This window comes from Mucilaginibacter sp. OK098 (assembly GCF_900142915.1).
Taxonomy (GTDB): Bacteria; Bacteroidota; Bacteroidia; order Sphingobacteriales; family Sphingobacteriaceae; genus Mucilaginibacter.
This window is the reverse complement of sequence record NZ_FRCM01000010.1, coordinates 57,672-115,342: the sequence shown is the minus strand read 5'-3', so window position 1 is coordinate 115,342 and position 57,671 is coordinate 57,672. Positions and strand designations below refer to the sequence as shown.

The 57,671-nt window shown below is 41.8% G+C and carries 53 protein-coding genes, 1 tRNA gene and 1 riboswitch (2 of these 55 cut by a window edge); of the genes, 31 read left to right on the top strand and 23 right to left on the bottom strand.

Translation table 11 applies throughout. The features are described from left to right. The 3 genes in view from BUE31_RS27925 to BUE31_RS27915 are tightly spaced (at most 59 nt apart) and all read right to left on the bottom strand, a layout consistent with a single transcriptional unit that may run on beyond the window. Positions 1 to 291, bottom strand: the 5' portion of a protein-coding gene (locus tag BUE31_RS27925) for a hypothetical protein (protein WP_073407169.1). The gene continues 144 nt to the left of window position 1, outside the view; the window shows 291 of its 435 coding nt (coding positions 1-291); it begins with the start codon at positions 289 to 291; its stop codon lies beyond the left edge, outside the window. A gap of 59 nt (positions 292 to 350) precedes the next feature. After that, entirely contained in the window at positions 351 to 794 is a 444-nt protein-coding gene (locus BUE31_RS27920) for a hypothetical protein (protein ID WP_073407168.1), read from the bottom strand. After that, complete coding sequence (locus tag BUE31_RS27915) at positions 791 to 1,402, bottom strand: RNA polymerase sigma factor (protein WP_073407167.1); 612 nt, start codon at positions 1,400 to 1,402, stop codon at positions 791 to 793. The genes BUE31_RS27920 and BUE31_RS27915 overlap by 4 nt, the downstream gene beginning before the upstream one ends. A gap of 597 nt (positions 1,403 to 1,999) precedes the next feature. Between BUE31_RS27915 and BUE31_RS27910 the strand changes: the two genes are divergently transcribed. The 10 genes from BUE31_RS27910 (at position 2,000) to BUE31_RS27865 (ending at position 10,509) form a co-directional block, all read left to right on the top strand. Then, complete coding sequence (locus BUE31_RS27910; protein WP_073407166.1) at positions 2,000 to 2,953, top strand: helix-turn-helix domain-containing protein; 954 nt, start codon at positions 2,000 to 2,002, stop codon at positions 2,951 to 2,953. 154 nt (positions 2,954 to 3,107) lie between these two features. Beyond that, the gene (locus BUE31_RS27905; RefSeq protein WP_234997923.1) at positions 3,108 to 3,809 is read left to right on the top strand and encodes a hypothetical protein; all 702 of its coding nucleotides are present in this window, start codon (positions 3,108 to 3,110) and stop codon (positions 3,807 to 3,809) included. A gap of 173 nt (positions 3,810 to 3,982) precedes the next feature. Beyond that, positions 3,983 to 4,381 carry a DoxX family protein gene (locus tag BUE31_RS27900; protein WP_073407164.1) on the top strand — a complete coding sequence of 133 codons (399 nt, stop codon included), beginning with the start codon at positions 3,983 to 3,985 and terminating at the stop codon, positions 4,379 to 4,381. 18 nt (positions 4,382 to 4,399) lie between these two features. Continuing rightward, positions 4,400 to 5,395: a hypothetical protein gene (locus tag BUE31_RS27895; protein ID WP_083620436.1), complete on the top strand. Its 996-nt coding sequence runs from the start codon at positions 4,400 to 4,402 to the stop codon at positions 5,393 to 5,395. Positions 5,396 to 5,415: 20 nt separating this feature from the next. Beyond that, positions 5,416 to 6,129, top strand: a complete 714-nt coding sequence (locus BUE31_RS27890) for an outer membrane beta-barrel protein (protein ID WP_073407163.1) — start codon at positions 5,416 to 5,418, stop codon at positions 6,127 to 6,129. A 19-nt stretch (positions 6,130 to 6,148) separates the two neighbouring features. Continuing rightward, positions 6,149 to 6,832 carry an ABC transporter ATP-binding protein gene (locus BUE31_RS27885; RefSeq protein ID WP_073407162.1) on the top strand — a complete coding sequence of 228 codons (684 nt, stop codon included), beginning with the start codon at positions 6,149 to 6,151 and terminating at the stop codon, positions 6,830 to 6,832. Positions 6,833 to 6,843: 11 nt separating this feature from the next. Further along, on the top strand, positions 6,844 to 7,791 hold the full coding sequence (locus tag BUE31_RS27880; protein ID WP_073407161.1) for an HlyD family secretion protein: 948 nt from the start codon (positions 6,844 to 6,846) through the stop codon (positions 7,789 to 7,791). Between the two features lie 4 nt (positions 7,792 to 7,795). Further along, positions 7,796 to 8,917, top strand: a complete 1,122-nt coding sequence (locus tag BUE31_RS27875; RefSeq protein ID WP_073407160.1) for an ABC transporter permease — start codon at positions 7,796 to 7,798, stop codon at positions 8,915 to 8,917. A gap of 12 nt (positions 8,918 to 8,929) precedes the next feature. Then, on the top strand, positions 8,930 to 10,267 hold the full coding sequence (locus BUE31_RS27870) for a TolC family protein (RefSeq protein WP_073407159.1): 1,338 nt from the start codon (positions 8,930 to 8,932) through the stop codon (positions 10,265 to 10,267). A gap of 77 nt (positions 10,268 to 10,344) precedes the next feature. After that, positions 10,345 to 10,509: a hypothetical protein gene (locus tag BUE31_RS27865; protein WP_200801999.1), complete on the top strand. Its 165-nt coding sequence runs from the start codon at positions 10,345 to 10,347 to the stop codon at positions 10,507 to 10,509. Between the two features lie 678 nt (positions 10,510 to 11,187). Here the strand turns inward: BUE31_RS27865 and BUE31_RS27860 are convergent. The 5 genes from BUE31_RS27860 to BUE31_RS27840 all read right to left on the bottom strand — a co-directional run bounded on the left by BUE31_RS27860 (position 11,188) and on the right by BUE31_RS27840 (position 19,771). Then, entirely contained in the window at positions 11,188 to 11,967 is a 780-nt protein-coding gene (locus BUE31_RS27860) for a DUF3667 domain-containing protein (protein ID WP_073407157.1), read from the bottom strand. Positions 11,968 to 12,144: 177 nt separating this feature from the next. Then, positions 12,145 to 14,523, bottom strand: coding sequence for a glycoside hydrolase family 3 C-terminal domain-containing protein (locus BUE31_RS27855; RefSeq protein WP_073407156.1), 2,379 nt, complete (start codon positions 14,521 to 14,523; stop codon positions 12,145 to 12,147). 4 nt (positions 14,524 to 14,527) lie between these two features. Next, positions 14,528 to 16,828: a beta-glucosidase family protein gene (locus tag BUE31_RS27850; protein ID WP_073407155.1), complete on the bottom strand. Its 2,301-nt coding sequence runs from the start codon at positions 16,826 to 16,828 to the stop codon at positions 14,528 to 14,530. Positions 16,829 to 16,863: 35 nt separating this feature from the next. Then, positions 16,864 to 17,241: a hypothetical protein gene (locus tag BUE31_RS27845; protein ID WP_073407154.1), complete on the bottom strand. Its 378-nt coding sequence runs from the start codon at positions 17,239 to 17,241 to the stop codon at positions 16,864 to 16,866. 19 nt (positions 17,242 to 17,260) lie between these two features. After that, positions 17,261 to 19,771, bottom strand: coding sequence for a glycoside hydrolase family 2 TIM barrel-domain containing protein (locus BUE31_RS27840; protein ID WP_073407153.1), 2,511 nt, complete (start codon positions 19,769 to 19,771; stop codon positions 17,261 to 17,263). 155 nt (positions 19,772 to 19,926) lie between these two features. On the opposite strand from BUE31_RS27840, the gene BUE31_RS27835 reads away from it, so the two are divergent. Next, on the top strand, positions 19,927 to 20,688 hold the full coding sequence (locus BUE31_RS27835; RefSeq protein WP_073407152.1) for an NUDIX hydrolase: 762 nt from the start codon (positions 19,927 to 19,929) through the stop codon (positions 20,686 to 20,688). Positions 20,689 to 20,921: 233 nt separating this feature from the next. On the opposite strand, the gene BUE31_RS27830 is transcribed toward BUE31_RS27835, so the two are convergent. From BUE31_RS27830 to BUE31_RS27820, 3 genes are read right to left on the bottom strand one after another with little or no spacing between them, the layout of a single operon-like run. Next, entirely contained in the window at positions 20,922 to 21,590 is a 669-nt protein-coding gene (locus tag BUE31_RS27830) for a hypothetical protein (protein WP_234997922.1), read from the bottom strand. A 48-nt stretch (positions 21,591 to 21,638) separates the two neighbouring features. Beyond that, on the bottom strand, positions 21,639 to 22,526 hold the full coding sequence (locus BUE31_RS27825) for a relaxase/mobilization nuclease domain-containing protein (protein ID WP_073407151.1): 888 nt from the start codon (positions 22,524 to 22,526) through the stop codon (positions 21,639 to 21,641). Next, complete coding sequence (locus BUE31_RS27820; protein WP_234997921.1) at positions 22,523 to 22,768, bottom strand: hypothetical protein; 246 nt, start codon at positions 22,766 to 22,768, stop codon at positions 22,523 to 22,525. Before BUE31_RS27820 ends, BUE31_RS27825 begins: the two co-directional genes overlap by 4 nt. Positions 22,769 to 22,791: 23 nt before the next feature. On the opposite strand from BUE31_RS27820, the gene BUE31_RS27815 reads away from it, so the two are divergent. From BUE31_RS27815 to BUE31_RS31510, 3 genes are read left to right on the top strand one after another with little or no spacing between them, the layout of a single operon-like run. Continuing rightward, positions 22,792 to 23,145 (top strand): ISAon1 family transposase N-terminal region protein, encoded by a 354-nt coding sequence (locus BUE31_RS27815; RefSeq protein WP_200801996.1) that lies wholly within the window; start codon positions 22,792 to 22,794, stop codon positions 23,143 to 23,145. Continuing rightward, positions 23,138 to 23,503, top strand: coding sequence for a transposase (locus tag BUE31_RS31515; protein WP_073407150.1), 366 nt, complete (start codon positions 23,138 to 23,140; stop codon positions 23,501 to 23,503). The genes BUE31_RS27815 and BUE31_RS31515 overlap by 8 nt, the downstream gene beginning before the upstream one ends. Beyond that, complete coding sequence (locus tag BUE31_RS31510; protein ID WP_234997920.1) at positions 23,500 to 24,024, top strand: ISAon1 family transposase; 525 nt, start codon at positions 23,500 to 23,502, stop codon at positions 24,022 to 24,024. Before BUE31_RS31515 ends, BUE31_RS31510 begins: the two co-directional genes overlap by 4 nt. A 197-nt stretch (positions 24,025 to 24,221) precedes the next feature. Here the strand turns inward: BUE31_RS31510 and BUE31_RS27800 are convergent. Continuing rightward, a tRNA-Asn gene (locus BUE31_RS27800) sits at positions 24,222 to 24,295 on the bottom strand. A gap of 199 nt (positions 24,296 to 24,494) precedes the next feature. On the opposite strand from BUE31_RS27800, the gene BUE31_RS27795 reads away from it, so the two are divergent. Next, the gene (locus BUE31_RS27795) at positions 24,495 to 25,412 is read left to right on the top strand and encodes a PfkB family carbohydrate kinase (protein ID WP_073407149.1); all 918 of its coding nucleotides are present in this window, start codon (positions 24,495 to 24,497) and stop codon (positions 25,410 to 25,412) included. Positions 25,413 to 25,483: 71 nt separating this feature from the next. On the opposite strand, the gene BUE31_RS27790 is transcribed toward BUE31_RS27795, so the two are convergent. Continuing rightward, on the bottom strand, positions 25,484 to 25,729 hold the full coding sequence (locus tag BUE31_RS27790; RefSeq protein ID WP_073407148.1) for a cytochrome b5 domain-containing protein: 246 nt from the start codon (positions 25,727 to 25,729) through the stop codon (positions 25,484 to 25,486). A 135-nt stretch (positions 25,730 to 25,864) separates the two neighbouring features. On the opposite strand from BUE31_RS27790, the gene BUE31_RS27785 reads away from it, so the two are divergent. Both BUE31_RS27785 and BUE31_RS27780 read left to right on the top strand, forming a co-directional pair. Continuing rightward, on the top strand, positions 25,865 to 26,791 hold the full coding sequence (locus tag BUE31_RS27785; protein ID WP_073407147.1) for a helix-turn-helix domain-containing protein: 927 nt from the start codon (positions 25,865 to 25,867) through the stop codon (positions 26,789 to 26,791). Between the two features lie 76 nt (positions 26,792 to 26,867). Then, on the top strand, positions 26,868 to 27,581 hold the full coding sequence (locus tag BUE31_RS27780) for an SDR family oxidoreductase (protein WP_073407146.1): 714 nt from the start codon (positions 26,868 to 26,870) through the stop codon (positions 27,579 to 27,581). Between the two features lie 126 nt (positions 27,582 to 27,707). Here the strand turns inward: BUE31_RS27780 and BUE31_RS27775 are convergent, their stop codons facing one another. The 5 genes from BUE31_RS27775 to BUE31_RS27755 all read right to left on the bottom strand — a co-directional run bounded on the left by BUE31_RS27775 (position 27,708) and on the right by BUE31_RS27755 (position 33,445). Continuing rightward, positions 27,708 to 28,244, bottom strand: a complete 537-nt coding sequence (locus BUE31_RS27775; protein ID WP_073407145.1) for an RNA polymerase sigma factor — start codon at positions 28,242 to 28,244, stop codon at positions 27,708 to 27,710. A 267-nt stretch (positions 28,245 to 28,511) separates the two neighbouring features. Then, positions 28,512 to 29,531 (bottom strand): UDP-N-acetylmuramate dehydrogenase, encoded by a 1,020-nt coding sequence (gene murB / locus BUE31_RS27770; RefSeq protein WP_073407144.1) that lies wholly within the window; start codon positions 29,529 to 29,531, stop codon positions 28,512 to 28,514. A gap of 384 nt (positions 29,532 to 29,915) precedes the next feature. Next, on the bottom strand, positions 29,916 to 30,629 hold the full coding sequence (locus BUE31_RS27765) for a DUF4184 family protein (RefSeq protein ID WP_073407143.1): 714 nt from the start codon (positions 30,627 to 30,629) through the stop codon (positions 29,916 to 29,918). Positions 30,630 to 30,855: 226 nt separating this feature from the next. Then, positions 30,856 to 31,524, bottom strand: a complete 669-nt coding sequence (locus BUE31_RS27760) for a peptidylprolyl isomerase (protein ID WP_073407142.1) — start codon at positions 31,522 to 31,524, stop codon at positions 30,856 to 30,858. A 286-nt stretch (positions 31,525 to 31,810) separates the two neighbouring features. Continuing rightward, positions 31,811 to 33,445: a hypothetical protein gene (locus BUE31_RS27755; RefSeq protein WP_073407141.1), complete on the bottom strand. Its 1,635-nt coding sequence runs from the start codon at positions 33,443 to 33,445 to the stop codon at positions 31,811 to 31,813. A 972-nt stretch (positions 33,446 to 34,417) separates the two neighbouring features. Here BUE31_RS27755 and tcmP (BUE31_RS27745) point away from each other — a divergent pair. Further along, positions 34,418 to 35,281 carry a three-Cys-motif partner protein TcmP gene (gene tcmP, locus BUE31_RS27745; RefSeq protein ID WP_073407139.1) on the top strand — a complete coding sequence of 288 codons (864 nt, stop codon included), beginning with the start codon at positions 34,418 to 34,420 and terminating at the stop codon, positions 35,279 to 35,281. Between the two features lie 24 nt (positions 35,282 to 35,305). After that, positions 35,306 to 36,070 carry a DUF5131 family protein gene (locus BUE31_RS27740; RefSeq protein ID WP_073407138.1) on the top strand — a complete coding sequence of 255 codons (765 nt, stop codon included), beginning with the start codon at positions 35,306 to 35,308 and terminating at the stop codon, positions 36,068 to 36,070. 131 nt (positions 36,071 to 36,201) lie between these two features. On the opposite strand, the gene tcmP (BUE31_RS27735) is transcribed toward BUE31_RS27740, so the two are convergent. Then, entirely contained in the window at positions 36,202 to 37,338 is a 1,137-nt protein-coding gene (gene tcmP / locus BUE31_RS27735) for a three-Cys-motif partner protein TcmP (RefSeq protein ID WP_073407137.1), read from the bottom strand. A 328-nt stretch (positions 37,339 to 37,666) separates the two neighbouring features. Here tcmP (BUE31_RS27735) and BUE31_RS27730 point away from each other — a divergent pair, with 328 nt between their 5' ends. Beyond that, entirely contained in the window at positions 37,667 to 37,972 is a 306-nt protein-coding gene (locus tag BUE31_RS27730) for a GIY-YIG nuclease family protein (RefSeq protein ID WP_073407136.1), read from the top strand. A gap of 604 nt (positions 37,973 to 38,576) precedes the next feature. Here the strand turns inward: BUE31_RS27730 and BUE31_RS27725 are convergent. After that, entirely contained in the window at positions 38,577 to 39,128 is a 552-nt protein-coding gene (locus BUE31_RS27725) for a hypothetical protein (RefSeq protein ID WP_073407135.1), read from the bottom strand. A gap of 881 nt (positions 39,129 to 40,009) precedes the next feature. Here BUE31_RS27725 and BUE31_RS27720 point away from each other — a divergent pair. From BUE31_RS27720 to BUE31_RS27675, 10 genes are all read left to right on the top strand, one after another. Continuing rightward, complete coding sequence (locus BUE31_RS27720) at positions 40,010 to 40,249, top strand: hypothetical protein (RefSeq protein ID WP_073407134.1); 240 nt, start codon at positions 40,010 to 40,012, stop codon at positions 40,247 to 40,249. A 235-nt stretch (positions 40,250 to 40,484) separates the two neighbouring features. Then, positions 40,485 to 42,917, top strand: a complete 2,433-nt coding sequence (locus tag BUE31_RS27715) for a bifunctional YncE family protein/alkaline phosphatase family protein (RefSeq protein ID WP_073407133.1) — start codon at positions 40,485 to 40,487, stop codon at positions 42,915 to 42,917. Between the two features lie 161 nt (positions 42,918 to 43,078). Then, entirely contained in the window at positions 43,079 to 43,945 is an 867-nt protein-coding gene (locus tag BUE31_RS27710; protein WP_073407132.1) for an aldose 1-epimerase family protein, read from the top strand. Positions 43,946 to 44,085: 140 nt separating this feature from the next. Further along, positions 44,086 to 44,847 carry a class I SAM-dependent methyltransferase gene (locus tag BUE31_RS27705; RefSeq protein WP_073407131.1) on the top strand — a complete coding sequence of 254 codons (762 nt, stop codon included), beginning with the start codon at positions 44,086 to 44,088 and terminating at the stop codon, positions 44,845 to 44,847. Positions 44,848 to 44,888: 41 nt separating this feature from the next. Further along, entirely contained in the window at positions 44,889 to 46,610 is a 1,722-nt protein-coding gene (locus tag BUE31_RS27700) for an HAD-IIIC family phosphatase (protein WP_073407130.1), read from the top strand. Next, positions 46,610 to 47,524, top strand: a complete 915-nt coding sequence (locus tag BUE31_RS27695) for a class I SAM-dependent methyltransferase (protein WP_073407129.1) — start codon at positions 46,610 to 46,612, stop codon at positions 47,522 to 47,524. Before BUE31_RS27700 ends, BUE31_RS27695 begins: the two co-directional genes overlap by 1 nt. Before the next feature lie 17 nt (positions 47,525 to 47,541). Then, positions 47,542 to 47,784, top strand: a complete 243-nt coding sequence (locus BUE31_RS27690; RefSeq protein ID WP_073407128.1) for an acyl carrier protein — start codon at positions 47,542 to 47,544, stop codon at positions 47,782 to 47,784. Between the two features lie 217 nt (positions 47,785 to 48,001). Then, positions 48,002 to 48,382: a VOC family protein gene (locus BUE31_RS27685; protein WP_073407127.1), complete on the top strand. Its 381-nt coding sequence runs from the start codon at positions 48,002 to 48,004 to the stop codon at positions 48,380 to 48,382. Between the two features lie 8 nt (positions 48,383 to 48,390). Further along, the gene (locus tag BUE31_RS27680; RefSeq protein WP_073407126.1) at positions 48,391 to 49,833 is read left to right on the top strand and encodes an MBOAT family O-acyltransferase; all 1,443 of its coding nucleotides are present in this window, start codon (positions 48,391 to 48,393) and stop codon (positions 49,831 to 49,833) included. A 3-nt stretch (positions 49,834 to 49,836) separates the two neighbouring features. Beyond that, positions 49,837 to 50,751, top strand: a complete 915-nt coding sequence (locus BUE31_RS27675; protein WP_073407125.1) for a hypothetical protein — start codon at positions 49,837 to 49,839, stop codon at positions 50,749 to 50,751. Positions 50,752 to 50,805: 54 nt separating this feature from the next. Here BUE31_RS27675 and BUE31_RS27670 read toward each other — a convergent pair whose 3' ends face one another. Next, positions 50,806 to 52,638: a glycoside hydrolase family 35 protein gene (locus BUE31_RS27670; protein ID WP_073407124.1), complete on the bottom strand. Its 1,833-nt coding sequence runs from the start codon at positions 52,636 to 52,638 to the stop codon at positions 50,806 to 50,808. A 231-nt stretch (positions 52,639 to 52,869) separates the two neighbouring features. Then, a riboswitch (Fluoride riboswitch) is annotated at positions 52,870 to 52,932 on the top strand. Positions 52,933 to 53,075: 143 nt separating this feature from the next. On the opposite strand from BUE31_RS27670, the gene BUE31_RS27665 reads away from it, so the two are divergent. Next, positions 53,076 to 54,473 carry a voltage-gated chloride channel family protein gene (locus tag BUE31_RS27665; RefSeq protein WP_073407123.1) on the top strand — a complete coding sequence of 466 codons (1,398 nt, stop codon included), beginning with the start codon at positions 53,076 to 53,078 and terminating at the stop codon, positions 54,471 to 54,473. Between the two features lie 20 nt (positions 54,474 to 54,493). Here BUE31_RS27665 and BUE31_RS27660 read toward each other — a convergent pair whose 3' ends face one another. Continuing rightward, the gene (locus BUE31_RS27660) at positions 54,494 to 54,742 is read right to left on the bottom strand and encodes a hypothetical protein (protein ID WP_073407122.1); all 249 of its coding nucleotides are present in this window, start codon (positions 54,740 to 54,742) and stop codon (positions 54,494 to 54,496) included. Between the two features lie 422 nt (positions 54,743 to 55,164). Then, on the bottom strand, positions 55,165 to 57,671 hold the 3' portion of the coding sequence (locus BUE31_RS27650; RefSeq protein WP_073407120.1) for a DNA gyrase/topoisomerase IV subunit A. It continues 334 nt past the right edge of the window; the window shows 2,507 of its 2,841 coding nt (coding positions 335-2,841); the start codon falls outside the window, past its right edge — the gene reads right to left on this strand; it ends in the stop codon at positions 55,165 to 55,167.

The following is a 57,671-nucleotide window of genomic DNA, read 5'->3' as shown; positions in this document are numbered from 1 at the left end:
GGCAAACCATTTGATGGCTACGTTCTTATTGTCACTGGTAATCGGTTGTAAGAGCTGGGATACCACATGGTCTGGCGGGCTCTTTTCGATTAGCTTGTTTTTAAGCCGGTAGTCCAGTAACCATCTGATAAAGGTGAGTATCATTATGCCAAATACCACGATGGTCAGTATCGTGTAGGACGTGTGAAGCGCATCATATTTGAAGTTATAATCAGCAGCGTTTGAATTTTGAGCTGCTGCGACGGTCCATGTGCCTGCCACAGCGCCTATAGTGATGATGATTTTTTTCATGTTCTTTTTTAATGCTGTTTATAATGTATAAGAACGGTAGCCCCTTTTTAAGTTGCAGTTTATTTGTAATTTAAGATATTTAGCTGTTTTCGATATTTACGGAACATTTCGATGCCCTGGAAAACGAGTATAAATACCGTGACCAGTATAACCAGATACATGGCCGCCGGCAAAATACCGGAGAACATTTTAAAAAAGTACACCCGGTATACATAAACCGGGATGCTGATCGAAGCCAGTGCGCCAAAAATGAGCAAATAAAACCGGCGCTCATCCCTGTCCGGAGAGGTTTCAGGCTGGGGTAGCTGCGCCAGCATAAGGCTGGTAACATCGAAATCAAAAGCAGGCTGGGGCAATTGGTCCATTGCTGAAAAAATCAGCCGGTAATTGGCTGCTTTAGCTTCACAGATCGCACAGGAGCCGATATGTTCTTTCGTGTTTAAGCCCGCCGTCCCAAGCGCGTATTCCTGAATTTCTGCTTCGCTCAAATGATCATTGTTCATAAGTCCTCCTTTTTATAGTTGGTCAATATATTTTCTTTTAATGTTTTCCGCGTACGGAAGAGATAACTTTTTATAGTGCCTTCCGGCAGGCCGGTGATCTGAACCATTTCCTCATTGCTTAGTTCTTCCCGGTATAAGCTAAGCAGCGTGCGGTAAACCGGCTGGAGCTTACCGATCTCTTTTTCCAGGATATTGTTTAATTCCTTTCTGATCAGCCTTTTTTCGATTTCATTTTCGGAAGGGCTTAAATTGCGGTTGCTGAGTGCTTCCAGGGTCAGCTCAGAAGTTTCCTCCCCATCGCCCGTTTGATCCAGTAATAGCAGCTTTTTTTTCTCAAGGTAATGCAAACAGGTATGGTAAGCGATCTGTCCGATCCAGGTGGAGAGTTTAGACATGAACCGGAAGTTAGCCAGGCCATGAAACGCTTTCAGATAAATATCTTGTACCAGGTCCTTGCGGTCACCGCTGTTAGCGATCATTTTGAAAACGATCATCGCCACCAGCCCTTCTGTATTTTTGATGATCTTGCCGAAAGCATAGCGGTTACCGGCCAACACCTCATCAACCAATTCTTTATCCCCTGCATGATTTTCCAAAGAATGATCCACTTTGATTGATTAGACCGGTTCCAGGTGATAAAGTTGCAATAATACTTTTACAAGTTTTTAGAGACTTACTGAAGAATCTAAATTAACACATAGGAATTACTTAAGAAAGAGTGCGACGAAATAACTATCGAGCAAGCTCAAAAGGCACTATATTTTATGTAGCTAATGTCGGAACTAACTTTAAGTCAATTGTTGGATGATAATAGCAAATGAGTTAAACTAAAAAAATATCACCCCATAAAAGGATTGCATTGGGGCCCGAATATATATATATAACTAATTGATAAATAGTTATATAATAAATTTCTATCAATTACACCATGTTTTGAACTTGGCACCAATAAATAGATAATTTACTGGAAATCACAAATTAAAAAAAGCCCCCCATTTCATGAGAGGCTTCGGGTCTATCATGGTTCAAATTTCGAACCAATTTATAGCTGATTTACAGAAAATTGCCCGGATTTAAAGACGTTTATGGTACGGATTTCGAACCATAAAAATAATCGAATGTTCATTTTATAGCAAAATGTATCGAATAAATAAAGTCACTAACAATCTATCTAAAATTCATGTGTATCTTAGATAATATTTATTATGAATAAACGTCCGCTTTCTTTTTTAACACCAAATGAATTTGTCAAAGAATTCGTTAATGCGGATGGGCATGACCTGATACCAAAGGCAACGCAAACACCGGACGGTATATATCCTGAACATAGTGTATTTTCAATCATGCGTATTGAAGAATTTGGACGGCATATCAAATTTCCGATCCCTCCCGGCCGTAGCACAACCTATCACTTTTGCTGGCTGACAAAGGGGCAAATGATTCGTACCGACGCGCTACAGCGCTATGTGATTGGTCCCGACACCATCTGGTTTTATAAAAGCGGCAACATTATGAGTACTGAATCTTTGAGTACAGATGCCGAAGGTTATTATTGCCTGTTTGATAAAGAATATATCCTCCAACTGCTCAAGAATCAAAACTCACTTGACGAACTGCCTTTTTTTCAACCGGATGGCAACCCGCTGATCAATTTAGATGCAGATGCCAGCGACGAAGTGGCTTATCTACTCAAAAAAATGGAAAGGGAGCACCTCAATCGGCAGGCGGAACGCAAGGTCATGATTGGTTTGTTGCTATGTCAGTTGTTATTGCAAATGAAGCGACACTCCACTTTTTTGACAGACAAAAAAATATATGGGGCTGCTGAAATCCTGACCCATCGTTTCCTGCAAAGCCTGAAAAAGTTTGCACTTCAACAGCGGTCTGTTACATTTTATGCAGGCTTGTTAAATGTATCTCCCAATCACCTCAATAAGTGTGTGAAAGATCGCACGGGAAAACCGGCAACAGCTCACATAGCTGATATGATTATCCTGGAAGCTAAAGTAATGCTTACGCAAACTGAAAAGAATATTTCAGAAATAGCCTATTTTTTGGGGTTTGAAGACTTTTCCTATTTCAGCAGACATTTTAAAAAACATGCCGGTTTTACTCCTAAAGAATATCGGGAGAGCTTCGAATATCTCGATGTTGCATGATTTGTCCTGTTAATGGCCTGAAATGACCTGAGAACTAAATCTCTTTTCCTTTGAACTTTGCTGCTTATCTAACTATGACCAATACATGGAGCTATGGAACAGCAAACAGAAAATCCGTCCCTCTTTATGCCGCAGGGTTCTGATCGCAGTTGTCTTGATAGTTGTTCTCGCCAATAAAGCAGAGGCAAGAGAGATGGCAAAGCAGGATGAAAAGAAGACCTTTAAAATTAGTCCCCGTTTAATTATTATACCGGTTTTACTGATTGGTTCATTGTGGATTAGCAGGCGGTCAGGTGTAGCCAGTTCCGATTTAAAGAGAAAACTTCCCGGTGATGACATTGTCGCTCATTCTAATTGGACCATAGACCGCTCCGTCGTTTTGAATGGCTCCATTGACGAAGTATGGCCCTGGATACAGCAACTTGGTAAACGCCGGGCAGGCTGGCATGCACCATCATGGATGGAAAATATTTTAAAAAGTTATGCCATTCGCAAGATCGATACCACCTATCAGCAAGTGAAAGTTGGAGATTACCTTGACGACTGGGGTACGGGCGTTCAACATGTCGTTCAGGTTCAATGCCCACATATATTGCTGATAGAATGTATCCGGAAAATCAATCCAAAGAAAGGTGAAACCAAGCCTATAAGGCCGATGGACATCAGTATCCTTACGATGCTGAAACCTATAGACAGCAACCATACCAAAATAATCTTCCGGTGGAGAAGTCATATTGCCTGGTATCACTATCCTGTAGTTCGGCCGCTCGGTGGCACCTTTGATTATACCACATTCAAAATCATGATAGCTGGTTTAAACGAAAGGCTTGCAGCAGAACAATTACAGAAAGACTGAAAATCAGCCTGCCGGGAAGGCACCATTGCACGCTATTCTAATGGAATGATTGATTTATCCCATTTGTTGCAGACATCAACCTAACAGTGGGGCTGTGTGCCGGCATAGTTTTGCAATGTCAATCGGAACAACTTTACAAAAAAGCCTGATTGATTCATTAACAAAATTAGATTATGAGCAACTCTGAAAATTTATCCAAAAGAAAAAAAATCGCGGGCTGGGTATTAACCGGTTTACTGGCATTGATTTTTATACCGAGCGCTATCAGTAAACTGATTGCGGCTGCAAATCCGACCGGTGAAGCTTACCAGAAATTCGTCCACTATGGTCTTGATGGCAGGGTGACCCTGATCGGTTTAGGAGAACTTATAACCATTATCACTTTTGTTTTTCCAAAGACATCTTTAATCGCCGTTCTTTTTTTATCAGCCCATCTCGGCGGCGCAATAGTAACACATATGGAACATGGTGAGAATTTCGTATTCCAGTCGGTATTACTGGTAATCGTTTGGATCACACAATGGCTTCGTGATCCAAATATGTTCAACACTTTCCGCGCACCAAAATTATAAACACATCAAACCAGGACTATGAAAATTTCAAAGAAAGCGATCATTATTGGCACCTTATCAGTTTTCGTACTGGGTATAGGTGCGTTAAATTCCTGTAAGAAAGATAATCTAAAAGGCAGTGATAATATCACTGTTGCCTTCCAGCCGACATTATCCAGTTATCATATTTTCCATGGTACGCCGGGCAACATGTCACCTAATCCCGGATTTCACCTATATAATCTGGCAACCACCTTATTTACGGATTATGCTGAAAAGCAAAGGCTGATCAAACTTCCCGCTGATTCAAAATTGACAAAACTCGACGACGGCTTACCATCCTTTCCAGATAGCACGATGATTGTCAAAACATTTTATTATTTCAATGATGCCCGTGATTCTACCAAGGGCAAGCGTATGATAGAAACCAGGCTGCTGATTAAAAGCCAGGGTTCCTGGAACCTGGCGACTTACGTCTGGAACAGCGCGCAAACTGAAGCTTATTTACAGCAAAGCGGTTCGAATACTGATGTTGCCTGGATTACAGCCACCGGTCAAAAAATGGCCATCAGTTACCATATCCCTAATATAAGGGAATGCCAGACTTGTCATAATTCGAATAATGAAATTATCCCCATTGGTCCGAAACTGAGAAACATGAATATGGATGTTACGGTCAACGGCCATACACAAAACCAGTTAGCCTACTTTCAATCATTGGGTATCATGAGCACCTTCGATCCCAATGGTGTACAGGCGCTGCCGCAGGCCTTTGATCCGAAATTTTCGGTAACTGACCAAGCCAGGGCTTACCTGGAAATTAACTGTGCTCATTGCCATAGTTCAACCGGCTTCGCCAAAGGCACTAAGCTGTTTATGGGCTACGCCGTGCCGTTTGACCAAACCGATATCGAAAAGCGAAAAGATAAGATGGTAGAGAAAGTAACCAAAGGTGAGATGCCGCTGCTTGGGACTACGATAGTTCACCAGGAAGGTTTACAACTGATCAAAGATTACGTAGCCACTTTAAAATAAAACACCTTAAACCATCTGCTGTGAAAAAATTAACGTTTTTGTTTTTCTTTCTCCTTTCAAGTCATTTCCTGTTTGCGCAGGAAACTAGCGCTTACAACAACTTCAAAAAGTGGTCTTATGGAATAACTGTAGGGGGAACCAGTAATTTCCGTATCCTGACCTCCGACGGGTCAGAGAATTTTTTAAAGGATGATAAGAACAGCACCGAGATCAGGCGCACCAGCTTTACTGCGGGTATGGTTGCAAATTACCGCATTACCGACGTTTTAAGTATTAATTCCGGTTTAGCCTATGATGAACTTGGTTTCAAAACCAGGGAGCAGATATTAAGCTATTCTGATGGAACAAACATCAGCGCATCTACCGCGTACCATTACCGTTATGTTACCGCTCCACTCGATCTGAAATACGATTTCCTTAAGAAAATTTGCTGGAATCTTTACGTTGGCGGTGGAGTGTCCCCGGCTGTATTTATCGGCGAGGCTACAGTATTTAACTATGGTGGCTCAAAAAACAACGATAGCCAGCCTGTCGGTTTCGACCGTTTCAATTTCGCCGGAGATCTTCGGGCAGGAGCTGACTACTGGATTGCAGACAATATCAAGCTGACCGCCGGACTCTATTACAAACAATTCCTCAACGCAACAAATTCAAATCTTCCGACAAAAGCATACCTGAATTCCGCCGGACTGACCGCTGGTTTCATTTATATGCGCCGGAAAAAACATAAGTAATACGACAACAGCGCATATCATGGGAACAATTGCAAAACTGGAGAATGTATCCAAGGAATATAAAGTTGGTGATCAGACACTGATTGCCTTACAACCAACAACATTGGAGGTGCGGGAAGGTGAGTTACTCTTAATCATCGGTCCTTCCGGGTCCGGCAAGACGACGCTCTTATCGTTACTGGGCTGCGTAATATATCCGACAGCAGGCAAACTTTGGGTAGAGGATAATTTCGTCAATGATATGTCGCAGTCCCAACTATCCAGGGTAAGACTGAACACTATTGGTTTTGTCTTTCAGAATTTCAACTTGTTAGCCCCGCTTAATGCCGAACAAAACATAGCCATGCCTTTACAATTGATGGGTAAATCAGGTAAGGAAGCGGATAAGAAAGTCAAAGGCGCGCTGGAACTGGTAGGGATGACGGACCGAAAGAATAATCTTCCCAAGCAGCTTTCAGGCGGTCAACAGCAACGGATAGCCATTGCACGTGCTTTAGTAACCGATCCTAAACTGGTGCTTTGTGATGAGCCAACTGCTTCGCTGGATAAAGACTCCATGGGTGTAGTGATGCAGGAACTCCGGGCATTGGCCGAACGTGGCAAAGCGGTAGCTGTAGTTACCCATGACCCAAGGTTAAAGCAATACGCCCACCGAATCGTGGAAGTAAATAATGGCATAGCTAAAGAAGTGACAGACTTTTAAATCAAATCGATATGAGAAGAACAATCATCATCATACTATCAGTTGCCCTCGGTATCCTTACGGGGTGCGGAGATAGTAAGCCGTCCAAAGAAGCTTTGAAGCGGCAGCAGGATTCCATTGCAAGAAGCAGTCACGATGTGGTTGGCCTTGCGGAAATACAACCGGAGAAAAAGATCATTTCCTTATTTGCCCGTACTTCTGGTACCGTTTCCGAAGTATATCATGACCTTGGCGATACCGTAAAAAAGGGAGAAATACTGGCAATATTAAACAGCCAGGTCGAACAGGCACAATTATTACAGGCCCAGTCAAAACTCGGTACGCAAAACGCGGTCATTGATAACAGCGAAGCGACCCTTTCATCCTTAAAAGTTAAATCACAGAATGCGGATGAGAATTTTCAGCGGAACACAGCCCTATATCAGTCAGGTGGTGTAACCAGGCAGGATTTGGATAATAGCCGTTTTACATCGGAGTCCGGTAAAAAAGATGCTGACGCCGCACAGGCCGGTGTCGGTCAGGCAGTCGGGCGTGTGAAGGAACTAAAAAGTGATGTGAACTACGCTGAAGCTATTTTGGAACAAAAAAAGATCAGGGCACCTTATGACGGTACAATTCTATCATTCGATGTCAAAGTCGGTAATTCTATCACAGCTAATCAATCTTTAGGAGACTTTGCGCCGGCTGGATATCTGATCGCTGTAACTGAAGTCGATGAGCTCTATGCCCAAAAAGTCCAGGTAGGGATGACAGCATACATCCGGCCGCAGGGTAAATCAGACACCATCGCGGTTGGAAAAGTATTCCTGCTTTCGCCTTATCTCAACAAAAAATCTCTTTTTTCCGATGCTGCCACAAATATGGAAGACAGACGTGTAAGGGAGGTCAGAATATTATTAAACGATGGTGGCAAAGTATTAATAGGCAGCCGTGTCGACTGTGTAATTAAAATAAAATAAAGCCATGTTCAAACTCGCATTCCGCTTTATCCTTTTTGATAAGCCTAAAGCATTCGGCGCATTCATGGGTACAGTGATGTCGGTTTTTTTGATCGGACAGCAATCCGGTATATTTATCTTTCTCGCCAATTCCATGTCGGTGCTTGTCGGCAACTATCAATCTTATGTTTGGGTTGTAGATGACCGGAGCACCAACGTAAACGCACTGACACCAATTGATAAGCGTATAGGTTATGAATTGCAAACGATTCAGGGCGTTAAAAATGTCTTCCCCATTGTCATTTCCGGCGGAGGTGCCAAGTTCTCAAATGGTACGTCTTCAGGCTTGGTCATTGTTGGCTCTCAGGCACCCAATTTTGTTGGCGGCCCCTGGAATATGTACGTCGGCAAAAAAGAGGACATGATCAAAGACGGCGCGCTCATTACAGATTACTATGATAAAAATGCACTTGGTCAGTTAAAGCTGGGAGATTATTTCGAGATCAATGGCAAACAGGTTTACGATGCCGCTCAAACCAAAGGTATCAGGAGTTTTGGCGGGATATATTCTTTCACTACCATAGAAAGAGCCCGGTACCTGACCAACATGAGCTCAGATAAATCAAGCGCATTCTTAGTGGAGTTAGGCGACCCTTCAATGAAAGATTCCGTCATTAGCCATATCAACCGTAAATTCTTCGGAGTGAGGGCCTGGGACGGAATTGAACTAACCTATCAAACCGTGATGACCGTGCTTAAAACTTCCGGTATCGCTTTGTCTTTTGGGACAATCATTGTATTTGCTCTGATCATTGGCTTTGTTATTATAGGCCTTACCCTTTACTCAGCGGTAATTGACCGGATCAAAGACTACGGAACGTTAAAAGCCATCGGCGCAACTAATGGGTTTATCAGGAAGTTAATATTGACACAGGCCTTAATCATCGGTGCTGCCGGTTATGTTTTCGGTGCAATCATCACAGAAATATTTAGGATCGGCGTAGCCACGACTGGTACGATCATCGTTTTTCCAATTTATATCAGGTTTGCCATTATGGTAATCACCATAGTGATAGCATTGTTGGGCAGCCTGTTCGCAATCAAAAGAATCACAAGCCTTGAGCCGGGACAGGTCTTCAGGGGTTAAACAATAGAAATCATGAACAAAAGCACTATATATTTTATAGCCGCATTTTTATTGGTAATGATGTCCAGCGCTGTCAATGCACAGGATAGCACGAAGCTTTCATTAAAAAATGCGATAGATAATGCAATAAAGCATAGGAACGAAGTTAAAATACAACAGGTAAATGCTGAATATTCACAAAATGAAGTCAAAATAAACGGATCAAAACTACTGCCGCAACTGACTGGTGATGTTGACGAACGCTATAACGGAAAGCTGCAAACTAACATCATTCCCGGCGATGCCTTCGGCACTCCAGGGGTGCCTTCAAGATATGTGCAATTTGGAACGAAGTTCACAACAACTGCAGCTTTCAATTTAACAGTTCCAATATATAATCCCGGTGATTTCGGCGACAGGAAAATAGCCAAAGTTCAGGCGGCATATGATGCGTTGAACGTGAATAAATCGGAAACAGATATGGTGGTGGAGGTAACCCAAAGCTATTTTAACGTTCTTGTTGACGATGAAAAGGAGAAACTTTCTAAAGAGAACCTGGCCAATACCCAGGCGATCTATACGATGAGCCAGGACCAATTATCGAAGGGCGCTATCACCAGTTACGATCTGGAGAAGAATCGAATTACTTATGAAAATGCGAAATCCGACCATCAAAAAAACCAAAACACTTCCAAACTTGCTTTGGTAGACCTAACCTACCGGATGGGTTTAGATACGATCGGGAACATCGTATTGACCGATGATTTGAATACTTTATACCAGGAGTACGGAAGCATTTTGATCAAAGACCAAAATCAAATTGCCGACCGGGTGGAAATCAGGCAGCAGTTGCTTCAGGAAGAGATATATCAGCAAAACATTGACAAACAAAATAAATCCTACCTGCCAACGGTAAGCCTTTATGGTAACTATACCGGTCAAAATTTAAGCAATAATTTTTCATTGAATGGTACTAACTGGTATCCATATAATTATGTTGGTCTGAAGGTTAGCATCCCCATATTTGACGGTTTCCAAAAACAGCGGACAAAACGCGGTTACCAGCTTCAACTGGAATCTGCCAAATTAACTACTGAAAAGCTTAAAAGGGATTATAATCATGACGCGCAGACCTCCAAAACATCATTGTTAAATGATCAGCAGGACATGCAGAATCAGGAAAATAACCTTAAATCTGCGAATGACCTTTATAAAATAGATTCCGACAGGTTGCAAAAAGGAGCGATTAAACCAACCGATCTCACTACAACTTATTATACGCTGCAACAGGCGCAAGCAAACTATTTAAACGCGATCTATACATACTTGTTAGATGTGATCCAATACAAAAAAGCGATGGGTAATCTTTAATTAATTGATATTAAAGATTGTCTAATATAAATGTACCTCAAAAGATTAGGGACTATCGGCATCAATCGATTATCTTAATGGAAAAAAGAAAAGTTACTCCAGAGGAAGTTGTCGAACTAATGAAAAAAGAAGGCGAAACTCTTACTATTGAGCAAGCACAAAAAGTGCTCGATTTCATGTACAAGATGGCTGAGATTACGCTAAGTATACTGTTAGATGATAAAACGCCAAAAAGTGAGTAATTGACATCGAACCCTATTTAAATCCATAACGCACACATTTATAATTATTTAAATAGCCAAAAATCCACTCTTAATATTTGCCCCATAAAGGACAATAATGGGGCTCGAACCGAAAATTAGACCTTAATATATTGGCTAACAGATAAATAAATGTTTTTGATAGCTAATGACAATTTTTATAGATTGTTATTAATTAAATTGTAACTTACTGATAATCAGATAATAAAAAAGCCTCTCATTTTCATGAGAGGCTTTTTGGGTCGGTCATAGGTCTATTTTCAAATAACTTTATAGCTGACTTGAAAAAAATTGCTCGAATTTGAGTACGGTCGTGGGGCAAATTCGAACCAACGCGAAAACCATGTCAATAACAAAAAATTTCTCAAGCGCTATTATCAGAGCCTTACGAAAACACTGTAAAGCCTTTTTAATTTCAGATAAAGTCGTGATAAAGTTCAAAACGGTTAAACGTCCGGCTGACAAAACACGAGCCCCAGCAGTACCAAACTCGAACCATTTACTTACTAGTTTGCAGATTTTGCCAGCAGTCTAAAATGAAATTCAGAGGGGTCAATCCCCTTGGAGACCCACTTTGCCACAAATCAAATGAATAATTGAAGCCATTTTCATAGATCTTTTATCGTTGGTTTTGCAATACTTCATTTTTTATTTCTACCGCTAAAATTGCGTTACAATCCAAGCGGCAAAATAGCCGATAGCCAAGTTGAGAAGCGAAATAATAAAGAAGCCAACTAAAGTGAGGCCGATTACCCTAGCTTTCGAAGTATTTTTGAAGAACTGGGTATAACACCAGCACATTAAAACGAGTAGAAAGCTTTGCTGAACTATGCCATATTGGAGAGTTACTGGGTCACCGAAAATATAAACGATCGGGAAGACGAGTAGACTAACGATTAAAAATAATCCCATTAAGTATGTATTCAAAACGAGGTGTTCTACAAGATTATATTTTTGTTTTTTAAAAATGACATAGGAAACCAAGGTGCTCATTATGATCAAGATTAGGCCGTCAAAAGCAAAATGCTCAGTCATCCAGGCCACAATTTTCACGCCAGCCCCGGTTAGGTCGTCCCTGGGCTCAATTAGACTCTTGTGAAGGCGGTCGAAAATTAAGTAGTGCCAAACTAATCCATAAAACGTGGCAAGCACAATAACAAAGGATAGTGGCTGAAAATGCCTGACTCTTTTTCCTTCCAAAAACTCGCGGATAGTGTGGCCGGGTCTCGTCAGAAGCTGCTTGGCAGTGTACAAAACCCCTTTATCAAAATGAAACAGTCCATGTTGCAGATCATGCAAAATAAAATGCATATTCAGTTTGTGGGTGTCTGCCCGTTGTCCACAGCTACTACAAAAATTGTCAGATACTTCGTTACCGCAGTTTTTGCAGATGATTATAGCATTTACTTTATGAGCAGGTTTTTTCAACGTTTTACCCATTTGCTTTCTTTAATTAGTTGTCCACTAAGAATGCTTAAACTTACATTTTTTATCCAGTTAATTAATGGTCACATCCGGTAGGCACAGGTTCTTTGTATTCAATAGTCGAATATGAACTTAGCCTTATCTCGAAGAAAGTTATGCACCCATTTTCTTTGTTCTCAGCTTTCATTTCCGTTATTCTTGATTTCTGTTTTTCAGCTCAGCAACGGCGATTGGAGGCATCAGCACCCTGGTAACTTTTTCAACGATCGTTCTTTTATTCAATGTAAACGACATAGTTTGTTTAATATCCTCGATGGAAGCGCCGATCTTTATTTCATATCGTCCTGGATCGGCGACCCAGGCCGATTGCACTGTGTTGAACGAAGCAAGGTCTTTAGCATTAATAGTAAAAGTGAGTGTCTGCAATTCGCCTGGTTTTAATAATCCGGTTTTAGCAAACCCTTTCAATTCTTCCGCAGGTTTATCCAAATCTCCTTTGGGTGCTTTCAGGTAAACCTGTACAACTTCTTTTCCGGCAATTTTTCCTGTATTTTTTACGTCAACACTCATCGCGATCTTACCGGTGAATAAAGTTGAACTCAATTTGAGGTTGCTATAGGTAAAATTGGTATAAGATAAACCGTAGCCAAATTCATAGGCAGGTTTCACCTTAAAGGTGTTATAATAGCGGTAGCCTACGTAAATACCTTCTTCATACACCACTTTTCTTTTTATGGTCGAATCACCTTTTACTTCAATACCGGGAAAGTTCTTCACCGATGGAACATCGGCATAAGATACCGGGAAGGTTTGCGCCAGTTTACCTGAAGGATTTACTTTTCCACTGAGTAAATCTGCTATAGCGTTTCCCGCTTCGAGACCTGGCTGCCAGGCGAGCAATATGGCGTCCGGTTTGCTTCTCCAACTTGCAGTTTCGATAACCCCGCCAATGTTAAGCACGGCAATAACCTTTTTTCCTTTGGCATGAAATGCCTTGCAAATAGTGTTTATTGAAGCCGTTTCAGAATTCGAAAGATTAAAATCGTTATCCAGCTTTCTGTCTTCACCCTCTCCCGAGTTGCGTCCAACTGTAAAAATCGCTATATCGTATTTCCCAGCCATTTCTTCAGCCAGCGAATCTGTTACGGGCATCTCAGGCGCACGTTTTTTGCCACCCATTATGTTCGCGATCATATCGCCACCTTTGGGAGCATTTTCCGTCATATAGGTCTTGTATTTTTCTTTCAGGGATTCGTCGGTCACATAACCAGCATTTTTTAAGCCATCTATTAAATTTACAGAATAAGCTACGGCCACATAACCGCTCCCTGAACCGCCTATGTACGCCTGATAGGAAGTATTGCCAAAAAGCGCAACGCTTTTAATTTTTTCCGCAAACGGAAGCGCACTATCGGAGTTTTTCAATAAGATCATTCCCTCGGTAGCTGCCTTTCGCGACATTGCAGCATTTGCTACTGTATTAGGCTTATTTGAATACTTGTAGTTTTTGAAACGGGGTGTCTTAACGATAAGATTAAGGATATCTTCCACATTTCTGTCCAGCACCTTCTCATCCAGTTTACCGTTCTTTACTGCCTGTATAATGATGTTAACCTGGTTAGGGCCGGGCATCAGCAAATCGTTGCCTGCTTTCATCTGTGCAACCGCGTCTTTTCCGGCACCCCAATCGCTCATCACAAGCCCGTTGTAGCCCCACTCTTTTCTTAATACTGTAGTTAGCAGATCGTAGTTTTCGGATGTGTATTTCCCGTTTAGTAAATTGTAGGAGGACATGACGGTCCATGGGTGTGATTCCCTGGATGCGACTCTGAAACCTTCAAGATATATTTCGCGAAGTGCCCGTTGGCTTACAATCGTATTTACGGTTTGACGGTCTGTCTCCTGATTGTTCGCAGCAAAATGTTTTATGGATACGCCTACACCCTGCGACTGTATGCCGTTTACCATGGCGGCAGCTATGGTGCCTGATAACAATGGGTCTTCAGAATAGTATTCGAAATTCCTGCCGCATAACGGATTTCGCTGTATGTTCATGCCAGGAGCGAGCAATATATCGACCCCATATTCCAATACGTCATTGCCATACGCTTGCCCGGTCTTAAAAATCAGGTCTTTATCCCAACTTGATGCTAACAGAGTCCCTACCGGGAACGCCGTGCATTCATACTTTTGCCCCCCAAAGCCCCCTATCATGCGTAAGCCTGCGGGGCCATCGTTTACCACGATACAGGGTATGCCCAGCCTTGGTATCGCAATCGTGTTTCCGGCAGTACCTGGCACTGGATTAACCGTATTTGCTGCTAAAGTACCTGGCTGTGCAACCATGCCAGCAAACATTTTATTCTTCCTCATCGCAGGAGGGATATTGAGTCCTCCGCCCACAACCAACGATGCTTTTTCCTCAAGCGTCATAGCGGCAATCACTTCCTTTACAGAAGACTTTCCTAACTGTGGCAACTTTGTTGATTGCTGTCCCCGAACTGATAACGAAAATCCGCAGACGCATAAAAGCAAGAGGATATTGGGTGATAATTTTTTTGATGGTATCATTTTTTTAATTTTTTAATTCTTTGATGGTGACCTGTGGAACAATTGCTTTATGATCCTTTTCAACGATCAAGGTTTTAGCTAATGCAAATGACTTAGTCATTCTGATATCCTCGCTCGAAGCTCCGATCTTTACGGTGTACTTTCCGGCATCAGCTATCCAGCTTGACTTTTCTGTATTAAAAGAAGCAAGATTTTTAGGATCAATTGTAAAAGTGAGTGTTTGTGAGGCACCAGGCTGAAGTAACCTTGTTTTGCCAAATCCCTTCAATTCCTCTGAAGGTTTGTCCAATGTTTTATGCGGGGCGCTTAAATAAAGTTGCACAACCTCTTTACCCACAACTTTCCCTGTATTGGTAACAGTAACTGTTACAGTCATTTTTTTGCTGAATGCCACCGCGCTTAACTTTAGATTGCTGTAAGTAAATTTCGTATAGCTTAGGCCATAGCCAAACGGATATGAGGTCTTTACGCTGAATGTATTAAAATACCGGTAACCAACATATATTCCTTCATCGTATATACTTTCAGCCGGACGGTTAGCGGGTGTACCCGGAAAACTTTTTGCAGATGGCTCATCTTCATATTTAACCGGGAAAGTTGTTGCCAGCTTACCTGATGGATCAACCCCTCCGCTCAAAACATCGGCAATAGCGTTTCCTGCTTCCAGTCCGGGTTGCCAGGCTAATAAAATGGCATCAACATTTTTGCTCCAGCTTTCCATTTCTATGGCGCCACCAATATTCAATACAACTATTATCTTTTTCCCTTTGGCGTGGAAAGCATCACCCACAGCTTTTAGTTGTGTTTTCTCGGCTTCTGAAAGATAAAAATCTTCGACTTTTCGATCAGCGCCTTCACCTGCGTTTCGCCTTATGGTAAAAATACCGATATCATCATGGTCTGCTGCTGAGTTGATATCTGTCGCTCTTAATTCAGGCTCCGGCACCAAATGCGGGCTACCTAATACCATGTTTTTTTCGGGGTGCGTTTTCAGGTCAGCTTTGATCTGGCTAACGTAAATTGTTTTCAGAGCTGTATCGGGCACATAGCCGATTTGGGAAAGGCCCTTTTCAAGAGCAACAGTGTAAGCTACCACAACGGCTCCGCTTCCTGTTCCACCAATCACCGGTTTGTAACATCCGATACCAAACAATGCCACTTTCTGGTTTTTGGTTAGCGGAAGAGCGGAATTGTCATTTTTTAATAGCACCATGCCGTCTGCTGCCGCATTCCTGGATAAGGTTGCATGTGACTTAAGATCGGGGGTGTTAGAATATTGATATTTTCTGAACGAAGGAGTTTTTAGGATGTACAATAATACCCGCTCCACATTTTGATCGAGCACTTTGACATCTAACGTTCCATTTTTTACGGCGTCAATAATAGCTTGTTGCTGCCAGGGTGTACCTGGTTCAAGCAGGTCATTTCCGGCTTTCATTTGAGCAACAGGATCTTTACCGCCGAACCAGTCCGTCATTACCATGCCTTTAAATCCCCATTCTTCCCGTAGTATCTTTGTCAGCAAGTCATTGCTTTCAGAAGTATACGTTCCATTGATCTTATTATAGGAACTCATCACCGTCGTAGGCTGCGACCGCTTGACAGCGATCTCAAAGCTACGCAAGTATAACTCCCTAAGGGCCCGCTCACTGATGATTGCATTTACCGCATTACGGTTGCTCTCCTGGTTGTTAGCTGCGAAATGCTTTATAGAGGTTCCTACCCCGTTTGATTGGATGCCATTTACCATAGCCGCTGCCATATATCCGGAAACATAGGGGTCCTCCGAAAAATATTCGAAGTTGCGGCCATTCAATAGGTTGCGCTGAATGTTCATACCTGGTGCCAGGATCACATCTATGCCATACTCTTTAATTTCATTACCAAATCCTACGCCAACCTTTTTAACCAAAGCCGTGTCCCATGAAGAAGCCAGTAAGGTGCCAACCGGCCAGGCCGTCGCATAATAAGATTTCGTACTATCACCTTTGCGAAAAGGATCGATACGTACTCCGGCAGGCCCGTCAGAAAGAACCGTACCCGGAATGCCAAAACGGGTAATGCTCATGGTATTTCCGGCAGCACCCGGTACACGTCCGTCTGCTTCTCCAATGACAGCGCCATGGCCCTGGAAGCGCATGCCGGTTCCGGCGACTATAGACGCTTTTTCCTTAAGTGTCATTAACTTAATGATCTCGCTAACCGGGGCATGACCCAGTTGAGGTAACTTTTCCTGTGGAAATGCGGTATGGCCAACCAATAAGAAGGCAACGGCAATAACTTGACGAAACTGTACAGTCTCCATGGTAACTACTTAGGAATATGGTTAAATTATTTAGGTTATTTATTTTCCTTTACACGTACGCCTTTAGCATCGAACATGCCCATCAGGCTGCCTTTTACATGGTCGTCATCTACCGGGTCAAGCGAAAGTGTAACGTCATAGCTCTGGATGGTGAACGCCGCTGTTATGGTTTTATCTTTTTCTTCTATAGAAGTAATTTTAGTTATTTCCTTACCTGTTGAATCCTGTACAGCGCCGGTTAACTTACCATCCTTCCTTTCGAGAATGAAAGTCATTTTAGAATCGCCGTTAGGGGTGCCCATCACAAGGACATTCCACTTGCCTGGATAATAATCCGGTTTGGTTTGAGCGTTAACATTTACGGAGATAAATAGTCCGATAATTACTGTAAAAACGAAGCTTAACTTTTTCATGATCTTTTATTTTTTATGTTTAATTGATTTTTATTTGAATAGTATTTTCTTTTAATCCGGGAGCCGAGGCTGTTAAAGTCGCAAGGCCTCGTTTGGATGATGACTTTAGGATCACCTGTGCTCTGCCCTGATAAACCTTTTTATGCGGCTGCTGAAAACTGGACATATCTGATGGGTTGCCGTTCCCAACGGCAGCAATCGTCGCATTGCCTGAAAGTTTAAAATTGATTTCTGTGTCGTCAACTGAAGGAACAACATTGCCTTTGCTATCAACAATCTGGACACTTATAAATGAAAGGTCGTTCTGATTTGACTTTATTATTTTACGATCAGCAGTAAGCCGGATTGCAGTTGGTCTGCCAGCGGTCGATAATACGCTTGAACCGGTTTCCTTTCCATTGTCATAACTTTTAGCTACCAATGTTCCGGGCTGATACTCGACCTCGAATGTCGCGGTGATCGATCCTTCAGGAACAGTCTGCTCGGCGATCACTTTCCCGTTTAGTTCAAGTTTTACGGTTTTGCTACGCGTATATACGTCAACCTGCATTTTCTTGCCCTCCTGGCCGGGCCATGTCCATGATTTGATTTCGTCCGGCATACCCCAGGTAGCTATCACTTCCTTCTGTCCCTCAGGGATCGGGCGATGTACCAGGAGTTCTATCGCGCTGTTGCGCCATACCACATTTTTATAATAGGATTCCGCTTTGCGGTCGCCAATCAGGTTAAGATCGCCGCAATAGGCATTAAATACCGGCCAGTTGTTGCGGTAGAACAAGCCCATGCCCATCAGTCCCGTTGGTAGCTTTTGAGATTCAGGAACCAGTATCGATTTACCTATTCCGGCCTCGCCGATGTAATCCATGGCCGTCCAGCAAAAGCCACCTAATAACCAGGGATATTTTTCAGTTGCCTCCCAGTTTTCCAGTGCAGCGCCCGGAAGGTATTCCGTTGACATATACAATTTATTGGGGTTTTTGGCGCGTTCGGTCTCAAATCGATGGAGGGTTGCGCTATCCCTTTGAAAATAATTGGATTTATCGAGGAAATAATTGTAGCCATCGATATCAAGGTTCGCCACGTGAGGTTCGTAATCCTTCCACGGCTTTTTGGTATATGGCGGCAGGAAAACAATAGCATCTGTTACGGGTCGGGCTGGGTCGAGTAGCCTTACTTTGTCCGAAAGTCTTTTTGAAATCCGGTAGCCCGATGTATCAGGCGCTTCGTAAATCTCATTGCCTATGCTCCACATGATCACAGATGGATGGTTCCTGTCCTGCAAAACCATGGAGGTTAAATCTCTTTGCCACCAATCTTTAAAATAGAGATGATAGTCCTGAGGGTTTTTAGGCAGTTCCCACATATCAAATGCCTCGTCGAGTACCAGCATGCCCAGGCGGTCACAGGCATTTAGCAATGCTGGTGAAGCCGGGTTATGACTCAGACGAATTGCGTTGTACCCTGCGTTTTTTATCAGTTCTATTTTTCTTTCTTCAGCACGGTCAAAACTCGCTGCCCCCAAAGGGCCAAGATCATGATGAATACACCCGCCTTTCAATTTGATGGCAACTCCGTTCAATAAGAGCCCCTTTTGTCCGTCAAATTGCAGATTACGAATGCCAAATGGAGTGATTGTCTGATCGATGGTTTGGCCGCCATCGATCAGTGTAACCCTGGCCTTATATAGTATTGGGTGAACTAAATCCCATAAACGGGGATTAGTTACAGATAACTTTTGCGTAAGATCTGCGCTGGAATCTGCCGGGATTGATAACGCTTCATTTTTTGAAGCGACAACTTGGCCCACCGGATTCATCAGTTCGACTTTAACGCCAATACGCTTAACCTTTGAAGATTTATTCACGACCGATGTTTGGATATCTATTGTTGCCTTGTCTTTTGAGGCTTCAGGTAGGGTGATGTAATTTCCCCAAAGTTTGGTATGCACCGGGTTTACCGGCAATAACCATACGTGCCTGTAAATACCGGAGCCGGAATACCAGCGACTATTCTTGCCTAAATTCTTAGCACGGACGGCTATTAAGTTACGTTTGCCGACTGGTTCCAAATATTTGGTCAGATCAAAAGAAAAGGACGTATAGCCATAGGGATGATTTCCTAAATGATGTCCGTTGATCCAGACATCGGCGTCCATATAAACCCCGTCAAAAATGATGTAAGTGTTTTTGCTATGGTAAGTCCTATCGAGTATAAAGGATTTACGATACCATCCAATTCCTCCTTCAGTAAATCCTGTTGCGGCTTTGCCCACAGATGCTTTGGTAAAAGGCCCCTGAACTTCCCCTTCCTTTTGATTTGGGAGATCTTCAATGCTCCAGTCATGTGGCAGATTTAAAAGTCTCCAACCCTTATCTGAATATTGAGGTTGTTCCGCACCCGTTAATGTGTCTTTGCGGAAGCGCCAGTTTTTATCGAATGATATTGCCCTCGAATCTTGAACCTGACAAAATGAGGAGGACGTCAGCGTAAGTAAACAGATTAATAATACTATTTGGAGGAGAGTTCTCATATTACCTTTGCGTATATTTTACGTAAAGATATAGAAAAAGAAAAATCAATTCCAAATTTCAATCCGTATTTTTTACGAAAAGATTAAAATTGTATATTTGCTCGGATTTTATTTTTCAGTATCAACTAGGATTATTTAAAACTAAGGAGAGTGACATGGCTGATGATATCTTGAACGACTCAGGAAAATTCCTTTTAAATGTTGCTGTGGACAACGTCATATTCGGCTATCATGAGAAGGAACTTAAGGTTTTGCTGCAACAGCCTTTTACCGTGGATAAATGGACTGTAACTGGTGGTTACATAAAAAGAACTGAATCAATCGAAGAAGCGGCAGCCAGGGTGGCTTTCACGCGAACTGGCTTGACCGGTTTGTTCTTGCAGCAGTTTCGATCATTCGGTAATCCAAAGCGTGTACTTGATAGTGGTTTTACCGCAAAACATATCGCTGAGGTGACGGGCTATGAAATACCTGAAGATTCCTGGATATTTGATTATTTCGTTTCAGTAGCGTTTTATACGCTTACAGAGTTCTCCAAGGTGAGAGTTGAGAAAGCTGAGTTCGAAGCCGCCTGCCAGTGGTGGCCCGTGAACGACTTGCCGCCTATGATGTTCGATCATGAATTGATTATTAAAGAAGCCTTGAAAGCGCTCCGCCTGCATATTGCACACTATCCGATAGGTTATGAGCTACTGGAAGAAAAATTTACCCTACCTGAAATACATAGTTTGTATGAAACGATCCTGGCTAAATCACTTGACGACCGGAATTTTACAAAAAAGCTGCTGGCGGCAGGGATCATCGTGAAACTCAATGAAAAAAGGAAAATTAGCGGCCACCGGCCACCATATCTCTACAAGTTCAATAAAGAAAAGTATGATGAGGGGTTGAAAAGTGGGGTTGAGCTGGTTTTTTAAAAAGTTCCTCGATACAGAAGTACAATGTCTTGCGAGTTTAACCGACGGAGGACTCCGTTCAAAATCCTGCAGTAAGGTTAATGGAAACTGAAATGAAAAAGCTGTAGCCTTATGAATCCGGTAAAAAATTTACGGACGGAATAAATAATTAGGAAATGTAGCTGGCTACAAAGTAGCCAGCTACATTTGGGTAAATGATGGGGCTCGAACCCACGGCCCTCGGTACCATTATTTCAGGGCTTGCCTTTCATTCTCCTCAAACTGTCTGCCTCTCTTTCCAATTGCTTAATCTTCAATTCCGTTGTCTGTATTTCGAGGTAACGTTCTATACTGTCAGTTCGGTATTGATTGATCGTTGATATATTCAGACTGTCCAGTTGGCTTTGTAATTTCTGCCTTTTAGCGCTGTCTGCAATCAAATAGTTCCAGTACCAGGCTTTACGGTAGCAGCTGTTCTGGCTGTCCTTATACAAATTATGAAAGCCGAACCAACTAACCAAGCCAATGATGATAGCTAACATACTACGCTTAGCCATCGTCTTTAAAAAGCCTTTCCCGGCATCCTCCGGTAATACCAAAATTCTGTTTTTGGAAAACAGCTCATGCAATACCTGTAAGACGGCTGTTCTCGTGGCGGTCAAACCGTCACTGGCAATTTTGGAAATGGCTAAAGTACTTGGTGGGGGTACGGTGACCTCGATCTTTTGATATTTCTGTTCAAAGCTGCTGACCAACTTTTGCGTATATTTATCCATTTCTGCAATAAGCGCATTCTTTTGATCGATCTGCTGTTGTTGCTCTTTTATAAAATTTTCGATCTCCTTTAAATCAGTTGCGTGCTCGTTCAACACTGATGTTAAGGTGATCTCATCAATTGGGGTTTCTTCATTTGGTTTCATCATGTCATCATTAAATTTTAATAAATCTGTTCATTGTAAAATAAGCGCAGGTTAACGGCCGATGCCCGGCGTGTGCTGATGTACCTGTTGCTGTTTCTTTTCCCGCTGTTGCTGTTTCTTCAATTCCTCCTGTTGTTGCCTTAATAATTGCGCCTGCTTGTTTTGTTCCTGCTGCTTTAAAAGCTGTTCCTGCTTTAGCTTCTTCTCAATATCCATTAAGGCATAGCCGAACTGGCTACCTTTAAAGCGGACGCGCTGTGCATCGGTAAAAGCGATACCCCGGCCTAACTCTACTTCATAGCCGCACTGCTCCATATACTTTTTGACCTGCTGCACATCCTTACTTTGTTTGATCGCTGTCCCGAGGTGCTTTTTCAAAGCTTCCTTGAGGATATCAATACGCTGGCTTTGTGCAACCCTTTGCTCCGGCTTCAAAAATTTATTCGGGCTTAGTACCTGCTCTAATTTGTATTCCAGTTCCATCTTCCGGGCGAACTCGGCCACATGCTTGTAGCTATTGCTGTCACTGGCTGTTTTGCCGTCAAATCCGATGCGGTTGGCGACAATGTGCAAATGTTCATGTACGGTATCTTTGTGCGCTACTACTACATACTGGTGGTCTTTAAAATCAAATTTTTCGGCCAGCTTTTCTACCATATCGATCTTATCTTGCAGGCCTAACTTCCCGGCATCGCTGTGGGCGAAGCTTAACGAAAAGTGAAACACCGGCTTTGATTGATTAGGGTTTAGCTTGGCTACTTCGATCATTTCCCGCACCAGTTCTAAGCGAGTGCCGAAGCATTGGTTATAAGCAATCACCTCCACCTGTTTCTTTTCAAGCTCCTGCATTTGCAGCTCTTTGCTTTCCTGCCGCCTGCCCTCAAAAAGGTAGTGCAGCACGCCCCGGAAACTTTTACCTGTGCCTACTTTCCCAATCATGATATATAGGCATTAATATCCTTCACCAAGCCCCGCAGGCTGCGCATATCCTGTTCGAGCAAAGCCCTTTCCATCGCATTCAGGTCATCGCCCCGGTTGCGCCGCTTTGCGATCTGGTTGAGATTGGCGGCGATGTGATTGAGCGTACCTCGCATTTCCAAAACAGATTTTGGCAGGGTCTTGACCCTGACCGGATCGAGTAAAATTCTTGTGGGGGAATAAGAAAAGTATTTATTTTGCATTAGCAAAACAAATACGAACACCCTTGTCCTCTCCTTACGAAACGCTTGTCCGCCTAATCTTACCTGAAGGTATTTTAGAATACTTTGAATTGACCAATGTTACCCAGACAGAGACTGGTCTGAATATTTATCTTGAAGAAAAGAATATAGTACCATCGGGCTATGAGAACCATCGCCTGGAGTCAAAAGGCTTCCTGCCGGAGACCGGTATACAGGACTTTCCAATCCGCGGGCATAAGGTAGCCCTTTGTATTAAAAGACGGAGATGGGAAGTACTGGAAAGTGGGGAAATCATCACAAGAGACTGGCAATTAGTAAGGAAAGGTGCGCGAATGACAACAGAATTCGGCACTTTTTTAAAAGGTATATTTGGATAATCACCCCATAAGTAGTCATTTATTAGGCCGTTTATACCAGGTAGACGGGAAACAACTTGGCCAGCAATATAAAGATCACCTGAGTGATTTCCATAGCTGGGATCAGAAGGATCATGCCGATCAATGGATGTTGTTTGCTGAGAATATAGGCCCTTACCTGAGTATAGATGAAACTGCCTTAAGTAATGGGGAACTGTATACGATTGTTACCAACAAAGAAGCCAAGGGCGGTAAAAAGGCTATAGTGGCCATGATAAAAGGCACACAGGCCGACCAGATCATGGCAGTACTGGAGCGAATACCGCTCCGTAAAAGGAATAAGGTAAAGGAAGTAACGTGGACATGGCGGCTAACATGATCAAAGCTATCCGCAGATGCTTTGCTAATGCTGTGCGGGTTGTAGATCGGTTCCATGTACAAAAGCTGGCTTATGATGCAGTTCAGGAAGCGAGGATCAAATATCGCTGGGAAGCACTGGAACAGGAAAACAAAGCAATAGAGGAAGCTAAAAAGAACAAACAAAGTCATCAGCCTGAGGTGTTTACCAACGGAGATACTTTAAAACAATTACTGGCAAGGAGCAGATACCTGCTATTTAAGCATCAATCCAAATGGACTGTATCACAGAAAGAAAGAGCTGATCTTCTTTTTCCAAGATACCCTGTGCTGTTAAAAGCATACAACCTGTCACTGAGGCTGGGACAGATCTTCACCATCTGCAAAAACAAGCAACAGGCATTTAAAAGACTGGCGATATGGTATAACGATGTAGAAGAAGCGGGAATTGATGCTTTTAAAACCGTTGCAAGGTCTGTAAAAACACATTATGAATCTATCCTTAACTTCTTTGATAACAGGAGTACCATCATTCAACGCTAAGGTCAAAGCTTTTAGAGCCACTTTAAGAGGTGTAAGAGATACTACTTTCTTCCTCTTCAGACTTGCTAAAATATATGCCTGACTTTATTAGCCCCCAACTTTTCCGACTGATCCGTTTTTTGGGAAATTGTGTGAGAAATGTGTGAGAATAAAAAAACCCAACTCGCCAGAGTTGGGTTAAATCATTGATTTTCAGGCTCCTGAGGCTGGGCTCGAACCAGCGACCCTCTGATTAACAGTCAGATGCTCTAACCAGCTGAGCTACTCAGGAATCATTTTCCGGTTTGGAGTGTGCAAAAGTATCATTTCCGGTGTAATTACGCAACAACTCTTTAAAAAAAAATTAAAATTTATGCACTTTATTTATTTAGTGACTGAGTTTAAGCCTATTAAATATTTTAATCTCTTATTAAATTAGCAGCAATTGTGGCTTAAATTCACAATATTTGCAAAATTTTTAATTAATATTCATGAGTTTACTGGTTATTGGTACCGTTGCATTTGATGCTATTGAAACGCCTTTTGGCAAAACAGATAAAATTGTTGGTGGCGCTGCCACTTTTGCAAGTTTGGCGGCTTCTTATTTTTATGATAAGGTGAAAATTGTTGCTGTTGTTGGCGATGATTTCCCGCAGGCCTTTATTAAGGATCTTAACAAGCACACCATTGATACCGAAGGCCTGCAAATAAAGACCGGCGAAAAATCATTCTTCTGGAGCGGTAAGTATCATAACGATATGAACACCCGCGATACTTTAATAACCGAGCTTAACGTACTGGCTGATTTTGACCCTATCATCCCTGAATCGTACCAGGATTGTGAATACCTTATGCTGGGCAACTTAACACCACAGGTACAACAAACGGTTATCAACAGGTTAAAGAACCGCCCTAAGCTGATTGTATTGGATACCATGAACTTTTGGATGGATATTATGCTGGATGATCTGCTGGCTACCATTAAAATGATTGATGTACTAACTATTAATGATGCGGAGGCGCGCCAGCTATCGGGCGAATATTCCCTGGTAAAGGCGGCCAATAAAATTTTAACCATGGGCCCTAAATACCTGATCATTAAAAAAGGCGAACATGGTGCATTACTGTTTGGCGAAGGGAAGATCTTTGCAGCTCCTGCCCTGCCACTTGCAGAAGTGTTTGACCCAACAGGCGCCGGCGATACGTTTGCAGGCGGTTTTATTGGCTATATGGCAAAAGTTGGCACCGTTAATTTTAATAATATGAAGAACGCCATCATCTTCGGTTCTGCACTGGCATCATTCTGTGTTGAAAAATTCGGGACCGAAAAGATCCTGAACCTTACACAGGAAGAAATTGCTGCGAGAGTACAGGAGTTTGTGAATTTATCGAAGTTTGAAATAGTGTAATAGTGATTAGAGGCTGGAGATTAGAGGTTAGTTGAACTTTGCAGCGATTAAATTTTTCTAATCTCTGGTCTCTAATCTCTAACCTCTAATTTCCCTATCACATCCAGGTTCTGAAACACCCATTCATCATGAGGGGCATCGCCGAGTTCGGCGGTGAGGTCCTGGCCGGCCCAGTGTTCATAGTGTTTGCCGTTGCGCCATAGCCTGCTTCGCGATACGTCATAAATAATCCCTTTATAGGCAATCCACACTTCGGGCTTATCCTGTCCGTTGCGTAGGGCAAGTTGTGATTTTGTATATGTGAGGAGCTGATCCATGGGGTAAAGATAGGGATTAGAGATTAGAGGCGGAGATTAGAGACCAGAGGCAAGTGATTAGAGATTAGTTGGAGATTGGGTTGTCTTTGTTGAGTTTTAAATTAAGATAATTTACATTTGTGGGAGCTTAAGCTGATGAAAAACCATAACGCTGATATACCTGTTTATGATCTTGACAAGTTCAGGCATGTGCATCGTGAACATACGCCTTCTGCCTTCGGTTATAATAATTTAGACAGGGCAAAGCATATTGAGGGCTTTGAGTTGTATTCAAGCGAAGGACTGATCGGCTCGGTAGGACCGCTTAAATCTGCATTTTACAGGATAAGCATTACGGTTGAAGGTACGCTTGACATGAAAATTGGCCTTGACGTATATCAGCACCAGCCGCGTACTATCTCTTTAACCTATCCAAACCAGGTATTCGCGAAGAACAACATCAGTGCCGATGCCTTCGGTTATTATATGCTCTTCAGTCCCGATTTTTTGAATGAGCTGGTACCATCCGTAAAAATGGCCTCAGAATTTCCTTTTTACGATATTTCAGGCACACCGCTTTTCCGCCTGGCAGAAGACGAGCTCAGCAGTGTTATTAAGCTGATCTTTAATATTAATGATGAATTGCAGCACCAGGATACCGGCAGGGTTAAAGCAGTAAAAATGTACCTGTATTTGATTTTACTGGCAGCCAAAAGGAGTTATGAAAAACAACAGCTTCATATAAATGCCAACCGGAATGATAATTCTTCCATTGTATCACGTTTCCGGAAATTGGTAGGGATGCATTATCTTGCCAAACGCCAGGTGGCTGAGTATGCCGGATTACTGGCAATAAGCCCTAATCATTTAAACAGGGTTGTAAAAACGATAACCGGCCACACAGCTTCAGACACTATTAAAGAAATGCTGCTGATGGAAGCGATGTCGTTACTTAAATATACCAATCAGTCCGTTGCCGAAATTGCTTATAAGCTTGATTTTAGCGATCCTGCGTCTTTTAACCGTTTTTTTAAAGCCGGAACAACGGAAACTCCCCTGTACTATCGTACAAAGCATAATTAGATCAATATAAAGCATAAACCGGTATATAGCACTGCTTAAATATGTAGCCAATTTTGCGTCATATTTAAAACAGACTATGGAAAATCCATTTAAAAACAAAAAAATAATTATTGCCGGCGGCTCATCAGGCATTGGCCTTGCTGCAGCCGGGCAGTTTAAAGACCAGCAGGCACAGGTAACCATTACCGGCCGCAACCCGGATAAACTGAAAAATGCAGCACAAACAGGTTTGCAAACTGCTGTTATTGACAGCAGCAACCGCGAAGCGTTAGATAGCTTTTTTAAAAGCCATGGCCCTGTTGATCACCTGGTAATTTCATTAAGCGGCAGTAAAGGCATTGGCAATTTTGCCGGATTATCATTACAGGTATTGCGCGAGGGCTTTGAAGAAAAATACTGGCCAATTTTGAATACAGTACAGTCGGCCTTACCATTTATCAACCAAGGCGGCAGCATTACACTGGTTACTGCCATTTCTGCAACGGCACAATTACCCGGCACTTCGGGCCTTGCCGCATTAAACGGCGCTCTCGAAATTATGGTTCCGGTTTGGGCGAAGGAAATACCCCAGATTCGCATCAATGCGGTATCGCCGGGCGTAGTAGACACTGCCTGGTGGGACTTTTTACCCGAACAGGAGAAACGCGAAACTTTTAAGCAGTATGCTGCGCAGATCCCGGCGGGGCGGGTTGGTAAGCCGGACGAAATAGCAAATGCCATATTATTTTTAGCCGGGAATGAATATATGACCGGGAAAGTAATAGGCTGCGACGGCGGAATGTCTTTATAATCAATGCGGGCAAAGGCCTCTCCGCACGTCGTGGTTCGACAGGCTCACCATGACAGGCCGTTAACAAAAAACCCGGATCAAATGACCCGGGCTTTTGCTTATATATAGGTAGATGAAAATTACTATTTAATATTCGGCGTAAACGGGTTTGGCAATGCCATTATCGTATGCTTTTAAGCTTTTCTTTAATAGCTTGCGGGCAACGTGGATGCGGGTTTTAACTGTGCCGATAGGGATTGTTAAATGATCGGCAATTTCATGGTATTTATGGCCTTCAAAATACATGGTGAAGGGTACATAATAATCGGCAGGCAATCTGTCTAAAGCTTTTTTCAAATCATCCATCACAAACTTAGCCTCGCCCTGGTTTTTTGTTGAACTGAATACCAGGTTTGGTGAGCTGATCTCATCGCTTTTGGTAACAAAAGTGTTCATTTTAATAAACCGGCGGTAGTTGTTAATAAAGGTGTTTTTCATTATTGTGTATAACCACCCTTTTAAATTTGTTCCTTCTTTAAACTTATTATAATAAGTTATCGCCTTCAACATTGTATCCTGGACAAGGTCGTTAGCATCATCTGCGTCATGGGTAAAATGTAGTGCATAAGACCTCAGCGAGGTTGCCTGACGTAGTACTAGGGTGTTAAACTCAATCTTTGTCATACTGTTAAAGTTTTGTATCAACACTTAGGCAAGCATGGTGCCATTTACAAACTTTAAAACAGGAAAACTTAATTGCTTAGCAAATATTAAATGGCAAAAATAAAGTGTGTAACAAGTACACTTTATCCTTGTTTAGACTATTGATAAACAGTAAGTTAAAAGACAATTTAATGACAATTGAAGCAACGCAGGCAATTTAAAAATGTAACAGAAATGTTATGTACAGCAAATGAAAAAGGGGTGAAATTTTATTTTTAATAAATTTATTTAACCTATAGTATTCACTTCGCGTTGTAGCATAACGCCAAATTTAGTGTACACACTGTCTATGATTTGCGACGAAAAAGTGTACACTTCTTCGCCCGTTGCACCGCCATGGTTCACCAAAACCAGCGCCTGGTTCTTCCAAGTTCCGGTATTTCCAACCACTTTTCCCTTCCATCCGCACTGTTCTATCAGCCAGCCGGCGGCCAATTTAACAAGGCCATCGCCTGCAGGATAGTTCACCACTTCAGGAAATTTGGCCTGGATTCCGCTAAACTGGTCAGCGCCGATTATAGGATTTTTGAAGAAACTCCCCGCATTGCCTATGGTTGACGGATCGGGCAGCTTAGATACCCGGATATGCGAAACCACCTGCGATACCTCTTTTAAGGTGGGGTTTATGACATTACGGTTTTTAAGCTCCTGCTCAATGGCGCCGTATTTTAAATTAAAATTGGGGATCAGCGACAAGTGGAGCTTTACCGATACTATTATATACTGTCCTTTCAGCTCACTTTTAAAAACACTCTCGCGGTACTCAAAACGGCAATCGGCTTTGGTGAAGGTTTTGAAGTTACCCGTTGCCAGTTCAAAAGCACAACAGCTGTAAAAAACATCTTTGAGCTCCACGCCATACGCACCAATGTTCTGGATAGGCGACGCACCTACCGAACCCGGGATCAGGCTCAGGTTTTCCAGTCCGGCATATTCACGGGCTACGCAGAAGTTTACCAGGTCGTTCCAGACCTCGCCTGCCCCGGCCTCCACATACACATCATCATGACTGATCCTGTGCTCAATCCCCCTGATATTAATCCGGATCACCAAACCTTCATAGTCCTTTAACAGCAGCATATTGCTGCCGCCGCCCAAAACAAGGTGCTCCATCTGTTTCCATTGCAGATCCATAAAAAGCTCAACCAGTTCATCTTTGTGGTTTATCTCCACAAAGTACTGGGCTTTGGCATCAACACCGAAAGTATTAAAGTTTTTTAGCGATACGTTTTCCTGGATCTGGAGCATATGTTGATGTGCGAATAAGCGGATGTGCAAATGTGCGAAATAATGTGCGAATTTTGGATGTGCGGATGTGCGGATAAAAAGCCGGGGCCGTGCGATTCACCTTCCATTACCACCCTTCACGTCATGCCGTCCGCCAACTGGTCGGATCGCCCCCCATTATAAAGGCAACCATGAGCCAGGTTTACTGCATGCGCATAATTGTCTGAACCGGGATTTGTGGGATTTAATGATGCGCTTGATGATTTGCAGGCGGACAGGATCAGGTAATCCTTTAATCAAGAAAATCATGGTTCAAAACCTTGCCCGCGCACACTCTTATTATGGGGTGCTGATCCGACCAGTTGGCGGACAGCATGACGTGTTTTTTTTGATCCTTAAAAACAATCAATCCGCCAGCAAACTCGCAACAATTACTCCCAGTAGTGTACCGTCAATTACAGTGATCAGTACATCACCGTGAGGTTGCAGCTGCATGCCGGTTGCCAGCTTAATGGCTATGGTTACAAACAGCACCAGCGTTACCTGCAACCAAAAGGGGCCGATGTTTTTTACCCGGGTGAGCTCGCCTTTGGGCAGCGCATAATATACTATTGCAATAATTAATACCCCTACCACAGTACTGGCATATTGTAAAAAGTGAAAAACATAAACGCGGTGACCATAAACGTTGATGATCCGCTCCAAAACCGGGTAATCATGAACAAACATACCTTTAGGGTGTGTAAAACCATCCCACACAATATGCGAGGCGGCGCCTATCGCCACAGAAAATAAAATACTGATAAAATATCCCAGTGAATAATAGGTGCGGAAGCCTTTAAACCAAAAAAGCCTGCGGTTTGGCGCTGCCGGCAGGTGCGTTATCAGCTTATCCTTTATATACAGTTCGTATAAAATTACCAGGATGTAGGCTAAAGGAAGATCGAACCACACAAAGCCCTCCCAGGTATGACTGTACCGGCTTACCAGGCGCATGCGGAAAAAATATTCAAAGTCGGGGACCAGGCTGCCGATTACCAGGCCCGTGGTGGAGAGCCAGCTTTTGGTAAGCTTTCCGAAAGGCAATACAACAGCAGGATGCGCAAAAGTAAAAGGCATGTGCGAATATACAATTGATGTGCGGATTTTTGATGTGCGGATGTGCGGATAAAAAACGGGCGGGGTGAGTTAAACCGCTATGCATTTGTGCCGGTGCATTGGCGTCAATGTCGCTCGCAGAGTTTACCCACCCGATCGACTCCGCTAGCCAGCGGATGGATCACCCTCCCTTCCGCAAGCGGGATGGAGGGAAGGGGATTTTTTTAACTTTTTATTTGTACCACCTCTATTTAAACGCTTGCGCCGCTTCCTTAGGTGTCAATACTTTTACTTTCATCCAAACTGGTTTATCCGGGTTGCCGTCGGCGTTCACTTTTACGGCGGTTATTTTATCTATCAGATCTGTTCCTTTTACAATTTCGCCGAACACGGTATAGTTTTGATCTAAAAACGGGGTGCCGCCTATGGTTCGGTATACTTCCCGCTCATTTTCGGGGATGCGGATGCCGTTCTTTTTTTCTATGGCGTCAAGCTGGGCATTGGTATAGGTTTTGCCATCCACAATATAAATCTGGGTGGTGAATGATTCTTTAGCTTTATTGTCATCGCGGCCCATGGCCAGCGCTCCTCTTTTATGATATAAAGCCGGGTTAAATTCGGGACTGATCCATTTTTGTTCCGGCTTTAAGGTTTTTGATTTGTCGTACAAGGAGTCGGGGTCACCGCCCTGGATCACAAAGCCTTTCAGTATCCGGTTAAAGGTAGTGGCATTAAAATAACCGCTTTTTACCAGCTTAATAAAGTTATCGCGGTGCACAGGCGTTTCGTTATAAAGCTTAACAATACATGCCCCTTGCTCTGTTTCAATTTTTACAAACTGATTTTTTTGCTGCGCGAAGGTGGAAACTGCAGTGAGGCATAAAAGGACGGTGAGTACCAGGTATATTTTTTTCAAGGTGATATGTTTTAGTGAGGCGATTAGTGTGTTTTGTGTAACGAATTTACATAAAATTTTAATGTTTAACGCCATTTACAGCGCAGGCCTTCGACCTGCGCTGGGGGATTGAGCCCCTTCAGGGCTTTTTGTTTCGGGTTTTACCAAAATGTTAAAGGCCTGAAAGGCCGTTATCCATCAGCGCAGGTCGAAGGCCTGCACGACGCCGTTTTCTATGCAAAAGAAAAGGGTTTCAAACCTTAACGGAATGAAACCCTTATATTCATAGATTGAACCGAAATTTTACTTATTTGCCTTTTACACGCAAATTATCCTTTACAACCAGGATCTGAAGGAACCCTACAGACCTTGCAGGAACACGCCCTGTTTTAGGATAATGAGCAGTAAGCTGAACAAGGAAAGTATCACCAGCCTTGGCATTTGCAGGCACTACACCCGAAACTTTAAAACCGGTTTCAGCCTTGTCTGCAAAGGTCAGTAAATATCCTTCACCCTGCCTATCTTGTATCTCGCCCTTTGAAACCAGCGTTACCACAGGTTTAATGTCGGCCGAAGGCAGTTTTTTCCTGAGCACAGGAATAAGGTAAGGAGGCGTTTTGGCATAAATACGCCTGTGCGCCTTAATTACTTCAAAATCCTTTTCATTACGTGCAAAGTCAGCAGCTGCATGTTGCACCTCAAATTGGATCCCTATCTGCGCCTCTCCATAATGGTGAATGTCTCCCAAACCTATTTCGAAATGCCATGGAGCGCCGGGGAGTACAAAAATTGTGTTGGTGTTTCTCCAGGCTGAGCAATTATGGCCAACAGGCAGCGGGCTTGGTATGTGTATCGAATCTGCTGAGCTCGCGGGGTCAAACTGGCAAGGCGAATCGTCAGTATCAATACTAACTACTGCGCAGGTATGCCCGCCTGTGTTAATAAACGGCAGCGAAGAGAAAACAGTTGCCGAACTGCTAGCAGGAATAATAACTGTTTGCGTATCAAGCATTACACCCAATGTGCCGGCGCCGCCGGGGATGTTCCAGAACGTAACTTTGGTGCTTACCTCATAGGCAGAATCATTATGTACTACCGCAGCAAACCCGTAATGCACACCAGGCAATACAGAAGTATCCCAGCTCCCGATTGGCACAAGCGTACCCAGTGCAGAGGTGCTAAATGGTGTAAAAAGCAGAATATCAGGGCTCTCGTAGCCACCGGTGATATAAACTGATGCAGGGTCTTTATAAAACGCAAAGGCAGCTATATCCGAAGGGGTTGAAGCGCCTACACCTAAACTCAGGCTGTTGCCGCTTATTACCGGGTTGCCTGCGGGGCCTTCCAGCTTTACCCATTTATCAAAAACCGCCGAGCTGTTTACAACCATAGGCGTGTTAATGGGATGGGCAGCCGCAACAAGCGTTTCCACATGCGGTTCAACGGCTAAGGAGCCGTATACGTTAACGTTTGACGTTAAAGAATTATCGGGGGCAATACTGGTTACAAAAAAGTTATCAAGGAAAGCTCCTGTGGTTTCATTAAAGGCATCCAGGTAGATCCCTGCGCCGCCGCCACCTCCGCCGCCACCGTGAACAATGTACACCACTAAAATATTAATAACCTGGTCACCAACAACCAGGGGGGCAAGCGGGGCCGTACCCGGCAGGTGAGTAATGTCTGTTGAAGTTTCGCCTGCGCCAACGCAGCCTGAAACATTCATAAAACCAAAGTTATAGGTAAGCCCGGCATGGCTGTAGCTGGCCGGAGGAACATCAGGGGTAAATGTACTGCCGGTAGCCAGCACATTAGTTGATGGCACCAAAATTCCGGGTACTGGCAGGTATTTTGATGATGTGGCAGGGTTCCTGTTCTGCCTGGTTTCGGGGCCGCCAACATTTAGCGGCTCGTAATAAACATACTGGTAAATTGCACTTGGCATGATGATTTTTTTTAATGTTTTTGCCTACTCTATTCCCCTTTTCGGCTAACGGGAGGCTTACTCTTTTATTTGTTTTTGCTGCAGACAATTACAAAAAGGATTTTCGGCTTTTGCTCCGCTATTAATTTTTTGTTGAAATCGGTTTATTTCAGGTCGTTGGTCGTAAGTTGAATTTTGATTTTCTTTAAATAGAACTTAAGGCTCAGTACTTTAGTTAAATATCAATAGATAATCAATACCCAAAGGTATTTTACGAAATCCCAAAATGGAGGCGTATAAACCCTGAATTTTACGCGTGTTTTTACGTGATATTTGAACCGGGATTAAACGGATTTTAGGGGATTTAGGGATGAATGGTGTCCTTGTTACCGCAGCGGTGAAGGGTGGGAATGAGGGTGTAGAGGGATTGGATTACACCCCGTTCCATTTTTGTACGCGGAACGGGGTGGAACACCGTGAAACATACTCATTATCAGCACTTTTAGTTTTTACTGAAATACAAGTGACTGATAATCAAGCGATACAAAATTGATGCATTTTAGGCATACTATCGTAATTTGTTTATAATCAACATGTTCCGATTTTTTAGTTGATTAAAATTGATGGTTTTGCCTGTTTTGTTTAATTGAACAATGTGGCAGTACTTTATAAACAACATAGCCCTACAATTAGCCAAGCTATGCGCTATTTAACAGGTTTTTCTCTGTTAGGCACGTACCCCAAGGCTTACCTAAACGCGGCGCATGGCTGAACTGTATGTTTTGGGGGCATTTCCCGCCGATAAAAGCTCGGCGCGCTTTCCGCTCATACGGCACCAGCGTTAGGCGGGTGTTTCACCTCTTTGAGTTGGTCGTGAAGTGCAACACATAGATTGAAAGTTGTTAACGTTTCAACTAAGTTGTATATTTAAATCTTTGATTTTCAAAGCTTTTTCAATTTTAGAAGACTAACCTTATTACAAAATGTTATTAAATGAGTATTAAAAAATACAATCCTATTCAAGAGGTTCCTGATGATGGATTAATTATTCCAGAAGTTGGTGTTTGGGGCATTGAAAAATATAATTTATTAGGTTACTATGCTGAATTATTTACCCGGTCCATGAATAATAAATGGGGCAATTTAGTTTATATAGATTTATTTGCTTCAAGTGGTTATTGTAAGATTAAGTCTACAGGAAAAATTATTAAATCTGGAGCTATGATAGCTCTTTCAACACCAATTTCTTTTCAAAAATATATTTTTTGTGAGGAAGATGAGAGTCTATTAAATGCACTTGAGATACGAATAAAAAGGGATTTTCCTAACGCAAATACAAGCTTTGTATTAGGAAGCTGTAATAATAAAATTAATGATATTATAAATTTAATACCCAGGCACTCATTTAATAATACAGTCTTAAGTTTTTGTTTTATAGACCCTTTTAATTTAAATATACATTTTAATACAGTAAAAAAATTAGGCCTTTTGAAAGTAGACATTTTAATGCTTATAGCAACAGGGATGGCTGCCACAAGAAATGAAAAGAAATATCAAAACCTTTCAAACGATACTATTTCTCTATTTTTGGATAATCCAAAGTGGCGAAATGAATTTACTGGATTAGTTGATTTAACTAATCAGTCCTTTACCTTATTTTTAAGCAAAATTTATAAGAAAAATATAATGACATTAGGTTATAAAGATGTTGCTGACTTTCACGATGTTCGTTATAAATTAAAAGGTAAAAATGTGTTATTATATCATCTTGCCTTTTTTTCAAAAGACCCATTAGGAAACAAATTTTGGGACATTATAAGAAAACAATATGCAGGTGATCAACAATCTTTATTTTAACTAATTTTTTTAGTATTTTAGCGTATGGCAGAATCAAGTATTGAGTGGACCGAATTGACTTGGAATCCTGTAACTGGTTGTAAAAAAATCAGCCCAGGTTGTAAATTTTGCTATGCAGAAGTAATGACTCGTAGATTGAAAGCTATGGGGCAGGAAAAATATAAAGACGGATTTAAAATTATAAAAACCCACCCAAGTGCATTAAACATTCCTTTTACCTGGAACAAGCCTAAAGTTGTGTTTGTAAATTCTATGAGTGATCTATTTCATGATGAGATACCTTTAGATTTTATTAAAGCAGTTTTTTCGGTTATGAATCAGACTCCTCAACATATTTATCAGATTTTAACAAAAAGATCAGATAGACTGTTAAAAATAGCTGATGAACTGCACTGGACATCTAACATTTGGATGGGGGTTTCTGTTGAGAATGAAAAGTACAGTTACCGCGTTAATGATTTGCGTCAAATCCCAGCAATAACTAAGTTTTTATCCGTAGAACCTTTAATAGGTCCTGTTAAAAATCTTTTATTAAATGATATTAATTGGGTAATTGTTGGAGGTGAATCCGGTCATGGCGCGCGACCAATCAAATATGAATGGATAGAAGACGTCCGTGTGAATTGCGAACGGAACTCAGTGCCATTTTTCTTTAAGCAATGGGGGAAACCCAAATTCAATATAAATCAAAATGATCCCACAATTGCTAAAGAGCATCCTAATCACGCAAAAGGTGGCTGTGAACTCGATGGAAAAGTATATAGAGAACTTCCACAGCTAACTACATAAGATCATTTATTAATATTATGTAATTTTGTCGTTCTGGTATCTCCTTTCAAATAATAGAAGATAGCATAAAACATCATTAGAATATATAATAATTAAGAGACCTTATTAAAATTCTCAAAGTTGGGGGCCATCTAATTAAAATCTAAAATACATTCTTTTGAAAGAAGCACGCTTACTTTATGCTTTTTATTATCGGTAAAAGTTGTTTTTACCTGAGAGCGCTCGACCATGTATCTCAAAGTTTTAGAATAATGAGAGCCTGCCCATTTACTGGTCGACTGATGTTCATCAAACAGTGCTTTTGCAGAAATACGTCTTCCTTTATATTTATTTAAAATATGGGTTGAAAGTAATTGAACATTTTGATCTCCAAAATCTATCGAGCTACTTCCCATTTTTTTTGCATCAAATGTATAAGTACCATCCCTTTCAAGTGTTGCGCCAATATTGTCGAAATCATAATATATTTGTTTTACTAGTTCAAAACCACGAGGATGCTTCGTAAAATGAATTATAAAATGGCTAGTTGCAATGCTGTCTTCTTCTTGAAATCTAAATTCGCAACTATACAGTTTTGGTCCGGTAACAGCTTTGTCGAATTCTAAAGCTAAATGGTTCATTATTAATATTAGCCTTTCATGCACTGAAGTGGATTTATACTTTCTATCCATTCTTAATTCTTCAATAGTAGTAGGAAAAAGAGACTGCATCATCTCATCAAATTTCCCGACGGATATGGCTTGATTTATGCGTTTAATATTAACAAACAAAAAAAGTTCATTCCCCCAATTACTTAGAAATTTAGATAAAATCAATGTATTTATACCCTTATATCCAAAAGGGTCAAAGAAAAGTAAGGTAGGGAATGGATTAGTTTTTTCAGGTTCTTTATTTAGAAAATTATCTATACTAAGATCCTCCCCAACTGTTTTATTCTTAAAAACAGGGTCATGTTTGAATGTTTTTTCAGGAAAAAATTTTTTAAAATTTTCTTTTAGCTTTTCCGAATGTTCTTTATCGTTAAATATTAAACGTACTATATTTTTTAATGCGGGATCATTAGCACAAGCTCGAGCTAATAATAATGGAGTCGACAATTTATTATCCTCATAAATCCCAGGCCCAGCAAAAAGGTCAATATATCTTATTTGTTTGTGTTCTAATGGGGCTTTAAGGATTATTCGGCAATATTGTGGAAAATATTCTGCTACAATTTTCGCTTTAACTTCTGATGATCGAGTCTGTTTTTTAAAAAAATCGGTATCCATTTAAATTAATGTAATTAGCTGATTTATAAAAAATTAATATTTATAAATGTAGTCAAAAATTATTAATTACTAACGTTGTTAGTTTTTTGATTACGTACCGTTTTGCATCCCTCACTTGTATCGTCCTAAAAAAAATTTACAGGTGAAATTGATTAATCCTGTTATTGGTTTACATTATTATGCGGCTTTAAGATTCCACTAACATAAAGGTTCGTTGATTGTCCTAAGCAGAGTTTGCTTCGTTCCTCGCCATGACGAGCGGAGGAGAAAATCTCACCACCACACCGGGAGAAGATGCTTGATTAAAAAATAATTTTTATTTTGCAGGATGGTATTTGCACACGGCGGCTGCGTTTACATAATGACCAATAAGCGGCATACTGTTTTATACGTAGGCGTTACTTCCGAACTTACCGGCAGGGTTTGGGAACATAAAACTCACTTTTATCCAAATAGCTTTACAGCAAAATACAACTGTGAAAAGTTGGTCTATTATTGTTTCTATTCCCGTATTGAAGAAGCAATTGCCGTGGAAAAAGCAATTAAAGGCGGTAACAGGAAAGCTAAAATTCAATTGGTTAACTCCTTAAATCCGGAATGGATTGATCTGTATGATAAGTTAATTGAGGAATAAATACAACCACCAACCCCACCACGTCATTGCGAGCCTGGCTGCTCGCAGCTGGGTTCGAAGCAACCTCTGAGCTATGCGGATAAAATAGTAATAAGTCATGTGGCTACCGAGAAGCGGCTGTAAGGTTTCCATCAGCATAAAGGTTCGTTAATTGTCCTGCGCGGAGGTTGCTTCGTTCCTCGCAATGACGCTAGGGAAAAACCTCACTACCGCGTCATTGCGAGCCTGGCTGCTCGCAGCCGGGTTCGAAGCAATCTCTGAGCTATGCGGGTAAAATAGTAATAAGTCATGTGGCTACCGAGCAGCGGCTGTAAGGTCCCATCAGTATAAAGGCTCGTTGATTGTCCTTCGCGGAGGTTGCTTCGTTCCTCGCAATGACGGGTGGAGAAAAACCTCACCACCACGTCATTGCGAGCCTGGCTGCTCGCAGCCGGGTTCGAAGCAATCTCTGCGTTATACCAGTAGTGCCGTAATAAGCTATGTGGTTTCCAAACAGCGGCTGTAAGGTTTCCATCAATATAAAGGTCCGTTGATTGTCCTTCGCGGAGGTTGCTTTCCCGAAACAAGTTCGGGACAGGCTGTTCCTTGCAATGACGGGCGGAGACTAATACCACGGCTCCAGCCGCTTCAAATCATGGCTGCTGATCTCTCTGACATCCCTGTCGGTGTACCAGGGAATTCTTACTATGCAATCTACATTGGTTTCGAGGCTGTTGGATGAGATGTCAAAATCATACCTGGGGTTTGTGGCCGAAAGAAACTTCACTTCCTTGGTATTGTCAATAAAACTGAACAGCACATTTACCATCCCGATACAGCCGATGTGATTTTGAACCACATAACGCAGCAGCACCGGCGTGGGGTCATATACATAATTGTAGCCCCGCGGATCGGTCATATCCCGGCCCAGCTCGTTTTTCGCTACTTCAACATCAAAGGATCTGATCTGCTCTATGGAGTCGAACTGCCTGAATTGAAGGTACACGTCCCTGTCCGTAAGGGGATATACCGCTTTGCTTTCATCTTCTTCATCATCGTTATACAGGCGGCGGTATTGTGTGTAATGAGCTTTGGCTTGTCGCGGATGGTCGTAACTAAAAATAAATTCTGCAAAAAGGTGGTCTGTTTTGGTATAGATCTTAAGGGTTCTGTCCATGATTAAGGTATAGTGTTGAGTAAGGGATAAATCAGGTCCTAATGTAAGTGTATTTCTTTATTTTTTGTGAGGGGTGGGGGGATTTTGTGATGGTGGTGGCGAATGAGTGAAGTCGCCGGGCATTGGCGTTAATGCATAGCGCATAGTTGACTCACCCGACATTGCTTCGCTCGTCGACCTCTCTTCACCTGCGGTGGAAAGAGGTAAGGAACGACTTTGATTTATTAGTTTTTCTTTTCCCTCTTTGCCGCTTGCGGAAGAGAGGGAAGGTCCAGCGGCAGCGGGTAAAAACCAATTAATCGGCTTAACTTAATGACATTGCTCTACGAGGCAAATAAAAATGAATTTGCGATTCTACAAAGGGGCAGACCCGATGGGTCATAGCTCAAACAGGGCGATTAATAAGTGCTGCTGTAATGCTATTTATATATTGTGAGCTTAAGGAATGGGAATAATTAAAAAATATCGAACACAGAATAAGGAATGTTGAATAATGAAGTGCGCTTCGGGAGCATCCCAAAAAGGAGGTGGATCTTTTTTGTTGTTCCGCCTGTTCCACTTGTTCCATGCTGTTTCAGATCGGTTTTTTTGTTCCGTTTGTTCCCGTTGTTAGCGCTGTTCCACGGAACAAGACTACCCGATTAGTTATTGTCACAAAATAGTTACATATAGCCAACCGAGGGTAGCCACTAAACTTTTAGCCCTCATGCAATAGCCCGGCTTTACCCCGGGAACACACTGATTCTATTAAGTTTATGTTGACCCTTTTACTCCAAATAATACCCTCAGGGGCCTTATCCCCACATTATTTCTGTAAGTGTCTGCTTTTTGTAATTTAAAAATACCTTACAATAATTGCCCGGTTATGTCGTAAATATAAAATGAAACATAAAGTCAATCTACCTGATGGAACCATTCAATTGATAAATATTACAAGTGCTTACTTCAAAACATGGCACGTTTGGAAGGTTCAGTTTGATAATGGCAAAGCAGTTATGCTTTTTAAAATGGGCAGCGAATGGATGCAACGAACAGAAGACTTTTTAGACGAACACGTATTGCAGGCAATAGGCAACTGTATTGACAAGATAATAATTAACAGAAATAATATGGCTTATTGAGCTTGACAGCCGCTGCCGCGGGTTTAGTGCAGCGTAACCCGTGGTGCGCCATTTAGTAAGCTTTCAGCTTACTATCCTCTCTTTAGTACCCTTACCTGTGCCGTAACCAACAGGCCGGATGAAGCAACAATCCTAAAACCCATCCAATCCAGCCACTAATTCGTTACATTAAGTTTGTGTTAACACACCTTTTCCTTCAAAATCAATCAGTATTTTTGGGTATAATTTCTATCCCATGAAACTAAAACTGATCCTCTGTATTGCTGCAGTTAGCATAAGTTTACAAGCCATCGCCCAAATTCCCGGTAAAATAGCAGCCACCAACCAGGTGCTGTTACCAAACGGCTGGAAGCTGAGCCCGGTTGGCCGCTCATTGCCGCTTGGCGATCTGCCTTTAAACATGCAATTATCTGCATCGGGCAAATTACTGGCGGTTACCAACAACGGGCAAAGCACGCAATCTATCCAACTGATTGACCCCAAAACCGAAAAGCTGCTGGATGAAAGGATCATCAAAAAATCATGGTATGGCCTGGCTTTCAGCAGGGACGAAAAAACATTGTATGCATCAGGCGGAAATGATAACCGCATCCTGGTTTACCCTATTGAAAACAATAAGATAGGCGCGGCAGATACCATAAAGCTTGGTGAGTCGTGGCCCAAAAATAAGATCTGTACTACGGGCATTACGCTTAACAAAAGCAATACCCGCTTATATACCGTTACTAAAGAAGACAGCGTCTTATATGTAATTGAACCCGCCAGCCATAAGATCCTAAAAAAGGTAAAGCTGGCAGCCGAGGCCTATAGCTGCATCCTCTCGCCCGATGAAAAAACGCTGTATATCTCCATTTGGGGTGGTGAAGAAGTGAGCTGTTACAGTACGGTTACCGGGGCAATAAGCAATATAAAAACCGGCAGTCACCCAAATGAATTATTACTGAATAAAAAAGGTACCTGGTTGTTTGTTGCTAACGCGAATGACAATTCTGTTTCGGTTATAAACACCGCTACCCGTAAAACAGTTGAGGTGATCTCTACTTCGCTTTACCCTACCCGATTAACAGGCTCAACAAGCAACGGGCTTGCATTATCTGCCAATGAGAAAACATTGTATATAGCCAATGCAGATAACAATTGCCTTGCCGTATTTGACGTTACTAAGCCGGGCGAAAGCAAAAGCCAGGGGTTTATCCCGGTTGGCTGGTACCCTACCAATGTAAAAACACTGGGCAGTAAAATACTGGTTGCAAACGGTAAAGGCTTTACCTCAATGGCTAACCCAAAAGGACCGCAGCCGGTTAGAAAGACCGATAACAGCGGCTACCAAAAAGGTGCTGTTAACAGCAGGGAGCAATACATTGGCGGGTTGTTTAAAGGAACGCTTTCGTTTATTGATGCGCCAAATGAAGCGCAACTAAAAGGTTATACCAAACAGGTGTATGCCAATACCCCTTTTAACAATAAAATTGCAGCTACTGCTGCCGGTGAAGCCGGCAATCCTATCCCGCGCAAGCGGGGTGAGAAATCGCCTATAAAACATGTGTTCTACATTATAAAAGAAAACCGCACTTACGACCAGGTTTTGGGTGATATGCCAAAAGGCAATGGAGACACTTCGCTGTGCATTTTTGGCGCTAAGGTTACCCCAAACCTTCATGCAATTGCCAATGAGTTTGTTTTGCTGGATAATTTTTATGTAGATGCCGAAGTGAGCGCTGATGGCCATAACTGGAGCATGGCGGCCTACGCTACCGATTTTATTGAAAAAACCTGGCCAACCGGCTATGGCGGTCGCGGTGGAAATTATGATTCGGAAGGTACCCGCAAAGCCGGTGATCCACGCGATGGCTATATATGGGATTATTGCAAAAGAGCCGGTGTAACCTATCGTACTTATGGCGAGTTTATTGACGATGGCAAGCCAAATATTAAATCGCTAAAAGACCATTTCTGTGCACAGGCGCCGGGGTTCGACCTGAGTATAACCGACATTAAACGTTCGCAAGTTTGGGCGCATGATTTTGATTCGCTGCTCAGCATAAATGCCGTACCACAGTTTAACACCATCAGGATCAGTAACGACCATACCAGCGGGCAAAAAAAGGGAGCGATCTCTCCCATAGCTGCCGTAGCTGATAATGACCAGGGAGTTGGCCTTATTATAGAGCATCTTTCGCAAAGCCCGATCTGGAAGGAATCTGTCGTGTTTGTATTGGAAGACGACGCTCAAAACGGCCCCGATCACATCGATGCGCACCGCTCTCCGGTTTATGTGGCAGGGCCATACGTAAAACGTAATGAGGCTATCCACAGCATGTATTCTACATCGGGCGTGCTGCGTACTATAGAATTGATATTAGGTTTGCCGCCAATGAGCCAGTATGATGCATCGGCCCTGCCGCTTTATGAATGTTTTACCGGCAAGCCTGATTTTTCGCCTTACATTATAAAACCTGCACAGGTTAACCTGGAACAACGCAACGTTGCTGATAACAAAAGCAGTATCCGTTCTGAGCGTTTTAATTTTTCAAAAGAGGATGCAATTCCCGATCTGGATCTGAACGAGGTGATCTGGAAATATGTAAAAGGTGAGAGCGCCATTTTACCCGTCCCCAAACGCAGCGCTTTTGTGATACTGGAAAAGAAGAAAAAGGATGACGATTGAGGCAAAAAGTCATTAGTCATTGGGCAATAGTCATTAGGGGAGGTTTAGCGTAACGAACTCGTGGTATGGTGTGCATTCAGTTTCAGCTGGACATCTCACATATTTTCTTTTCAAAAACAATTTCATAATTTAGAAAGTTTTAACACCAATACACCAATCACATGGCCAAATTAGAAAACGACTTTCTGAAGGTAGAAATAAGCACAAAGGGAGCGGAGCTTACTTCTGTTTATAACAAAGAAACTCAAACCGAACACCTTTGGCAGGCCGACCCGGCCTTTTGGCCCTGGCATGCGCCAAACCTGTTCCCGGTTGTAGGCGGTTTGATAAATGATGAGCTATTGGTTGATGGCAATACCTATCCAATGGGCAGGCACGGGTTTGCCCGGCAATCGGAATTTGTGCTGTTGGAGAGTGATGATGTACATGCCGTTTATTCGCTTCCAAACAGCGAAACCACCTTACGCGTTTATCCTTATAAATTTGATTTCCAGGTTTTATATACGCTGATAGATAATGCGCTGCGGGTAACTTACAAGCTCATTAACCACGACAAAAAAACAATTTACTTCTCTGTTGGCGCACACCCGGCTTTCAGAGTCCCTTTTAATGCAAATGAGCGGTATGAAGACTATTACCTGGAGTTTGAAATCGAAGAAAAATTAGTAACGCACTTATTATCAAAAGATGGCTTTTTTAACGGCGAAACCCATCCTGTTGCTGCACCAAAAAACAGGTTGTATTTAACCAGGGACCTGTTTAAAGATGATGCGCTGGTATTTAAAAACATTAAATCGCGCGAGGTGTGCATCAGGAGCGATAAACATGAACAATCCATTTCGGTTGAGTTTCCTCACTTTAATTACCTGGGCCTGTGGGCAAAACCCGGCGCAGATTTTGTTTGCATTGAACCATGGCTTGGCTGTGCCGACACAGTTGATAAACATGTTGACATCAGCAAAAAAGAAGACATCCAGCATTTAAAACCCGGTCATGTTTTTGAGGCTGCATTTTTTATTAGTGTGTAGTTTAGTTGATTGAGTTGAATAAGTTAGACTAAGTTGAATAAGTTTATGATAACTGATCCAACCAGGAAGTTTATAAAACTTCAAGAACCTAATTAACCTAATCCAACTCGATCAACCCAATCTAACTTAATCAACTTAACATGACATCTGATCCTACCAAAAGATTTACAGAACGGGTTGATAACTATGTAAAATACCGGCCCGGCTATCCCAATGAGGTGATTGATTTTTTGCAAGATGAATGCGGGTTAACTGAAGAATCAATAATTGCAGACATAGGATCGGGAACAGGCATTTTTACAAAATTACTGCTTGATAAAGGCTACATAGTTTATGCTATTGAACCAAACCTGGCTATGCAACAGGCCGCCAAACAATGGCTGGGCAGCTATGAAAACTATACTGCTGTTGATGCCATTGCAGAGGCCACAACTTTGCCACACAAAAGCATTAACCTGATTGTTTGTGCGCAAGCTTTCCATTGGTTTAATGATGACCGTACCCGAGCCGAATTCAAAAGGATCCTGAAAGATGGTAGCTCTGCCGCTTTGATCTGGAACAATCGCCTGACTGATACCGATGACTTTTCACGCGCTTATGAAAATCTGCTCAAAAACGGTTCGGTAGATTATAATAAGGTAAACCATCGCAACATAACCGATATCGACTTTAAAGCTTTTTTTAAAAATGGCCAATACAAACAGGTTAATTATCAAAATGCACAGGTATTTGACCTTGACGGCTTAATGGGCCGTGCATTTTCATCATCATATGTACCGCCTCAAAACTCTGAAGAAGGGAAAAAGTTCAGGGAATTGTTGCAGGCCATTTTTTCAAAATACAATGGAGGCGGCAAGGTAAGCTTTCAGTATCAAACTGAAATATATATTGGCCAGGTATAAGGTTTAAGGCTTATCATGGATTTATTTATAAATTTATATCCATGAAGACCCTCTCGCAGCTGAAAAAAAACCTTAAGAATAATTTCTCAGCGTTAAAGCCCGTTAAGGTGGCGCTGCTTGGTGACAGCGCTACACAATTGCTTTCTGTTGCTTTAAGAGGTACGGGTTTTGATCTTGGGTTTGATCTGCAAATTTGGGAAGCTGACTTTAACCAAATTGAGCGACAAGTATTTGACCCTGCTTCCGCGCTTTATGAATTTAAACCGGAAATCGTTATCCTGTTTCAATCGTCGCATAAACTTCTCCAAAAATATAATAAGTTAAGTCCGGAGGCATACGAGACCCTCGCCAATCAGCAACTGGAGCTGATTGCCAGCCTGAACACTACTATAAGTGCCAGCTTAAATTGCAGAATAATTTATTATAATTACACCGAAATAAACGATTCCGTATTTGGCAGCTACGCCAATAAAACACCGTCCTCATTCTTGTTTCAAACCCGTAAGCTCAATTACGAACTGATGCTATATGCGGCAAACCAACCCGGTTTTTCCATTTGTGATCTTTCCGCTATCCAAAATCAATTTGGCAAAGCAACCCTTTTCCACCCATCTGTGTATATAAGTACAGATATGGTTTTAAGTATTGACATTTTGCCACAAGTAGCCGCCGGCACAACTGCGCTTATTGCGGCCATGTATGGCAAAATTAAAAAGTGCCTGGTGTTCGATCTTGACAATACCATTTGGGGCGGCATAATTGGCGATGATGGATTAGAGCAGATCCAACTCGGCAGCCTGGGTATAGGAAAGACATTTACCGAATTTCAGCATTGGCTCAAAAAATTGAAAAACAGGGGGATCATCCTCGCTGTTTGTAGCAAAAACACCGAATCAGTTGCTAAAGAAGCTTTTGAAAAACATCCCGATATGGTTTTGAAGCTGGAGGACATAGCCGTTTTTACAGCAAACTGGGAAAACAAGGTTGATAACCTGCGGGAAATTCAAAACACACTGAACATTGGATTTGATTCTATGGTTTTTTTAGATGATAATCCGTTTGAACGAAACATGGTACGGGAGCACATTCCTGAGATAACTATTCCCGAATTGCCGGAAGACCCTGCTGATTATCTTGAATATTTATACTCCTTAAACCTGTTTGAAACCGCATCATTTACCAATCAAGATGCCGAAAGAACAAAACATTACCAAACAGCGGCCAAACGAATTACTGACCAGCAAAGCTTTGTTAATGAAAATGATTTTTTAAAAAGCCTAAACATGGTTTCTATAGTGGAACCTTTCAACAAGTTTAACATCCCGAGGGTTGCACAGCTTTCACAGCGATCAAACCAGTTTAATTTACGTACCATCCGCTATACAGAAGCAGCGCTTGAAAAGCTTACTGATTCACCCGGTACTTTTACTTTTTCATTTACCCTGGAAGATAAATTTGGCGATAACGGGTTGATCTGCGCAGTGATCCTGGAAAAGGAAAGTGCGGATACTTTATTTATTGATACCTGGTTAATGAGCTGCCGGGTGCTGAAAAGAGGAATGGAAAACTTTGTATTGAACACTTTGATAAACTTTGCCAAAGCAAAAGACTTCAAATATTTAAAAGGCGAATACCTGCCAACCGCCAAAAATCAAATTGTAAAAGATCATTATAAAAATCTCGGCTTTTTTGAAAAAGATGCTTACTGGATAGCAGATGTCAATGCCTGTAAAACAAAAGATATATTTATTAACTATAAATAATGGAGCAAACTATTAATTATATCTATAATAAGATAGAGGCCATTAATCCTATCCATAGCAAAAAGCTCAAAAAAAATATAGCCTTTTTTGATGAACGGTATGATAAGTTAGCCGATGCCTTTTTTAAAAAATACATTCAAATCCTGCAGCTTCAAAATAAGACATTGGATTATGCAATAGATTGTTACCTGCAAATGATAGCCGATGTAAACAGTGAAACCATTGAATTTTTACGAACCGGGAAATATACCAGCAGTACCTTCGAAGAAGTAAACCAACGGGTTTACGCCCGACCCGAAACCATGGAATATTACATGCATGGTTTAATAATGTCGCAGTTTTTGTGGAAACATCATTACCAAATGCTGGATTATTTTATTAACACATTGCCAGGGTATCGCAATAAAACAAAAAGCTATCTTGAAATTGGTGTCGGGCATGGGTTATATCTTTCAAAAGCCTTAGAAATTCTTGATGATAAAACCACTTTAACTGCTGTAGATATCAGCAGAACCTCCATCGCCTTAGCAAAAAGCTTTATAAACGATGACCGGATTGCGTATAACCTCGAAAATATTTACGATTATAATAATGGTGAAAAGTTTGATTTTATTACGCTGGGGGAAGTGCTGGAGCATGTGGAGAATCCCTTACAGTTGCTGTTGAAAATATACGGTTTACTAAGCGATAATGGCGTATTGTTTTTCACTACCCCTACCAATGCGCCCGCCATTGATCACATCTATCTTTTTAATAATGTTAACGAAATACAAGCGATCATAAAAGCTGCCGGCTTTGAAATTGAATCGGAAAGGTCATTCTTATCAGAAGAGGTTTCGCCGGAAAAAGCGGAGAAATTTAAAATAGCTATATTGTATGGAGCGTTCGTTAAAAAGGCTAAGATCACCCAATAAAAAAACACCCGGCAAGTATGAACAGAAGTGAAATATTAAAAACAGTAAATGAGGTTTTTATTGACATACTGGATGATGAAAGCCTTGTTTTAACCGAAGAAACTTCGGCCAATGATGTTGAGGATTGGGACTCTCTAAATCATATCCAGATAGTGGTGGCTGTTGAAAAACAATTTAAGATCAGGTTTACCTCGCAGGAAATTTTAAGCTGGAAAACCGTTGGCGAAATGATCAGTTCTATCAGTTCAAAAACCTTGTAGTCCCACCCAACCCTCCCCGGAAGGGAGGGCTTTAAAAAAGCGCGAAGCTAAAGTCTCCCCTTCCGGGGGAGATTTAGAGGGGGCTACCAAGCTTTTGTGGAGGATCACATTTGTGTTTCCCCTTAACTTAATGACATTGGACGCAGCTTCGGCCAATATTGTGACAACGGATTTTAATCCGTTGAGGAAGCTATAAATAAAGCATAAATTTATAAATATGAAATTTCATCATATTGGAGTGGCCTGCAAAAACATTGATGAAGAAATAGTAAATATTTCTAAGATTCATACCATTGTTAAACAAAGTCCAAAAGTTTTTGATGAGCAGCAAAATGCAGAACTGGTTTTACTAACCCTGGCCGATGGCACCAATATTGAACTGATCTCGGGCAAACAGGTAGAAACTTTCCTCAAAAAAAATATTACTTACTATCATATATGCTTTGAGGTAGATGATATTAATACAGAAATTGAAAGATTGGTAAATGAGAACGCATTTGTAATATCGCCGCCAAAACCAGCCCTATTATTTCAAAACAGGCTGGTTGCCTTCCTGAACGTTTCTTATGGAATGATAGAATTGCTCAACTCAAAATAACCACGCAAATGCTTTTTACCTCCCTCCCATTTGTGTGTTTTTTTGTTATCTTCTTCCTGTTGTATTGGTATATTTTCAGCGGCAATCTTAAACTTCAAAATTCCCTCATTCTAACAGGCAGCTATGTATTTTATGCCTGGTGGGACTGGCGATTCCTTTTTCTGCTGATCGGCAGCTCCGCATTAAATTACATTTTAGGCATCTATATAGATAAAAGTAAAAATGAAAAGCAGAAAAGCCTTTTACTTTGGATAGGATTGATCCAGGGATTGGGCTGTTTGCTGTTTTTTAAATATTTTAATTTTTTTATCAAATCGTTCATCAGTGCTTTTGGCGTGTTTAATATCAAGGCTGATATTTATACGCTTAACATTATTCTCCCGCTTGGGATCAGCTTCTATACCTTCAGAACAATTAGTTATTTGTTAGATATTAAAAGCGGCAAAATTAAACCCGCCACAGATTGGGTTGTGTTTTTCTCCTATGTGGCTTTTTTTCCAGGTTTGCTCTCTGGTCCAATTGATCGCCCAAAAACACTCATCCCGCAATTAGAAAAGAAAAGAGTTTTTGATTACAGCCAGGCATCTGACGGGATGCGCCAGATTTTGTGGGGATTATTTAAAAAGATCGTTATCGCCGATAATTGCGCATTGTTTAATGCAGAAATTTTTGATCATTATAAAACCCTGCCAGCCAGTTCCCTGCTGTTTGGTGCTTTTCTTTTTACCATCCAGGTTTATGCTGATTTTTCAGGATATTCAGACATGGCAATAGGTTTGGCTAATTTATTAGGATTTAAAATTACCCGCAATTTCAACTACCCGTTTTTCGCCCAAAATATTGCTGATTTTTGGCGCAGGTGGCATATCTCCTTAACCTCCTGGTTAACTGATTATGTGTTTATGCCTTTAAGCGCCTACTTCCGCGATTATGGAAAATCCGGATTGATATTGGCCATATTGATCAATTTTACCCTCATAGGCGCCTGGCACGGCGCCAACTGGACCTTTGTATTTTTCGGTTTCCTGAATGGCTGTTTTTATATCCCACTGGTATTAAGGGGTACGCTTAATAAAAAGAAAAAGGCCGGCAGCCAATCTGCTTTAAAAGCCTTCGTAAATATGGCCGGGATGTTTATCCTGTTAATGTTTACTTTCCTCATTTTTCGTGCGGATAGCTTATCACAGGCTTTTGATTATTACGGCAAGCTATTTTCGCCTTCTCTGTTTTCGGGCTTTGTAATAACTGAAAAACTAAATACTGCCGTCACACTTTTATGCATTGCAATAATGCTGTTAACAGAATGGCTGCAACGGGATAAACAGCATGCTTTACAAATTGATGCTATCAAAATATTCCCTGTAAGGGCTTTGATCTACTTTGGTTTAATCTTCTTCATTCTTTCCTTCAGCGCCACAAAGAATGCCGACTTTATTTATTTTAAGTTTTAGGATATGATAAAGAAGCCGCTCAACAAATTCCTTTTTAAAGCACTACTGTTTGCTGTGCCGGTATTTTTATTTTTTGAGATCCTATTTCGTTTTGGTTTTTCGCCAATAGTTACCAATTCAACACTTTTTGATCTAAAGATGTTGAAAGTACAACAGCAGCATATAAAAAAGGTAAGCTTATTATCAATGGGTTCATCTGTAAATCTTTACGAGCTGAACTCTAATATTGTGGTGCAAAACATCCATCTCTCCTACTATAATTTTGCATCATGGGGATTGCAAATGGTAGACATGAACCCATTGCTGAAAGATTTTGTTAAAACCTATCATCCAAAATATGTTGTTATCTGCTCCTCATTTCCTGAATTTATATCACCCCAAAACAATTCATATTTAAATTATATAAATGCTAATGGTTTTCTAAAAAACCGTTTCCCTGAACTGTTTTACTTTAAAAACTATAATTCACTGCACCAGATAGCCCGCAGAAAATTAACAACCTACCCGCTTAACCTGGATAACTGGGGTGGTGCAACTTTAAGGATAAAACAAAAAGATATTGACCGGCAAAAATGGGATGAGCATGATATATTCCCTACAAGATACACACAAACTAATTATAATGCATTAGATAGCATAAGCACTTTTCTCAGTGAACAAAAAGTGAAATTTATTTTTGTGCAGGCGCCTGTAAAAAAATCATATACCAATACGCCTGTATCCAAACAACTTCTCCTGTTGCACTTTGAAACATGCAAATCAATTGTTGAAGGGCAGGGCGGGATCTATTTAAATTACTATAACCCGGTTGTATTTACAGACAGTTTATTTTTTGACCAGTACCATTTACAGGATACCGGGGCTATTATATTTACAAAAGAGGTAGTAGCTGATTTGAAGAAGATAATTGATAACTAGTGTTAAGTCTTAAGACTTGACACTAGTTATGTTTTGATACAAATAGTGTTCCGGTTACTCTTTAACCACCTCATTCAATATCGGATGATTCAAAGCGGAAATTTTTGTATGCCCACTCTTCAGCTCATCAAACACCACAATTTCATTTATCCCCTTTTTAAGCCATCCTGCCGGAATATATATAGTTTGCTGCGGACCGATGTTCCAGTATTTACCCAAATTATGTCCGTTTAAAAACACAAAACCTTTGCCATATCCATGCAGATCAAGATATGTATCACCAACCGCCTTTAAAGTAAATGTCCCCTTGTATAGCGCGGGCTGAAGTTTGCCAGCAGCTTTATTAGCTAAATATTTAAAGCTGTTAACGGTGCTGAAAGGAAATTTATACATTTTCCAGCCGGTAAGTTCCGTATCATTTAAAGTAACCTTCTCGGTGATCCCATGGCGGTTATCTATCAGGAAAGGGCCGTAATTGATGCGGCCGTTGTTCTCTACAAGGATGTCTAAAACATCTCCCTTTTTAGCATTGTTTATTTGCAGTGAATCCTGCTTAAACCGCCTGTCTAGCACGCTGATGCGTTTACCGTTTAAGTAAACTGTGGCATAGTCGCGCATTTCTTTAATTTTTAAAAGTCCCGATGCTGCATTTTTAAGTGTGGTACGGTATAGTACAAAGCCATAACCCTGGTTCAAATCTTCAAAGCAAAGCGGCTTAGCCGAAACAACAGGTACCCCTGCGTTGCTAAACAAAGCAGCCCTGCTCACCAGGTTAATATTTGGAATAGCCATGGCCTTATTTGTTGCCGGCACTGCAGGCAATTTCTCACCTGCCGGCAAATGTTTCTCAATTACTTCCCTGAATTTATAAAACTTGGCTGTTGGATTGCCCGATTCATCCAGCGGCGCATCATAATCATAGCTGGAAGTTTGTGGATCATAAGGATCCTTCTTGTTCATGTTTGCACCATTCATAAAATCGCGCGTGGTGCCACCGTGAAACATATAAAGGTTAATGGAGATCCCTGCGGTTAAAACCTCATCCAGCTTTTTGGCATCTTTATCAGCATTGCTGCCGGCATGGGGAGTGCCCCAGCTATCAAACCAGCCCGGGTACCATTCAGCTATGTAATATGGCCCTTTACCATCATGGTATTTATTGATCAGCGCTTTTACCGCTTTAGGATCATCCAACCCGTTTACCGCAGGTAAATAGCCCGGCAAATAACCCGCTGGCAATTGTGTAGGACCGTCGCAGGTAAAGAGTAAACCGCTAAAACCACCTTCACGGAATATTTTACGGTTAATATCAAGGTATTCTTTATCGTTACTATATGAGCCGTATTCGTTTTCTATCTGCACCATTAAAATATTGCCCCCGTTGGTAACCAGTAACGGCGAAAGCTGCTTGCCCAGCTGCATAATATAATCATGGTAGTATTTCAAAAACTTAGGGTCTTTGCTGCGCACTTTCAAGGTTTTATCTTTTAGCAGCCACCACGGGTAACCGCCAAACTCCCACTCGGCACATACATAGGGACTTGGGCGCAATACAACCCAAAGGCCTTCTTCTTTTGCTATCCGTACAAATTCTGCAATATCGTTATTGCCGGTAAAATCATATTTCCCTTCTAAGGGTTCCTGTGCGTTCCAGAAAACGTAGGTACCAATAGAATTTAAACCCATTGCCTTTGCCATTTTCATCCGTTGTCGCCAATACGCACGCGGAATGCGGGTGCAATGCATTTCACCCGAGATGAGCTGCAATGGCTTGCCATCCAATAAAAATGTTGAATCGCCAAGTGCAAAAGTGTGACTGGCTTTCTGAGCGCTGCACAGGTTTGAAATGATAGTTAATGCAAAAAGTAATACGGCAAGCTTTTTCATCTGTTTCGGAGAATTAATTGGTGAGGCAAAGTAGTGAAATAAAATAAATGTCGCAAATACATTAATTTAATCGCGCAATACATTTGTTTAGCAGGGCAAACGCATTAAATAAATCATTTTTTCTTATGGCTCACTAAGCAAATTAAAAGGAGGCTCCGATGGAGCCTCCTTTTAATGCGTTTACCCTATTTGTTTAGCCTTTAATTTTTATAAATTAAAAAATAAATTTACCTTGCATCAGGAAATGGTGTCTTCCTTTTAAAAACCGCATTCGCTGATGACGCCTGCAACATCGATCAAAAGCAATAAAGCTTGTTGATATAAAGTTTGTGGGTGAAAAATTTAAATTCTGTACCTAATAATAATCAAATCCCGGAAATATCCGGCCGGGTTTTTATTACCTTCCTTTTTGTTAAACCTAAAGCCATTAAATCATAATGACTGAAACCAGACCTATCCCCTTTAAAGAACACTTTACAATTGTGAAGCACCTGGTTCGCTGGACCATTATGACCATCCCTGTTGCAATAGCTATTGGCAGCGTAGTAGCTTTTTTTTTATGGCTTCTTACTGCCGCCACTCATTTCCGGTTCGATCATAAATGGCTGTTATTCCTGCTGCCGTTAGCCGGCTTGCTCATTCATTTTATTTATCAAACCGTTGGCAAATCTTCCGAAAAAGGTAACAACCTGATAATAGACCAAATTCATGAGGAAGGCGCAGGCGTACCCCGGAAAATGGCGCCGGTTATTTTATTCACTACCATAATAACACATTTATTTGGCGGCTCAGCCGGGCGTGAAGGCACAGCTGTACAGATAGGCGGCAGCATTGCCGCCATGTTTGGCAAATGGTTTAAATTAAACGGACCGGATACGCGACTGATCCTTACCGCAGGAATAGCAGCTGGCTTCGGGGCCGTATTTGGCACGCCGGTTACCGGGGCAATATTTGCCATGGAAGTTTTAACCATTGGCCGGATAAAATACGATGCATTGCTTCCGGCTTTAGTAGCGGCAGTAGTTGGCGATATAACAGTTGGCGCATGGCACGTTAACCATACACAATATCATATTGCACTAATACCACACACTCCCGGCTTGATAAGCGATTACCTGCATTTCGATTTGTTTTTGCTGGGTAAAGTAATTATTGCATCCGCAATTTTTGGGCTCGCCAGCTTTCTTTTTGCGGGAATGGTGCACGAAATAAAAAGCATTTGCCTTAAGCTGTTTAAACATAACTGGATGATCCCCGTATTTGGCGGACTTGTAATCATCGGCCTCACCTTCCTTAATGGCAAGCCCGATTACCTGGGCCTGGGTGTTGATGCCGAATATCATGGAGCTGTAACTATCCCTTCAGCCTTTAATGCAGGTGGAGCGGATACCTGGAGCTGGCTCTGGAAAACCATATATACAACAGTTACCCTTGCAACAGGCTTTAAAGGTGGCGAGGTTACGCCTTTGTTCTACATTGGAGCAACTTTAGGCAATACCTTATCGGCTTTATTAAACGCTCCCGTTGGCCTGTTTGCCGCCCTGGGCTTTATTGCTGTGTTTGCCGGAGCAACCAATACCCCGCTGGCCTGTACCTTTATGGGCATTGAATTATTTGGTGGTGAGCACGCCCTGTTATTTGCAGTTGCCTGTTTTACCGCTTATTTCTTTAGCGGCAATTCAGGTATTTACAGTTCACAACGCATAGCGGTCCCGAAAATATTGGATGACGATTTCCCGGGAGACGAATCTGTTTCCGATGCCACTAAACGGCGGGGATACATGTATGAAAAATTGAAGAAATATTATATCCCTTTAAAACGAAAAAGCAAGTAATAAGCAGCTGTCTGTTCTACTTACTTAACTTTTACCGGGATAGGCTCTGAATAAAAAAAAGCACGGCTGTCAACATCAACAAGTTTAACCTCCATAGTTTCGCTGCTTTTTTTAATGTTAACATTAATACTGCCGTCGGCATTAACCGGCACATTAACAAATTTCCTGTTATCTGCTTTTGCAGGCGTAATAAATCCCTTTATAAGGTTTACGCTCAAGGCAACAGCTATAACGGTAAGTACAATTTTTGTGTAAAGATCAGTTTTCATAATTGTTATTTAAGGTTTAAGAATTAAATATTAAGTACTTGGGTTTAAAATAGAAAAACAAAACCTTTAAATGAGGTTTTGTTTTTCTTATCCTTTTAGGCCTGATAAAAAAACATTCCTGGCCGCTAAAACATGACATCAGTACTTACATCTGCTTGTAATACACGTTAGCAGAAACGTATATGATAATTGACAATACACCCAAAACAATCACTATTAAATCGCGCTTGGAAAATTTGCGAATTGCCTTACCCTTACTAAAATATCTTATAAGTACAATAAGTGCCCATATGGGCATTGCAAATAAAAAAACTGTAATTATTATCAGCGCAATTGTCAATACCATAGCGGGCTTAATTTATAAAGCAATTTAAATTTTATAAACCAAATTATAAAATGCCTTAACTCATATTACTTTCAAACTAGAATAGCCCAAGCTGCCCCTTATCATCCATGTCTATGTCATCGGGGTTGGTAATTTCAAAATCTATCTTTTTAGGGGGTGATTCCACTGATTTTTGGGATGATTCCACCGATTGATCAGCTGGTTTTGCAGGCTGTTCGGCAGGTGGCTTTACAGGTTCCGGCTTAACATCAGCTGGCTTCTCAGGCACTTTTACTGCAGGTTTCTCAACTTCAGCTACATCTGTTTCATCATCTAGACTACCCGCCTCATCAGCGATCACAACCTCTGCCTCAGCTACATCCGTTTCATCATCTGTATCGCCTGCTTCATCAACGATCACTTCAGGTTCAATTTCAGCAATCAGCTCAACAGCTTTTATAACCTGCTGCGATAAGCGGTTACCCATTGCCTTCATCCCCTTAACATCAATCACAGTAGAAAGATCAACCTCAAGCGTTTCCGGTGTCTGTTCTTTGCCTCTTAGCTGCTCAACCTTTACAACCGGCTGCGAAGCGCCAGAGATCAGTAACAGTTTCGAACCATTCTCATCGCTGATTATGCTTACCTGTTTACCTATGGCAAGGTTATCAAACACAAACCGTTTTACCATGTAGTTTTTCGATTTACCATCAATATGGATAGCCGAATAAACTTTTGCAGCATCATACTTTTCGATAATGATCATTTTATCATCAAAGTGATTGTTCAGGTCAAAACTGGTCAGTTCGTAGATCCCGTTGCTAAGTACGGTTAAGATCCTGTCATCGCCATCAAATTCGCCCAGGTATTTACCACGGCCATCAGCATTTAAGCGTTTTAAAATATCATCATACCAGATCTTTCTTCCGGCTAAAGTTGAAACACCTTTGCTTTTCAGAATGATCTTTTTGACCGGGTATTTAGTAATGATATTCCCCATTGAACCCCGGCCTTTTATGGCCAGTGCTGCAAAGTCCTCGTCAAACTGTAGCTTTTTGAGCTTACTATGCGGCTTCAACTGTACGTTAACAATTTCTGCTTCGCCATTAGGGTTGGCACTAAAATATAACGACCGGCTTCCTTTGGTACCCTTGGTTAAATCGTATTCCTTATCCCGGGTAACGCCTACAACCGAGAAACGTTTAATGTAGCTTACCCCGCTCTGCCCGTCTTTGTAGATCATGTTATAAACGGTACGCTCGTCGTTCTTTTTAAATACGGCTACGTGGATAATTTCCTTGCCCACAAAAACCTTATCCTGGATCTTGGTGATCAAACAGCGTCCATCTTCCCTGAATACAATAATCTCGTCAATATCTGAACAGTCGGTTACAAATTCGTCCTTCTTTAAGCCGGTTCCTATAAAACCATCAACGCGGTTAACATACAACTTGGCATTTGCCAATGCCACCTGGGCCGCTTCTACCCTATCAAAAGTGCGTAGCTCGGTTTTACGTTCGCGGCCTTTGCCATATTTTTCCTTCAGTTTCAGGAACCAGGCAATGGTATAGTCAGTTAAATGTTTTAGGTGATGTTTTACCTCTTTTATTTCAGCCTCCAGGCCCTTTATCTGCTCATCCGTTTTCTTTACATCAAAACGGGTGATGCTGCTCATCGGTTTATCAATAAGCTTCTTATAATCTTCGGGAACTATAGTCCGGTAAAACGACGGAAAGAATGGCTCAAATAACCGGTTCAAAACTTCAAGCACCATTTCAAAATTGTTGGAGGTTTCATAGTCAGGATGCTTGTACATCCCCTCCTGGATAAAGATCTTAAGCAATGAGCTGAAGAAGATCTTTTCCATCAGCTCTTTCAGCCTGATCTCCAGCTCCATTTTCAGCAGCTGGCGGGTGTAATGCGTGCTTTCGGTAAGCATGTCATTCACACTCATAAAGCGTGGCTTATCATGCTGTATTACGCAGGTATTTGGCGAGATGGAAACCTCGCAATCGGTAAAGGCATAAAGGGCATCAATAGTAACATCGGGCGAGATACCGGGCGCCAGATGCACCACAATTTCCACGCTGCTTGACGTATTATCTTCTATCTTCTTGATCTTGATCTTGCCTTTTTCGTTTGCCGCTACAATGCTTTCCATTAAGCCACCGGTAGTTGTGCTGAACGGAATTTCAGTTATAGCCAACGTCTTTTTATCACGCTCCTCTATTTTTGCGCGGATCCTTACCTTACCACCCCGCTGACCGTCATTATAAGCCGAAGCATCAGCCATACCGCCAGTCGGGAAATCCGGCATCAGGTTTGGCAGGTTGCCTTTCAGCACCTCAATAGATGCATCTATCAGCTCAATAAAATTATGAGGCATTATCTTGGTGGCCAAACCTACTGCAATCCCATCAGCACCTTGTGCAAGCAATAATGGAAACTTAACGGGCAATGTTATGGGTTCGCGGTTACGGCCATCATAGCTGGCTTGCCAGTCGGTAGTATCCGGGTTAAAAACAACTTCGAGTGCAAATTTTGAAAGACGGGCCTCAATATAACGCGGGGCAGCTGCCGAGTCGCCGGTCACCGGGTCGCCCC

Coding starts and splice junctions, on each gene's coding strand:
- BUE31_RS27920 (WP_073407168.1), bottom strand. CDS start 794: ATGAACAATGATCATTTGAGCGAAGCAGAAATTCAGGAATACGCGCTT.
- BUE31_RS27910 (WP_073407166.1), top strand. CDS start 2,000: ATGAATAAACGTCCGCTTTCTTTTTTAACACCAAATGAATTTGTCAAA.
- BUE31_RS27900 (WP_073407164.1), top strand. CDS start 3,983: ATGAGCAACTCTGAAAATTTATCCAAAAGAAAAAAAATCGCGGGCTGG.
- BUE31_RS27895 (WP_083620436.1), top strand. CDS start 4,400: ATGAAAATTTCAAAGAAAGCGATCATTATTGGCACCTTATCAGTTTTC.
- BUE31_RS27885 (WP_073407162.1), top strand. CDS start 6,149: ATGGGAACAATTGCAAAACTGGAGAATGTATCCAAGGAATATAAAGTT.
- BUE31_RS27880 (WP_073407161.1), top strand. CDS start 6,844: ATGAGAAGAACAATCATCATCATACTATCAGTTGCCCTCGGTATCCTT.
- BUE31_RS27875 (WP_073407160.1), top strand. CDS start 7,796: ATGTTCAAACTCGCATTCCGCTTTATCCTTTTTGATAAGCCTAAAGCA.
- BUE31_RS27870 (WP_073407159.1), top strand. CDS start 8,930: ATGAACAAAAGCACTATATATTTTATAGCCGCATTTTTATTGGTAATG.
- BUE31_RS27865 (WP_200801999.1), top strand. CDS start 10,345: ATGGAAAAAAGAAAAGTTACTCCAGAGGAAGTTGTCGAACTAATGAAA.
- BUE31_RS27860 (WP_073407157.1), bottom strand. CDS start 11,967: ATGGGTAAAACGTTGAAAAAACCTGCTCATAAAGTAAATGCTATAATC.
- BUE31_RS27855 (WP_073407156.1), bottom strand. CDS start 14,523: ATGATACCATCAAAAAAATTATCACCCAATATCCTCTTGCTTTTATGC.
- BUE31_RS27850 (WP_073407155.1), bottom strand. CDS start 16,828: ATGGAGACTGTACAGTTTCGTCAAGTTATTGCCGTTGCCTTCTTATTG.
- BUE31_RS27845 (WP_073407154.1), bottom strand. CDS start 17,241: ATGAAAAAGTTAAGCTTCGTTTTTACAGTAATTATCGGACTATTTATC.
- BUE31_RS27840 (WP_073407153.1), bottom strand. CDS start 19,771: ATGAGAACTCTCCTCCAAATAGTATTATTAATCTGTTTACTTACGCTG.
- BUE31_RS27835 (WP_073407152.1), top strand. CDS start 19,927: ATGGCTGATGATATCTTGAACGACTCAGGAAAATTCCTTTTAAATGTT.
- BUE31_RS27830 (WP_234997922.1), bottom strand. CDS start 21,590: ATGATGAAACCAAATGAAGAAACCCCAATTGATGAGATCACCTTAACA.
- BUE31_RS27825 (WP_073407151.1), bottom strand. CDS start 22,526: ATGATTGGGAAAGTAGGCACAGGTAAAAGTTTCCGGGGCGTGCTGCAC.
- BUE31_RS27820 (WP_234997921.1), bottom strand. CDS start 22,768: ATGCAAAATAAATACTTTTCTTATTCCCCCACAAGAATTTTACTCGAT.
- BUE31_RS31510 (WP_234997920.1), top strand. CDS start 23,500: ATGATCAAAGCTATCCGCAGATGCTTTGCTAATGCTGTGCGGGTTGTA.
- BUE31_RS27795 (WP_073407149.1), top strand. CDS start 24,495: ATGAGTTTACTGGTTATTGGTACCGTTGCATTTGATGCTATTGAAACG.
- BUE31_RS27790 (WP_073407148.1), bottom strand. CDS start 25,729: ATGGATCAGCTCCTCACATATACAAAATCACAACTTGCCCTACGCAAC.
- BUE31_RS27785 (WP_073407147.1), top strand. CDS start 25,865: ATGAAAAACCATAACGCTGATATACCTGTTTATGATCTTGACAAGTTC.
- BUE31_RS27780 (WP_073407146.1), top strand. CDS start 26,868: ATGGAAAATCCATTTAAAAACAAAAAAATAATTATTGCCGGCGGCTCA.
- BUE31_RS27775 (WP_073407145.1), bottom strand. CDS start 28,244: ATGACAAAGATTGAGTTTAACACCCTAGTACTACGTCAGGCAACCTCG.
- murB (WP_073407144.1), bottom strand. CDS start 29,531: ATGCTCCAGATCCAGGAAAACGTATCGCTAAAAAACTTTAATACTTTC.
- BUE31_RS27765 (WP_073407143.1), bottom strand. CDS start 30,629: ATGCCTTTTACTTTTGCGCATCCTGCTGTTGTATTGCCTTTCGGAAAG.
- BUE31_RS27755 (WP_073407141.1), bottom strand. CDS start 33,445: ATGCCAAGTGCAATTTACCAGTATGTTTATTACGAGCCGCTAAATGTT.
- tcmP (WP_073407139.1), top strand. CDS start 34,418: ATGAGTATTAAAAAATACAATCCTATTCAAGAGGTTCCTGATGATGGA.
- BUE31_RS27740 (WP_073407138.1), top strand. CDS start 35,306: ATGGCAGAATCAAGTATTGAGTGGACCGAATTGACTTGGAATCCTGTA.
- tcmP (WP_073407137.1), bottom strand. CDS start 37,338: ATGGATACCGATTTTTTTAAAAAACAGACTCGATCATCAGAAGTTAAA.
- BUE31_RS27730 (WP_073407136.1), top strand. CDS start 37,667: ATGGTATTTGCACACGGCGGCTGCGTTTACATAATGACCAATAAGCGG.
- BUE31_RS27725 (WP_073407135.1), bottom strand. CDS start 39,128: ATGGACAGAACCCTTAAGATCTATACCAAAACAGACCACCTTTTTGCA.
- BUE31_RS27720 (WP_073407134.1), top strand. CDS start 40,010: ATGAAACATAAAGTCAATCTACCTGATGGAACCATTCAATTGATAAAT.
- BUE31_RS27715 (WP_073407133.1), top strand. CDS start 40,485: ATGAAACTAAAACTGATCCTCTGTATTGCTGCAGTTAGCATAAGTTTA.
- BUE31_RS27710 (WP_073407132.1), top strand. CDS start 43,079: ATGGCCAAATTAGAAAACGACTTTCTGAAGGTAGAAATAAGCACAAAG.
- BUE31_RS27705 (WP_073407131.1), top strand. CDS start 44,086: ATGACATCTGATCCTACCAAAAGATTTACAGAACGGGTTGATAACTAT.
- BUE31_RS27700 (WP_073407130.1), top strand. CDS start 44,889: ATGAAGACCCTCTCGCAGCTGAAAAAAAACCTTAAGAATAATTTCTCA.
- BUE31_RS27695 (WP_073407129.1), top strand. CDS start 46,610: ATGGAGCAAACTATTAATTATATCTATAATAAGATAGAGGCCATTAAT.
- BUE31_RS27690 (WP_073407128.1), top strand. CDS start 47,542: ATGAACAGAAGTGAAATATTAAAAACAGTAAATGAGGTTTTTATTGAC.
- BUE31_RS27685 (WP_073407127.1), top strand. CDS start 48,002: ATGAAATTTCATCATATTGGAGTGGCCTGCAAAAACATTGATGAAGAA.
- BUE31_RS27680 (WP_073407126.1), top strand. CDS start 48,391: ATGCTTTTTACCTCCCTCCCATTTGTGTGTTTTTTTGTTATCTTCTTC.
- BUE31_RS27675 (WP_073407125.1), top strand. CDS start 49,837: ATGATAAAGAAGCCGCTCAACAAATTCCTTTTTAAAGCACTACTGTTT.
- BUE31_RS27670 (WP_073407124.1), bottom strand. CDS start 52,638: ATGAAAAAGCTTGCCGTATTACTTTTTGCATTAACTATCATTTCAAAC.
- BUE31_RS27665 (WP_073407123.1), top strand. CDS start 53,076: ATGACTGAAACCAGACCTATCCCCTTTAAAGAACACTTTACAATTGTG.
- BUE31_RS27660 (WP_073407122.1), bottom strand. CDS start 54,742: ATGAAAACTGATCTTTACACAAAAATTGTACTTACCGTTATAGCTGTT.